The sequence below is a fragment of the Xanthomonas sp. BRIP62409 genome (genome assembly GCF_003992965.1).
GTDB classification, from domain to species: domain Bacteria; phylum Pseudomonadota; class Gammaproteobacteria; order Xanthomonadales; family Xanthomonadaceae; genus Xanthomonas; species Xanthomonas euroxanthea.
In genome coordinates this window covers 57672-115342 of the sequence record NZ_QEZJ01000024.1, presented here as the reverse complement: position 1 = coordinate 115342, position 57671 = coordinate 57672, and the positions used below count along the sequence as shown (strand labels likewise).

Below are 57671 nucleotides of genomic sequence, written 5' to 3'. Positions count from 1 at the left end.
GCGACCCGGGTATCGCCGGCGACAGGTGCGCGATCGGCCTGCACCGTGGCGATGCGCCCCTGCGCCAGCGTGATCCGCACATCGCCAGCCCAGCCATCGGGCAGGAGCGCCCGCGCTGCCCACAACGCCTGCACCTGTTGGTCTGCCACTGGACACCCTCGATTGCCGGCTCTATTGTATATACATATCAGACAGCATGAGCCTGCGCCATGTATTGCGACGTCCTCTGGCACAACGCACGGCTGATGACCCTGGACGCGGCCGATGGCGGCCTGGGCATCGTGGACGATGGCATTCTGGCCTGCCAGGACGGCCGCATCGCCTATGCTGGCCCGGCCGCGCAGGCTCCGGCGTTGAAGCCGGACGTTGCGCACGATTGCCAGCGCCGCTGGATCAGCCCCGGCTTGATCGATTGCCATACCCATCTGGTGTACGCAGGCAATCGCGCCAACGAATTCGAGCAACGCCTGCGCGGTGCCAGTTATGCCGAGATTGCCGCAGCCGGCGGCGGCATCGTGGCCACGGTGCGCGCCACCCGTGCCGCCGATGACGCAGCGCTGCTGGCCGCCAGCCTGCCGCGCCTGGACGCGATGCTCGCCGAGGGCGTGACCACGCTGGAAATCAAATCCGGCTACGGGCTGACGCTGGAGGACGAAACCAAGCAGCTGCGCGTGGCACGTCAGCTCGCCACGCTGCGCAAGGTCGAAGTGGTGCCGACCTTCCTCGGCGCGCACGCGGTGCCGCCGGGCGGCGATGCGCAAGGCTACATCGACGCCGTCTGCACGCAGATGATTCCGGCGATTGCCGCGCAAGGCCTGGCCGAGGCGGTGGACGTGTTCTGCGAACACCTGGCGTTTTCGCCCGCGCAAGCCGAACAGGTCTTCCTCGCCGCGCAGGCGCACGGCTTGCACATCAAGATCCATGCCGAGCAACTGAGCAACCAGCACGGCGCGCAACTGGCCGCACGCCATGGCGCCTTGTCGGCCGATCACGTCGAATACCTGGATGACGCCGGCGTTGCCGCGATGGCCGGCGCCGGCACGGTCGCGGTGCTGTTGCCCGGCGCGTTCTATTTCACCCGCGATACCCAACTGCCACCGATCGCTGCGCTGCGCGCCGCCGGCGTGCCGCTGGCCCTGGCCACCGACTGCAACCCCGGCACCTCGCCGCTGACCAGCCCGCTGCTGGCGATGAACATGGCCGCCACGCTGTTCCGCATGACCGTGGACGAGTGCATTGCCGGCTTCACCCGGCACGCCGCACGCGCGCTGGGGCGCGGCGAGCGGCTCGGTCGGCTGCGTGCCGGCATGCACTGCGACCTGGCGATCTGGGACATCGATGCGCCGGCCGACCTGGTCTACCGCATGGGCTTCAATCCTCTTCATGCCCGCATCTGGCGCGGGCATTCCTGCTGAATCCGGAGTCCTCATGAGTGCATCTGTTGTCCTGCAGCCCGGCCAGGTCACGCTGGCGCAGTGGCGTGCGCTGTATCGCGGCGCCGAGGTCGTGCTGGACGACGCCTGCGCGGCCGCGGTGCTGCGCAGCGCGCAGACGGTGGAGGCCATCGTGGCGCGCGGCGAGCCGGTCTATGGCGTCAATACCGGCTTCGGCAAGCTGGCCAGCGTGCGCATCGAGCGCGAGGACCTGCAGACCCTGCAGCGCAATATCGTGCTCTCGCACGCGGCCGGCGTCGGCGAGCCCACGCCGGTGCCGGTGGTCCGGCTGATGATGGCGCTCAAGCTCACCAGCCTGGCCCAGGGCGCCTCGGGCGTGCAGCCGGGCACGCTGGCGTTGCTGGAGGCGATGCTGCGCCGGGACATCACGCCGGTGGTGCCCTGCCAGGGTTCGGTGGGCGCATCCGGCGATCTGGCGCCGTTGTCGCATCTGGCCGCGGTGATGATCGGCGTCGGTGAGGCCTTCGTCGGCGGGCAACGCCTGCCTGCCGCCAACGCGCTTGCGCAGGCGCAGTTGCAGCCGCGCGTGCTGGGCGCCAAGGAAGGCCTGGCGCTGCTCAACGGCACCCAGTTCTCCACCGCCTGCGCATTGGCCGGCCTGTTCGAGATCGAGACCGTGCTGCAGGCCGCGCTGGTCACTGGCGCCTTGTCGGTGGAAGCGGCCAAGGGCTCGGACACGCCATTCGATGCGCGTATCCATGCCCTGCGCGGCCAGCCCGGGCAGATCGCCACCGCCGCGGCACTGCGCGCGCTGATGGCCGATTCGAGCATTCGCGAATCGCACCGGCTGGGCGATGTGCGCGTGCAGGATCCGTACTGCCTGCGCTGCCAGCCGCAGGTGATGGGCGCGGCGCTGGACATCATGCGCCAGGCCGCACGCACGCTGGAGATCGAGGCCAACGGGGTCTCGGATAACCCGCTGGTGTTCAGCGACACCGGCGAGGCCTTGTCCGGCGGCAACTTCCATGCCGAGCCGGTGGCCTTCGCAGCCGACATGCTGGCGATGGCGGTGTGCGAAATCGGCTCGATCAGCGAACGCCGCACCGCGATGCTGGTCGACCCGGCGTTGTCGGGCCTGCCGGCGTTTCTCACCCCGCGCCCGGGCCTGAATTCCGGTTTCATGATTCCGCAGGTCACCGCTGCGGCGCTGGTGTCGGAGAACAAGCAACGCGCGTATCCGGCCAGCGTCGATTCGATTCCGACCTCGGCCAATCAGGAAGATCATGTATCGATGGCCGCGCATGGCGCGCGGCGCTTGCTGGCGATGGCCGAGAACGCCGCACACGTGATCGGCATCGAACTGCTGGCGGCCGTGCAAGGCTGCGACTTCCATGCGCCGCTGCGCTCCAGCGCCGCACTGGAAGCCGCACGCGCGTTGCTGCGCGCGCAGGTGCCCACCTTGCAGGACGACCGCTATTTCCATCCCGACATGCTGGCGGCCAGCGCGTTGGTGCGTTCGGGTGCACTTGCGCAGGCGGTTGCCACGGCATTGCCAGGCGTGGAGCAGCAGGCATGATGCGAGACGCCGCATGAGCGCCCTGCCCTGGCTCGACATCCACCGCGGCGATGCGCCGTTGATCCTCAGCTTCCCGCATACCGGCACCGAGTTGCCCGACGCGCTGGTGGACCAGTTCGTCTCGCCCTGGCTGGCACGTCGCGATGCCGACTGGTGGGTGCATCAGCTGTACGACTTTGCGCAATCGCTGGGCGCCACCACCGTGCGCACCGCGATCTGTCGCTCGGTGATCGACGTCAACCGCGCCCCCAGCGGGGCGTCGTTGTATCCGGGCCAGAACACCACCGGCCTGTGTCCGCTGACCACCTTCGACAACCAGCCGCTGTATGCCGATGGCGCCGAACCCGACCAAGCGCAGATTGCCTGGCGCCGCACGCGCTGGTTCGACCCCTATCACGCGGCGATTGCCGACGAAATCGCGCGCCTGCGTCGGCTGCATCCCCGAATCGTGGTGTACGACGCGCACTCGATCCGCTCCTTCATCCCGCATCTGTTCGATGGCGAGCTGCCGCAGTTCAACATCGGCAGCAACGACGACCGCAGCTGCGCTCCGGCGCTGGCCGATGCGGTGGAGCGGCTGTGCCGCAGCAGTGGCTCGAGCACCGTGCGCAACGGGCGCTTCAAGGGCGGCTGGATCACCCGCCACTATGCGCAGCCCGAGCAGGGCGTGCATACGCTGCAGATGGAGCTGGCATGCCGCGGCTACATGCGCGAGCCGGATGCGATCACCCCGCAGAACTGGCCGACGCCCTGGCTCCCCGCGCATGCAGTCGCGCTGCGCGCGGTGCTGCGGCACGTGCTGCTGGCCTGCCTGCAATTTGCCGCCGACAGCGCTCAGTCCTCCGACACCACGCCGCCTGCGGCGCACCGTTGATTGCAAGGAAACCGGCATGACCCGTCACGATGCAACCCGCGTCATCCGCGCCGCCACCGGCACCACGCTCACCGCCCGGAGCTGGCTCACCGAAGCGCCGCTGCGCATGCTGATGAACAATCTGGACCCGGACGTGGCCGAGCGCCCGCAGGAGCTGGTGGTCTACGGCGGCATCGGCCGCGCCGCGCGCGACTGGGAATCCTTCGATGCGATCGTCGCCGCGCTCACCCGCCTGGAGGATGACCAGACCCTGCTGGTGCAATCCGGCAAGCCGGTCGGCGTGTTCCGCACGCATGCCGATGCGCCACGCGTGCTGATCGCCAATTCCAACCTGGTGCCACGCTGGGCCACCTGGGACCACTTCAACGAACTGGATAAAAAAGGTCTGGCGATGTACGGCCAGATGACCGCCGGCAGCTGGATCTACATCGGCGCGCAAGGCATCGTGCAAGGCACCTACGAGACCTTCGTGGAGATGGGCCGCCAGCATTACGGCGGCAACCTATCCGGGCGCTGGTTGTTCACCGGTGGCCTCGGCGGCATGGGTGGCGCGCAGCCGCTGGCTGCGGTGATGGCCGGCGCCTCGTGCCTGGCGGTGGAATGCCGCCGCTCCAGCATCGACATGCGCCTGCGCACCGGCTACCTGGACACCTGGACCGACGACCTGGACGAAGCGCTGCGCCTGGTCGAGGAATCGTGCACGGCCAAGAAGCCGATGTCGGTCGGCCTGCTCGGCAATGTCGCAGACGTGCTGGACGAACTGCTGCTACGTGGAGTCAAGCCGGACCTGCTGACCGACCAGACCTCCGCGCACGACCCGGTCAACGGCTACCTGCCGCAGGGCTGGACGGTGGAGGAATGGGACGCCAAGCGCGTGTCCGCACCGAAGCAGGTGGAAGCGGCCGCGCGCGAGGCGATGGCCAACCACGTCCGCGCCATGCTCACCTTCCATGCCCTGGGCGTGCCCACCGTCGACTACGGCAACAACCTGCGCCAGATGGCGCTGGAAGCAGGCGTAGACAACGCATTCGACTTCCCCGGCTTCGTGCCCGCCTACATCCGGCCGCTGTTCTGTCGCGGGATCGGGCCGTTCCGCTGGGTCGCGCTCAGCGGCGATCCGGACGACATCGCCAGGACCGATGCCAAGGTCAAGGAACTCATTCCCGACGATACGCATCTGCACCGCTGGCTCGACATGGCGGCCGACAAGATCGCCTTCCAGGGCCTGCCTGCGCGGATCTGCTGGGTCGGTTTGGGTGACCGCCACCGGCTCGGTCTGGCCTTCAATGCGATGGTGCGCAGCGGCGAGCTCAAGGCGCCGGTGGTGATCGGCCGCGACCACCTGGATTCGGGCAGCGTGGCCTCGCCCAACCGCGAAACCGAAGCCATGGCCGACGGCTCGGATGCGGTCTCCGACTGGCCGTTGCTCAACGCGCTGCTCAATACCGCCTCCGGTGCCACCTGGGTGTCGCTGCACCACGGCGGCGGCGTCGGCATGGGGTTTTCGCAACATGCCGGCATGGTCATCGTCTGCGACGGCAGCGAGGCCGCCGACAGGCGCCTGGAGCGCGTGCTCTGGAACGACCCGGCCACCGGCGTGATGCGCCACGCCGATGCCGGCTACGCCATCGCCACCGACTGCGCCAGGCAAAAAGGCCTGGATCTGCCGGGGATTCTCGGCTGAGGATCCTCGGCCGCGGTTTCGCCGGCAGCGTGTACGCTGCACGCTGTCGGCACTTACCACGCCTACATCACCGGTGCTAGGCGCGCTGTCCGCAGCACGCGCCGACTGGCCGCTACATTCTGTCAGCGGCTTTCATTTCCATCACTGTCTACTGGCAGGCCGATGCAGCAGCAGCCAGCAATGCGTCGTCATCGAGCGCCGGCGCCGCCCCGCTTGCCGGATAGGCGGCTGCGATCGCCTTCGCCGCGCGATCGGCGTGCGCCTGGATATACCACTGCGATGACGGCGGCAGCGAACGCCCGCGCACCGCCTGCTCGAAGCGATACTGTCCCCAATAGATCGCCAGTGGTTCTTCCAGCGCGTTGAGCGGGTTCGGCAAGCTGGCCGCACCCGGACACAGCCGCATGAAGTTGGCAGCGAGCAGGCGTTTACGCGCCGATGGTTGCCCCGCAGACAGGTGATGACTCAATTCGTGCAACACGATCGGCGCCCAGTCCATCGAGGCCGTGCCGGTGAGCGCATCATGCTGCGAATACAGCAGCATGGTGCGTCCGCGTACCTTGGCCTGGGTGGTGTCCGGCTCCGGCCACCACACGAATCTTGACTGGAACAGCACAGGCTCCGGCACCGCAAAGAACGCCCGCATCTGCGACGCCAACCGCGCAACGGCGGGGTTGGACAGTTCCTCGCGCAGCATGCGCGCCTGTTGCTCGAAACGGGGGGCCGCTGTGACCAGCCGCCTGGCGCGTGGAACGAAGCGGGCAAGATACGCACGCAGCATCGCCTGGTCATCCGCCGACTGCTCCGCAATGGCGGCGCCCGCTGCGGCCTCGAATTCTGCATTCCCGAGGAAATGCCGCGAGAAAGAATCCACATCACGGGTGGCCTCTGGCGCAAACACACGGTCAAGCACCTCCGGATCGTCGCCCTTTGCCAGCCCCGAGGTGCGGCGGCGGAAATCTGCATAGGCGACCAGTGCTGCGTGATCGGCCTGATCCAGCCCTCCATGGGTTTCGAAGTAATTGCGATACACGGGCACCGTAAAACCCGGCAACCAGTCCGACAGGTTATCCAGCAGGTTGAACAGATCCGTGGCTTCGCTGTAACCCACCTGCACCGGTGTCGATGACGGCACGGGTGGCGCGGCATGCGCGGTGGCATACAGCAACGCCCAGATCAGTCCCACTGCGCCGATGCCCCGCAGCGTTGGCGGCCAGCGGTCGATCCATCTGCGCATGCAAGGCTCCGGGCTGGCGAGTGCGCTGATTCGAGCATGCCTGGATACCGCCCGCCACCTGCCGTTCGTCAGGGGGCAGTGAGAGCTTCCGGCATCAGGATGCAAGCGGGGACATCGTCGTCCATCACATTCCCGACGATTGCCCTCAAGTCCGCGGCGTGCAGGCCGACAAGGTATGCAACGTTTTGAGGAATCTCCATGGGCATCTTGATCTACCTGGTGCCTGCATTCGCGCTCTGGGCGCTGATTGCCACCGTGCTGGCGTTCGTGCGTGGGCGGCAGCTGCGCGCCGAATCCGGCCAGCTCGCCAGCACGCAGGACAGCCTGGCCCGCTACCAGGCCGCGCTCTCGCAGCTGAAGGCGCGTGCGGCCGCCAGCGCGCTGGAACTGGAATCGCTGCAGCGCAGCTATACCGTGCTCAAGCAATCGCTGGAACAGCGGGAACAGACAGCCGCCGAACAGGCGCCGGCCGCTGACAGCCAGGTGATTCCGATGGTGATGGTGCAGCGGCTGGATATCGCCAACGAAATCGGCACGTTGTTCACGCACGTCGCACGGGTGGCACGCAGCCTGCGCCGCTACAGCGCCTACAGCCGCGGCCACACGGCGCCGGAACCGGCCACGGCCCGCTACGACCTGCACTGGCTGGCCGATTGCCTGCACAGCTTCGACCAGATCGGTTATGCCTTGTTGCGCGGCAATGTCGCAGCGCTGATCACCGCCTGCCAGGACCTGCTGTCGATGTACGACCATTACCTGAAGGATGGGTCCGGCTATAACAGCCGCGATACCTTCCAGCGCCTGGGCAGCGATGTGCCGCTGTCGGATGCCACCGATGCCATCCGCTCGATCATCGTCAAGGCGACGCTCGCGCAGGATGTGCGCGATGCGGTGATGGAAGATGCGGCCGCTGCCAACGTCGGGTGATTTGGGAATCGGGAATCGGGAATCGGGAATCGGGAATCGGGAATCGTAAGAGCGTGGATGCGGGGTTCTGTCGGGTCAACAGGTAGATGCATGTTGTTTGGCCACGATGCGATTGCCCATGAAAAAAGCGCACCGCTTGCGGTGCGCTTTTCGTTTCAGGCTTCGGAAGTGGCTAGCAAGCCTCAGCTAGCGCATTCGCTCGCTGCGTGCATCACGGTGCCTTTTGCGGCAGCGCGTAGGCCACCACGGCATCACCTGCAGGCGTCTCCATGAAGTGGTGGCCGCCGGCCATGATCACCAGATACTCGCGGCCGTTGTAGGCGTACACCATCGGGTTGGCCTGGCCACCGGCCGGCAGCTTGGCATGCCACAGCTCCTTGCCGGTGGCCAGATCGATGGCGCGGATCAGGTCGTCGGTGGCTGCGGCAATGAAGATCAATCCGCCGGCCGTCACCACCGAACCGCCATTGTTCGGCGTGCCGATCTCGATCGGCAGACCCGAACGGATACCGAACGGACCATTGCCGCGCGCGCTGCCGAATGGGCGGTCCCACAGCGTCTTGCCGCTGGCCAGGTCGATCGCACGGATGCCGCCGTACGGCGGCTGCTTGCACAGCAGCTTGGTGAACGGCAGACGCCAGCCGGCGTTGACGTTGATCGCATACGGCGTGCCGGCCTGCGGATCGCCCGCGCCTTCTGCGCCACCGGCATCGCCGCGCACTTCATCGCGCGGCGCCCAGCCCAGTTTGTCGGCCTTGGCGCGCGGCACCAGCAGGTTGTAGTTGGGCATGTCGTTGTAGTTGGCCACGATCACGCCGCGCTGCGGATCCACCGACACGCTGCCCCAGTCCGAACCGCCGTTGTAGCCGGGATATTCGATCGAGTGGCGGTCGGCTTCCGGCGGCGTGTAGATGCCCTTGTAGCTGGCCTTGCGGAACTGGATGCGGCAGACCAGCTGATCGATCGGCGTCATCCCCCACATGTCGCGCTCGGTCAGATCCGGCTTGCGCAGCGTGTGGTACAGCGAAAATGGCTGGGTCCTGGCACGCATCTGCGGCTCCACGCCGCCACCCGGTACTGCACGTTCCTCCACGCCCACCAGCGGCTTGCCGGTGCGCCGGTCCAGCACGTACAACTCGCCCTGCTTGCTCGGCAACAACACCGCCGGCACGTTGACGCCGTCCTTGGGGAAGTCGATCAGGCTCGGCTGCGAGCCCAGGTCGTAATCCCAGGTATCGATATGCGTGGTCTGGAAATTCCATACCGGCTTGCCGGTGGTGACATCCAGCGCCACCAGCGAGGTCGCATAGCGATTCTCCTGCGGCGTGCGCGAGCTGCTCCAGTAATCGGCGGTGGAGTTGCCCATCGGCAGATACACATAGCCCAGCTGTTCATCGGCCGCGGCGGTGGTCCACATGTTCGGCGTGCCACGCGTCCAGGTCTGGCCCGGCGGCGGTGCGCCGTTCCAGTCCGGATGGGTCATGTCCCAGGCCCAGCGCAATTGGCCGGTCACCGCATCGAAACCCTCGATCACACCGGACGGCTCGTAACGCTTCTGCCCGTCCAGTACCTGATGTCCGGTGACCACCACGCCGCGCACGATGGCGGGCGGCGAATTGATCGACACATACCCCGGCGGCGTCTGCCCCATGCCGGCGGTGATAGCGACCTGGCCGTTGTTGCCGAAATCCGTACACGGCTTGCCGCTACGTGCATCCAGCGCGATCAGGCGGCCGTCCAGCGTGCCTTCGATGATGCGCGTGCGGCACAGCGCCGACGCATCGGCCGCCGCCGCTGCCGCGGCATCGTTGGCCGCCGCCGGCACCTGGTAGTACGACACACCACGGCAGGCGGCCGTATACGGAATCGCCTCGTCCTTGACCTTGGGGTCGTAGCGCCAACGCTCCTTGCCACTGGCGGCATCCAGCGCGATCACCTGGTTGCGCGCGGTGCACAGGTACAGGCTGTCGCCCACCTTCAGCGGCGTGGTTTCTGCACCCCAGCGCTTGCTCGGCAGGTCGCCGGTGTGGAAGACCCAGGCCTGCGTCAGCTGCGCCACGTTGTCGCGGTTGATCTGCTGCAGCGGCGAATAGCGCTGCCCGGCCTGGCTGCGTCCGTACGCGGCCCAGTCGTCGTCGGCAGGTGCATTGGCCGGTTGCCCATCAGAGACTGCAGGCGATGCAGACGCACTGCGCTTGACCAGGCCCGCAGCCATGCCGGCAGCATGTGCCAGCACACCATCGGCCTCGGTCACTCCAAACGGCACGAAGGCGAGCGCGAAGGCCACCACGAACACCGCTGCCAGGACGCCGGCCACGCTGCGCGACACCGCGCGCGACACCGGGCGCTCCAGCTTCGGCAGCAGCAGCGCCAGCACAAACGCCAGGCCGACGATCAAGCCCAGCCGCGGCACCCAGCGCCAGTAGTCGCGGCCCGATTCCCACCATGTCCACAGCAGTGACGCCGCCACCACGGCGGCAAACCACCATGCGCCCGCATTGCGACCGCGAAACAGCAGCACGCCGGCAATCAGCAAAGCCGCGCCCGCAGGCGCGTAATACCAGGAGCCGCCCAGCGCGGCCAGCCACACGCCGCCTGTCAGCAGCACGGTGCCCAGCACTCCAATCACGCCTCCCAACGTCGCCAGCGCCCAATGGCCGCGACGGGAAGGACGATGCAATGTCGTCATCAGTTGTTCCTCTTCGATCTGCGGCGACGCAACGCCGCCGCACCACCAACAACCTTCGACCCGCCACGGTGAAAAAGCCGCGTTCTTTGCGACCGCCGTCGAAAAACACTGCGTTGCAGATGTCACCGCGTGCAATAAAAAACGCCGGCTGTGCGCCGGCGTTTTTCTTCAACTGCGTTGCTCGCCTGCTGCGATCACGCTTCGGTCGGTGGCAGCTCGCCTGTGCTGGCTGCCGGTACGCCCGCTGCATCGTCCAGCACATCCTCGGCCTCCTCCAGCGAGGCATCCAGGCGTTCGACCGCCTGCAGCTTTTCGCCCTTGGACAAGCGGATCAAGGTCACGCCCTGGGTATTGCGACCCACGCGCGAGATCTCCGAACCGCGGGTGCGCACCAGGGTGCCGCCATCGGAAATCAACAGCACTTCGTCGGTGGCGCCCAGCAGCACCGCACGCACCAGCTTGCCGTTGCGTTCGGTGGTCTGGATGCCGATCACGCCCTGCGTGCCGCGCCCCTTGCGCGGGTACTCGGTCAGCGGGGTGCGCTTGCCGTAGCCGTTCTCGGTGGCAGTGAGGATGTAGGCCATGTCGTCGCTTTCGGCGCCTTCGATCACCTCTGCCTCGACGCCGTCCGTGCTTTCCACCACGTCCTCGACACCCTCGTCCTCGGCATCGCCTTCGATGCCGCCGGCACGCTCGGCCACGATCAGGCTGACCACCTCTTCGCCCTTGGTCAGGCGGATGCCGCGCACGCCGGTGGCGGTACGGCCCATCGAGCGCACCGTGGATTCGCCGAAGCGCACGGTCTTGCCGTTGGAGGCGAACAGCAGCACGTCGCGATCACCATCGGTCAAGGCCACGCCGACCAGCGCATCGCCCTCGTCGAGGTTGATGGCGATCTTGCCGCGTGCCAGACGGAACGCGAATTCGCTCAGCGGAGTCTTCTTGACCGTGCCGTTGCGCGTGGCAAAGAACACATAGCGGTTGTCGGCGTACTCGCGCACCGGCAGCACCGCCTGCACCCGCTCGCCCGGTTCCAGCGGAATCCAGTTGATGATCGGACGACCACGCGCATTGGAGCCGGCCTCCGGCAACTGGTACACCGGCAGCCAGAACACCTTGCCGCTGCTGGTGAAGGTCAGCAGCGTGTCATGCGTGTTGACCAGCCACAGCTGGTCGATGAAATCCTCTTCCTTGGTCGCCGCCGCAGACCGGCCACGGCCACCACGGCGCTGCGCACGATACGCGCTCACCGGCTGGCGCTTGGCATAGCCGGCGTGCGAGAGCGTCACCACCACGTCTTCCGGCGAAATCAGGTCCAGGATGTCCAGATCTTCTTCGCTGTGGCGGATCTCGGTGCGGCGTTCGTCGCCGTACTCCTCGCGAATATTGATCAGCTCGTCGCGGATCACCTGCAGCAGCACGTCCGGGTTTTCCAGGATGCGGATCAGGCCCTGGATCACCTCGAGCAACTGCTTGTATTCGTCGGTCAGCTTCTCCTGCTCCAACCCGGTCAGGCGATGCAGGCGCATTTCCAGGATCTGCGAGGCCTGCACTTCACTGAGCTGGTACAAGCCGTTGGCCAGGCCCACGCCCGGCGCCAGGTCTTCCGGCTTGGAGGCTTCGGCACCGGCAGCGCCCAGCAGCGCGCCCACCAGACCCGGTTCCCAGGTCTTGGCCAGCATGCGCTCGCGCGCTTCCTGCGGATTGGCCGAGGTCTTGATCAGCTCGATCATCTCGTCGATGTTGGCCAACGCGACGGTCAGACCTTCCAGCACATGCGCACGCGCACGCGCCTTGCGCAGCTCAAAGATGGTGCGGCGGGTCACCACTTCGCGGCGGTGGCGGATGAACGCCTGCAGCATCTGCTTGAGGTTCATCAACTGCGGGCGGCCGTCGATCAGCGCCACCATGTTGATGCCGAACACCGACTCCATCTGGGTCTGCTGATACAGGTTGTTGAGCACAACCTCGGCCGACTCGCCGCGCTTGACCTCGATGTAGATGCGCATGCCGTCCTTGTCGGACTCGTCGCGCAGCTCGCTGATGCCTTCGAGCTTCTTTTCCTTGACCAGCTCGGCGATCTTCTCGATCAACCGTGCCTTGTTCACCTGGTACGGGATCTCGGTGACGATGATCGCTTCACGGCCATTGTCGGCCACTTCCACGTCGGCCTTGGCGCGCATGCGCACGCGGCCACGGCCGGTGCGATACCCGGCAGCAATGCCGGCGGTGCCGTTGATGATGCCGGCGGTGGGGAAATCCGGGCCGGGGATGTACTCCATCAGGCCTTCGACATCCAGTTCCGGCGTGTCGATCAAGGCGATGCAGGCGTTGATCGCCTCGGTCAGGTTGTGCGGCGGGATATTGGTGGCCATGCCCACCGCGATACCGGCCGAGCCATTGACCAGCAGGCTCGGGAACCGGGTCGGCATGACCGTCGGTTCCAGTTCCTTTTCGTCGTAATTGGGCTGGAAATCGACGGTTTCCTTGTCGATGTCGGCCATCAGCTCATGCGCCAGCCGCGACATGCGCGACTCGGTGTAACGCATCGCCGCGGCGGAGTCGCCGTCGACCGAACCGAAGTTACCCTGGCCGTCCACCATCATGTAGCGCAGCGAGAACGGCTGCGCCATGCGCACCAGCGTGTCGTACACCGACTGGTCGCCGTGCGGATGGTACTTACCGATGACGTCGCCGACGATACGCGCCGACTTGAAGTAGGCCTTGTTGCTGTGAGCGCCCAGCTCGTGCATGGCGTACAGGACGCGGCGGTGCACGGGTTTGAGGCCATCACGGGCATCGGGGAGTGCGCGGCCCACGATCACGCTCATCGCGTAATCGAGATAGCTCTTGCGCATCTCGTCTTCCAGATTGACCTGGATGATTTCCTTGGCGGTTTCTGCCATTCGGGTTCCGTAAGTGAGGTGGCGGGCCAGCCGGAAAGCCGCGTCGGGGGCGCCTTGGTCACAGGCTGCCGACCCCACGCTCCCGCCGATCGATTCAAGCCCCGGATTGTATCACGAAGGGGCACCACGATGCCGCCGGTTTACCGGCCAGAAACAAGCACTTGCAGGATTTTGACGGGACGATGCGGCGATAGCGCGCCGCACTGGCCTCAGCCGCCGAACGCCGCCTGCATGCGCGCCGGGTCCGGCTGCACGATCACCCCGCGTTCGGTGACGATCGCATCGATCAGGCTGCCGGGGGTGACATCGAACACCGGATTCCAGGCATGGATGCCATCGGCCACGGTGCGCACGCCGCCGACCCCGAACAACTCGCCCGGATCGCGCTGCTCGATCTCGATCTGCTCGCCGCTGGCGGTGTCCATGTCGACCGTGGACGACGGCGCCACCACCATGAACTTGACGCCGTGGTGGCGCGCGGCGATCGCCAGCTGGTAGGTCCCGATCTTGTTGGCGGTATCGCCATTGGCGCAGATGCGGTCGGCGCCGACGATGACCCACTGCACCAGCCCGGACTTCATCAGATGCGAGGCGGCCGAATCGGCGATCAGGGTCGCGTCGATGCCGTCCTGCTGCAGCTCCCACACGGTCAGGCGCGCGCCCTGCAACCACGGCCGGGTCTCGCCGGCAAACACCTTGGCGATGCGCTGCTGCGCCACGCCGGCGCGGATCACGCCCAGCGCGGTCCCGAAACCGGCGGTGGCCAGCGAACCGGTATTGCAGTGGGTCAGCACGCCGCTGCCGGTGTCGATCAACGCCGCACCAAGCGCGCCCATCTGCCGATTGGCCGCCAGGTCTTCATCGGCAATGGCCTGCGCCTCGCGCGCGATCACTTCGCGCCAGTCGGCGCCGGCAGCGCCCAGCACGCGACGCATGCGCATCAGCGCCCAGGCCAGATTGACCGCGGTCGGACGCGCGGCATTGAGCCGCAACAGCGCCGGTTCGAGTTTCTGCAAGGCCGCACTACCGTCCTCGGCAGCGATGTCGCGCGCCGCCAGTACCACGCCCCACCCGGCCGCGATGCCGATCGCCGGCGCTCCGCGCACGGCCAGCGAATGGATCGCCTCGGTCACGGCGTCGCTGGTGTCGCAACGCACATGCTCGACCACGAACGGCAGCTTGCGTTGGTCGAGCAGTTCCAGGGCATCGCCGGTCCACAGCAGGGGGCGGATATGGTCGTAGCGGGCGTAGTCGATATGGGCGCTGTCGTTCATGCGGACATTGTAAGTCATGCCCTGCCTGCAACCACGCACGCCGACCGTCGTGACTGGGTCCTTGCCCGCTCACCACCGCGGGACCTTACGCGGCATGGATGCCGCGTGCGCCCACACGGACGTATTTGCGGCGTGTCCTGCGATGGTGGGCGGGCGGGCCCCGCAGCAAACTTACAGCGTCGAGGGCGCGGTGCCCTCACCGCTTGCGGGACACGCCGTGAACCCGTCCCTGGGGGCTCGGTGGCGGCATCCATGCCGCACACGGTCCCGCGACCGGCAAGGACACCGCGCCAGACAATTGGTCGGCGCTCAACTGAAAAGCTGTCTGTCGTGCGGTGAGCATTGAGACGGGGGGCCGATACGTCACGATCAAACAGGGCGCATCCAGCACTGCTCTTCCATGCACACCTACCATCTCGCTTGGTCCTTGCCCGCTCACCGTCGCGGGACCTTACGCGGCATGGATGCCGCGTAAGAGCCTACAAGGACGTACTTGCGGCGTGTCCCGCGAGGGTGGGCGGGCAAGGACCCTGCAGCAAACTGACAGCGTCGAGGGCGCGGTGCCCTCACCGCTTGAGGGACACGCCGTGAATCCATCCCTGGGGGGCTCGGTGGCGGCATTCATGCCGCCACACGGTCCCGCAACCGGCAAGGACACCGCACCAGACAGGTGGTCGGCGCTCATCTGAAAAGCTGTCTGTCGTGCGGTCTGCATCAGACCTGGGGCCGCTGCTTCATGATCGGACGAGGCGCATCCAGCACTGCTCTCCCATGCACACCGACCCTCTCGACCGGTCCTTGCCCGCTCACCGTCGCGGGACCTTACGCGGCAGGGATGCCGCGTAAGAGCCTACAAGGACGTACTTGCGGCGTGTCCTGCGATGGTGGGCGGCCAAGGGCCCTGCGGCCAAGCCGCAGATCGTCCTCCCTACAGCCGTTAAATCCGCAACCCGCTCAATCACCTCTCAAGACAACCGAGGGCTTGAGTTGTTGATCAATTCTCTCAGTCGACGATGAACTCGGCGCGGCAGCCATCGTTGACCCAGACGCCGTCGCGGCTCCAGCCCCAGGTCTGGCCTTCCACGCATTCCTTTTTGGAGAGCTGCCGGCCCACACGCACCCGGCGCTCCACCGAGACGCCGCAGGTGCGACGTGCACCCTTTTTCGATTCGCAGGTCACCATGCGCGGCACTGCCACGAAGCCGGAACCGTCCTCGGCAGCGACTTCGAATTCGCCATCGCAGCCGCGCGAAACCCAGATTTCGTTACGGCGCGCGCCCCAGCTGCGGCCTTCCTTGCACGGCCAGACAGAGCGCTGGCGCAGCAAGCGCACTGGCGCACCACGCAGCACCACCGGGCAGACCACCTTGCCACCGTTGGAATCGCAGCGCACCACGCGGCGCATCTGCGGGGCCTGCGACGCGCGCGCGCTGGCAAACTCCGCACGGCAGCCCTGTTCGACCCACACGCCATCGCGTTCGACATCCCACTCGCTGCCGCGGATACAGCTGGTTTCGGACAGCTGGCGCACCAGTTGAATGCCATGTTCGGTATCCATCGCGCAATGCACGCGTGCCATGTCCTTGGACTCGCAGCGCACCACACCGGAGACGCGATCGACCGCGCGCGCATCGGCGAGCATCAGCAGCGGCACGCACCACAAACCGCATAAGCTGATCAGCCACTTCATGCCGACAATCCTCACCCAAACACACTCTGCGCCGCGCCCCCCGTGGACGCCACGATGAGAGCATCATCGATGTGAAGATAGCAGTACGGGGGACATGACAGCGGGATGCCAGCGGGCCACACCGTGCGCGACGAGGCCACGCCGGGGCCACTGCAGGCCTTGTCGGGGTCAGGCGCGGGCGAACGCGAAGGCCAGCACATCGGCAATCTGCGTGGTGTTACGCATGGCCATCAACAGCCGGTCCACGCCGACCGCCACGCCGGCGCAGTCGGGCAGTTGCGACAGCACTGCCAGCAGCCGCTCATCCACCGGCAGCTGCGGCAATCCGCGCGCCGCACGCACCGCATTGTCGCGCATGAAGCGCGCACGCTGCTCCTGCGCATCGTTGAGCTCGTGGTACCCATTGGCCACCTCGTAGGCGCCCAGATACAGCTCGAAGCGTTCGGCCACCGGCGGATCGTCATGGCGGATGCGCGCCAACGCGCACTGGCTGGCCGGCCAGTCGTGCACCACGGTCAGCGTGTCGCTGGCAAAGCCCGGCTGGAGGCGATGGGTCATCAGCAGATCCAGCCAATCGTCGCGGGTCAGGCCATCCGGATCGATCGCGACATCGTGCAGCGGTGCACGCAGCGTTTCGATCGGGTCGTGCAACGGGTCGATGCCCAGTGCCTGCACGAACAGCGCGCGATAGCTCAGTACCTGCACCTGCGCCTGGCGCCCGACCAGCGCAAGCGCGCGGCGCACCAGCGCGATGGTTTCCTGCGCCAGCGCGCGATCGTCCCAGCCCACCCGGTACCACTCGAGCATGCTGAACTCGGGATTGTGGCGGCCGCCGGCCTCGCCGTTACGAAACACCCGCCCCAGCTCGTAGCAATCGCCCACCCCGGCGGCCAGCAGCCGCTTGAGCGGATATTCCGGCGATGTGCGCAACCAACGCACCGGCGCGCCGGCATCGACATGGCCGCTGAAGCGCGTGCTGAAACTGTCGATATTCGGCTCGGTGTTGCCGGCCTCCGACAGCACCGGCGTCTCCACTTCCAGCACGTCGCGCTCGGCGAAGAAATCGCGGATCAGCGCATTGAGCCGCGCGCGTAACCGCAACGCGGCCAGGTCGACCTGCGCTGCATTCATGGCTGCTGGCCGTGCTCGCCGAGGAAGGCCAGCAAGCGCGCCTCATCCCAGATCTCCACACCCAGCGATTGCGCCTTGTCGAGCTTGGACCCGGCCTCTTCGCCGGCCACCAGAAACGCGGTTTTCTTGGAGACGCTGCCGGCGACCTTGGCGCCCAGCGCTTCCAGCCGTTGCTTGGCCGCATCGCGGGTGAGCGCAGCCAGGGTGCCGGTGATCACCACGGTCTGGCCGTCGAGCGGGCCCGTTTGCAGCGCATCGGCTGCGGGCAGACGCGACAGCACCGTTTCCATCGCCTGTTGCGCGGCGCTGGCCAGGGCCGCGTTTTCCGGCCGCTCCAGCCATTGCAGCAACGACGCCACCACCGCCGCCGGAACGCCTGCCTGCAGCAAGGCATCGGACCCCGCATTGCGCAGCGCGTCGAACGAAGCCACCGCGGCAGCCAGCTGCTGCGCACGCACCGGCGTCACCTTGGGGATATCCATGTCTTCCAGCACGCTGGCAAAGCTCAGCGCCTCGCGCAGCTTGGGCGATGGCGGATGCGCATCGCCGATGCGCACGCCACGCTGCAGCAGGTCGTCGATGGCCTGCTGATTGCCGGGCTGGTCGAGGAAGTGCCCGAGCGAACGCGCCACCTCGCCACCGATGTCCGGCACGCGCTTGAACAGCGGCCACGGCAGATGGCGGATCAGTTCCAGGTCGCCGAACCACGCCGACAAGGCCTTGGCGGTGCTTTCGCCGACATGCTCGATACCGAGCGCGAACAGGAAACGCTCCAGCGTGGTATCGCGCGATTGCGCGATCGCCGCGATCAGGTTTTCCGCCCACTTGGTGGCGATCTTCTTGCGGTTCCAGTCGAACGCCGGCAGGCCGGCGCGCAACAGGTCCGCTTGCCAGGTGTGCGGCACCTCGCGCTCGCCGGCCAGGTCCACACCGATGCCGACCACGGTGGTTTCCAGCTGGCCATACGCACCGCTGGCCAGATGCTCGCGCGCCTCGCGCAGGAACGCATGCGGGCTCTCGGCGGTGCTGATCAGGCGCAGTTGCAGCAGCTGGTCCACGGTGAGCAGATACAGATCGGCCACGCCCTGCACCACACCGCTATCGACCAGCACCTCGATGAATTTCTCGCCCAGGCCATCGACATCCATCGCGCGGCGCGAGACGAAATGCCGGAACGCTTCCTTGCGCTGCGCCGGGCAGGTCAGCTCGCCGGAGCAGCGCCACACCGCCTCGCCCTCCTCGCGCACGATCTCCGACCCGCACACTGGGCATTGCGTGGGCATCTGCCATGGCTGGGTGCCGGGTGGCCGTTGATCGGCAACCACGCCGGCCACCTCCGGAATCACATCGCCGGCACGCCGCACGATCACGGTATCGCCCACGCGCACATCCAGCCGCGCGATCTGGTCGGCGTTGTGCAAGGTGGCATTGGTCACGATCACCCCGGCCACGTGCACCGGCTTCAGCCGCGCCACCGGCGTGGCCGCACCGGTGCGGCCGATCTGGATCTCGATTGCCTCCACCGTGGTGGACTGCTCCTGCGCCGGGAACTTGTGCGCAATCGCCCAGCGTGGCGCGCGCGCGACAAAGCCCATCTCGCGCTGGCCGGCCAGATCGTCGAGCTTGTAGACCACGCCATCGATGTCGAAGGGCAAGCCATCGCGCGCTTCACCGATGCGCTGGTAGTAGGCCAGCAGGCCCGCGCTGCCCTGCACCACCTCGACCAGGGCGCTGACCGGGAAACCCCACGTGCGCAACTGCGCCAGGATTGCCGAATGCGTCTGCGGCAACGCACCTTCGCTCACTTCGCCCACGCCGTAGGCAAAGAAACTCAGCGGGCGCTGCGCCGTGATGCGCGCATCCAGCTGGCGCAGCGAACCGGCGGCGCCATTGCGCGGATTGGCCAGCACCTTGCCACCGTGCAGGCGCATCTGCGCGTTGTAGGTCTCGAAGGCGGCGCGCGGCATGTACACCTCGCCGCGCACCTCCAGTACCTGCGGCCAGCCTGCGCCACGCAGGCGCAGCGGAATCGCCTTGACGGTGCGCAGATTGGCGCTGACATCCTCGCCGGTGGCGCCGTCGCCGCGCGTTGCGCCCTGCACGAACTCGCCGTTTTCGTAGCGCAGGCTGATCGCCAGGCCATCGAGCTTGGGCTCGGCCGAGAACAGCGGCTGTTTCACCTCCAGGCGCTCGCTGATGCGCCGCACGAACTCGGTCACTTCCTCGTCGCTGAAGGCATTGCCCAACGACAGCATCGGCAAGGCATGCCGCACTTCGGCAAAGCGCGAGGCGGCCAGGTGGCCAACGCGCTGGGTCGGCGAATCGGCGCTGGCCAGCTCCGGATGCGCTGCCTCCAATGCCTCCAGTTCACGCATCAGGCGGTCGTAGTCGACGTCGGCCATCTGCGGCTCGTCGAGCACGTGATAGCGGTAGTTGGCGTCCTCGATACGATGACGCAGGTCGTCGATACGCTGCGCGGGGTCCGGGCTGACAGTCATGCGATCGCTGGGCTGGCTCTGGGCCGCCCATTCTAACGGGCCGTGCCGGGGTGCAAGTGCGGCCGGGCAGCTGGCAAACCGTGCGACAGCGAGCCCTGCAGCGATTTTCCCGATAGGCAGACAGGCGCAAACCCGCTAGCGTGGCGCCCTCTTTGCCTGTTCGCCTGGAGCTTACCCGTGTCGTTGCCTGTCTCGCGCCGTTCGTTTCTCAGCCTCGCCAGCGTTGGCGTGGCAGTTTCCGCACTGGGGCTGCCCCCTGCGGCCGAGGCAGCCCGCAAACGCGCGGCTGCGCCGGCCAAGCCCGGCGTGGCGCCGGCAGCGGGCGCGGTGTTTCTCAACCTCAACGAGCATCCGCTTGGCCCCGCACCGGCCGCACTGGATGCCGCAACCCGCTCGCTGGCACGCGCGGGCCGCTATCAGGTCGAGATGGAGCAGGACCTGCGCAATCTGATGACCGGCGAGCTGCAGCTGCCCGGCGACCATCTGGCGTTCTTTCCCGGGTCCAGGGATGCGCTGAATCGTGCCGGCAGCCTGTTCACCTCGGCGCGTGCCGGGCTGGTGGTGGCCGACCCGAGCTTCGATCCGATCGTCGACAGCGCCACCGCCCGCGGCGTGCCGGTACGCAAGGTGCCGTTACGGGCCGACGGCGCCCATGACGTCAAGGCGATGGCCAAGGCCGACCCGACTGCTGGCCTGATCTACCTGTGCAACCCCGGCAACGCCAGCGGCGCCATCACCCCGCGCGCCGACATCGAGTGGCTGCTGGCCAACAAGCCGGCCAGCGCCGTGCTGGTGGTCGACGAAGCGTATATCCACTACAGCAACGAGCCGTCCGTGGCCGACCTTGTGCGTCAGCGCCAGGACCTGATCGTGCTGCGCAGCTTCTCCAAGCTCTACGGCATGGCCGGCCTGCGCCTGGGCGCCGCGCTGGCGCCGCCGGGGCTGCAGACCAAGCTCGCCAGCCTGGGCAGCAACCCGCTGTCGGTCCCGGCAATGGCCGCCGGCATCGCCAGCCTGCGCGACCCCCAGCTGGTGCAGACCCGTCGCGCGGAGAACGCCCGCGTGCGCGACGACACCGTCGCCTGGCTCAAGACCAAGGGCTACACCTGCCTGCCCACGCAGGCCAACTGCTTCCTGCTCGACGTCAAGCGCGATGCCGGCGTGTTCGCCGATTCGATGCAGAAACAAGGCGTCATCGTCGGCCGCAGCTGGCCGATCTGGCCCAAGCGCGTGCGCGTGAGCGTCGGCACCGAGGCGGAGATGCTGCGGTTTCGCGAGGCCTTTGCCAAGGCGAAGCGCTGAGCGCACGGCGCTGGGTAGTCATCCCTTCTCCCATCGGGAGAAGGTGCCCCGAAGGGGCGGATGAGGGTGCAAGCGAAGCCGCGTGCCGTCCAACTACCCCAGGGCTTCGCCCCGTGCCCTCACCCCAACCCCTCTCCCGCAGGAGAATGGCTTTGATGCCCTCTCCTGCGGGAGAGGGAACTCACCAGCGCGGCGACTTGGTCAGCGGCGGAGCCTGGTGCTGGCGGTCGTAGGCGCGCAGCTCGTCGCGGATATGCGCCACCCGTTGACGGCCCAGCGCATTGCGACTGTCGTCCAGCACCACGCCGTCGAGCAGTTCGGCCATGCGCTGCACGGTCGGCAGCATCTTTTCCCAGGCATCCAGCGCGGTCATCGGCGCCGGCAAGGTGAGGAAGAACGCAATCGCCGGGGTCTGCATCTCGCGGATGTTGGCCATGTCGAAACTGCCGGGCTTGAGGATGCTGGCCATGCTGAAGATCGGCCCGCGCTCCGGATGCCCTTCCACCAGGCGGTGGAACACATTCATGTGCCCGAACACCAGCCCGGTCTTCTCGGCAGCGACGACAATGTCTTCTCCGCGCAGGACCTGGCCGGCCTTGGCGGCAACGAACAGCGACACGATCTTGTCGAAGTCCTGGTTCGGGCGCTTGCCGACATCGTTGCCGCCGGCCGCATCGGCATCGTCCAGGTTCAGTTCGCTTTGCTCAGCGCCTTCACTGCGCGCGAACGGGTCGCCCTCCACGCCGGGCTCGCCGGAAATGACCGGTTCGCGGCGCTCGCGCGGCTGCCCGTCGTCCTTGTCGACCCGACGGCCTTGCGGCGATTTTTTCGGGCGACCAAACAGGAAGATGGCCGCGACCAGCAGCAGTCCAGCGATCAGGATCCCGATCCGGATCATGGCCATGTCGGACATTCAGCGTGCCTCCGCATAAGAGTGACAGGTGTCGATATTCCAACAAGCATGGCACGTCATGCCGCACCCGCCAAACGTGCGGCCTCTTCCAGGTCCACGCTGACCAGGCGGCTGACGCCCGGCTCGCGCATGGTCACGCCCGAGAGCTGACGCGCCGCCTCCATCGTTGCCTTGTTGTGACTGACGAACAGGAACTGCACCTTCTCGCTCATTTCCCGCACCATGTTGGCCAGCCGGCCGACATTGGCTTCGTCCAGCGGTGCGTCCACCTCGTCGAGCAGGCAGAACGGCGCCGGATTGAGCTGGAAGATCGCAAACACCAGCGCCACCGCAGTCATCGCCTTCTCGCCACCGGACAGCAGCGAGATGCTGGACACACGCTTGCCCGGTGGGCGCGCCATGATGGTCACGCCGGTATCGAGCAGGTCTTCGCCGGTGAGTTCCAGATAGGCGTGCCCGCCACCGAACAGGCGTGGATACAGCGCCTGGACGCCGGAATTGACCCGGTCGAAGGTGTCCTTGAAGCGGCCGCGGGTTTCGCGGTCGATCTTGCGGATCGCCTCTTCCAGCGTCTCCAGTGCAGTGTTGAGATCCAGGTTCTGTGCGTCCAGATATTCCGAACGCTGCGCAGCCTCGCCGTACTCCTGGATCGCGGCCAGGTTGACCGGCTCCAGCCGCCGCATGCGCCCGTCGATCTGGCCGACTGCCGCTTCCCACTCGGCCACGTTCGCTGCTTCCGGCAATCCATTGACGACGTCCTCGAGCACGAAGCCGGCTTTCACCACGGCGGCCTCCAATTGCTCTGCGCTGAGCACCAGCGCCTGCTGATCGAGCTTGCGCTGCGAGATGCGCTCGCGCTGGGCCAGCGCCTGTTCGTCGCGCTGCTGACGGGTCTGCTCATAGCTGCGCAGCTCGCCATCGATGCTCTCCAGCATCGTGCGCGCCTCGCTCAGCAGGCGCTCGGTACGCACACGCTCGCTCAAGGCGGCCTGATGCTCGTGTTCCAGCGTTTCCACCGGCGAGTCGCCGTCGCTGAGCTGGGCGACCAGATCCTCCAGGCGCGTATCGAGCTGGCCGCGCTGGCTGTCCATGCGCTCCAGCGTCTGGCTCAGCGAGGTGATCTGGGTGCGTTGCGATTCCAGCGTGAGCGCCAATGCGTGCATCGCATCGCGCACGCCACGTGCGGCATCGCGGGCCTGGTCGCGCGCATCGGTGAGCTGGCGGCGTTCGTTCTCCAGCGCCTCGCGGGTCCCTTTCAGATCGCCCATCAGGGTCACCGCGTCTTCGAGCTTGGCGCGTGCCTCGCGTGCCTGCTCGCGGCTGGTGTCCAGCGTTTCCAGCAGCTGCGACAATTCGTTTTCGATGCGTTCGATGCGCGTGCGCGCGGCATCGACCTTGCCCTGCTGACTCTGCAGCTGGCCGGCCAGTTCGGACACGCTGCGATGCGCCATGTACAACTGGCGCTGCGCATCTTCGCGCTGCTGTTCGGCCGCCAGCAGCTGCTCGCGGAAGCTGCCCAGGCGCTGTTCAAGCTCGGCTTCGCGCTCCTGCAGCGTTTCGATCTGCGCGCGCAGTTCCTGGATCTCGCGCTCGCGCAGCAAGGCGCCCTGCTTGGCGGCGCCGGAACGCGATACCCGTACCCAGCCCTCGCCCAGCCGCTCGCCGCTGCGGGTGATGACCGAATCGCCCTCGGGCAGGCTGCGCTGCAGCGTACGTGCCGCGTCCAGATCCTCGGCCGCGTGCAGGCGCGCGAGCAGGCGACGGATCGCGATCGGCCCCTGCACCTTGGCCGCCAGCGAGGTCGGCGCAAATGTCGCGTTGTCGTCGGCACTGGACACCAGCGCGATGCGGCCATCACCCAATTCGCCCAGCGCATCGACCAGTTGTTCGGGCGCCTCCACCAGCACGCCTTCGATCAACTGCCCCAAGGCGCCTTCGACCGCGTTTTCCCAGCCGCTTTCGACCGTGATGCGCTCGCCCACACGCGCGGCAGAATCCAGCCCGCGCGAGGTCAGCCACGCCACCGCCGCGCCCTGCTCCTGGCCGAGTGCGGCCTGCTGCAAGGTTTCCAGCGACGACAGCCGGCCACGCGCGGCCTGCGCCTGCTTGCGCACCTCGGCCAGCTCGCCCTGGCTGGCGCGCTGTTGTTCCTGCAGCCCGCCAAGCGCGTGCTTGCGCGCTTCGACCTGCTCGGTCAGCCCGTCCAGCGAAGTCTTCTGGGTTTCGTGGCGCAGCTCGATCTGCTCGAACGCCTCGGCCAGCGCGTCCAGATCCAGCCCGGCGCGCTCGTTGACCAGCGCTTCGCGGCGGCGTTCGGCCTCCAGCGACTGGCGATCGAGATAATCCACACGCGTGCGCTCCACCTCGCCGGCACGCGAGGCTTCGCCGGTGTCGCGGTTATGGGTTTCCCAACGCTGCTGCCAGTCGGCCAGGCGCGCCTCGGCCTCGCGTAGCGACTCCTGGCGGAATTCGTGGTCTTCGCGCAGCTGTTCCAGCTGCGGTTCGGCAGCGTCCACCGCCTCGCGCAACACCGCCAGCCTGGCCGAGTCGCCGCTGATGTGCTGGGTCAGTTCCTGCAGTTGGCTCTGCGCCTCGTCGCGCGCCTTGTGCAGGCGATGCGAGAGCTCGCGCTGGTGCTGGATCTGCTGCTCGATGCGCGCCAGCGCGCCACCGACCTGATAGACATCGGCCTGCGCCTTGGCCACCGCTTCGGCGGCTTCCTCGCGACGCGCGCGCCCGGTTTCGATCCGCGCCTCGGCATCGCGCTGTTCGGCGATCAGCTGCTGCAGCCGGGTCTCTTCCTGATTCAGTTTTTCGCGCAGCCCCTGCAGCCGGCCATCCAGGCCGCGGTATTCCAGCGCCTTCCACTCGGCGTCCTTGATCCGGCGCTCTTCCTGCAAGGCCTGATACTGCTCGGCCTGGCGCGCCTGGCGTTGCAGATGCGCCAGTTGCTTGGTGATCTCTTCGCGCAAGTCGCCGAGGCGATCGAGGTTTTCGCGGGTGTGCCGGATGCGCGTTTCGGTTTCCTTGCGGCGCTCCTTGTACTTGGAAATGCCGGCGGCTTCTTCCAGGTACACGCGCAGGTCTTCCGGGCGCGCCTCGATGATCTGGCTGATCATGCCCTGCTCGATGATCGAGTAGCTGCGCGGGCCAAGGCCGGTGCCCAGGAACAGGTCGGTGATGTCGCGGCGCCGGCACTTGGTGCCGTTGAGGTAGTAGGCGCTGTTGCCGTCGCGGCTGACCAGGCGCTTGACCGAGATCTCGTTGAACGAGGCAAACTCGCCGCTGATGGTGTGATCGGAATTGTCGAAGATCAGCTCCACCGTCGCCTGCGACACCGGCTTGCGCGCCGAGGAACCGGAGAAGATCACGTCGGTCAGCGAGTCGCCACGCAGGCGGCTGGCCGAACTTTCGCCCATCACCCAGCGCACCGCGTCGATGATGTTGGACTTGCCGCAGCCATTGGGTCCGACGATGCCGGTCATGTTGGTGGGCAGGTGCAACGTGGTCGGGTCGACGAACGACTTGAAACCGGACAGTTTGATCGTGGACAGGCGCATGGGGCTGAAGGTTCCGGGCACCGCACGGGCGAGGCCGGCAGGCGCTTTTTCCTGTGAAGCCGACACCTAAGCCCTTGATCCACAAGATCTGCAGGCCGTGGAACCGGCAATGGAACACGAGTATAGCGGGCCTGCCATCGTTGGCGCGGCCGCAGAAAGACGAAGGGCGCCCAACAGGCGCCCTTCGGGTACAGCGTGCAGCGTGGATCAGGCGTCGGATTCGACGATGACCTTGACCGAGGTTTCCACATCGGCGTGCAGGTGCAGCACAACGTCGTACTCGCCGACATTGCGGAACGCGCCTTCGCCCAGGATCACTTCGCTCTTTTCCAGCGGCAGGCCGGCGGCGGTGAACGCCTCGGCGATGTCGCGCGGACCGACCGAGCCGTACAGCTTGCCTTCGGTCGACGCATGCGCGCCGATGGTGACGCTGGCGCCTTCGAACTTGCCGGCGCGGCTCTGGGCATCGGCCAGGATGGTGTTGGCCTTGGCTTCGTAATCGGCACGCTTGGCTTCAAACGCTTCGACGTTGGCAGCGGTGGCCGGCACGGCCTTGCCCTGCGGCACGAGGAAGTTGCGGCCGTAACCCGGCTTGACGCTGACCTTGTCGCCCAGGCCGCCGAGATTGGTCACTTTCTGCAGAAGAATCAGATCCATGGTGGTGCTCCGTTATTCGTTAGCGCCGGCGCTTTGGCCGACGCAACGTTTGCTGTCCGAAAAGACGGGATTCGGGAATCGGGATTTGGGAATCGCAACAGCACGATCAACACCGCATCTCGAACGACCGGCCTCTATATTTTTAGTAACCCGCACATGGATGTGCGGGCTTTTGTGAGGGACCCACATACAACTGAGGGACTCACATACAACCGTGCGGGCTATTCCGAGGGACTCGGATTAAACGTCGTGATTGTCCGTGTACGGGATCAGCGCCAGGAAACGCGAGCGCTTGACGGCCGTGGCCAGCTGACGCTGGTACTTGGACTTGGTGCCGGTCACGCGGCTCGGCACGATCTTGCCGTTCTCGGTGAGGTACTGGCGCAGGGTGTTGAGATCCTTGTAATCGATCTCCTTGACGCCCTCGGCGGTGAACTTGCAGAACTTGCGACGACGGAAAAACTTGGACATGACAGCGCTCCTTAAGCGGCTTCGGCGTTGTCGCCGTCGGTATCGGTGGCGGCAGGTGCAGCATCGCCCTCATCGTCATCACGACGACGACGCTCGCTACGCTCGGGCTTGTCGCCCTTCTCGTCCTTGCTCTTCATGATCAGCGACTGCTCGGTGTCCGGGCCGTCGCGCTTGACGACCAGGTGACGCAGCACCGCATCGTTGAAGCGGAAGCTTTCCACCAGCTCGCTCAGCACGGCCTGGTCGACTTCGATGTTGAGCAGCACGTAGTGCGCCTTCACCAGGTTCTGGATCGGGTAGGCCAGCTGACGACGGCCCCAGTCTTCCAGACGGTGGATGGTGCCGTTACCGCCCTCGATCAGCGACTTGTAGCGCTCGATCATGGCCGGGACCTGCTCGCTCTGATCCGGGTGGACCAGGAACACGACTTCGTAATGACGACTCATGTTGTATTACCTTTCGGATGTGGCCACGTGGGCCGGACAGCTCCCCGGTGACCCGCGCGAGGCGGCCGGTGGAGCAAGGGTTCCCGCCCGGAACCGGGCAGGAAGCAGGAAAGTATGGCAGTTCAGGCGCTTAGCCGCAACCAACCGGGCCGCCAGGAGGTTTAAAGCCCCTCTCCCATCGGGAGAGGGGTTGGGGTAAGGGTCGGGTGGCGAAGCCCGCGCAGAATTCGAAGGCTCACGGCTTCGCCCGTGCCCTCATCCGCCCTTCGGGCACCTTCTCCCCAGGGGAGAAGGGACTCCAGTGCCGGTGGTCTCAGCCGGGCTCAGCGGTGCTCGGCGTCGGTCGTGAAGCTTTCCCCGCACCCGCACTCGGCGGTCGCGTTGGGATTGTTGAAGGTGAAGGTCTCGCTGAGGCCGTGCTTGCCGAAATCGATGCAGGTGCCATCGACCAGCGGCAGGCTGACCGGGTCGACAAAGATGCGCACCCCCTGCTGCTCGAACACCGCATCGTCGTCGCGCTTCTCGCGCGCCAGGTCGGTGACATGGCCCCAACCCGAGCAACCGGTCTTGGTCACGCCAAAGCGCAGACCCAGCGTCCCCGGGGTCTGCTGCACGAAACGCTGCACGCGCTCCAGCGCGGCGGGGGTGAGGCTGATGGCCATGGGAGATGCTCCGGAAACGATGGTGAAACACTGGTGGCAAGTATAGCGAGGCTGCACCGACCGGGGCTGCGCCCGCTGATACGACGTGTTCCGCAGATGGGGCCATGCCCCGCCGTCGACAAGCGCAACCACCGGCAAGCCGTTCAGATGCTCGCGCCAGCGCGCCCGCAGCCAGTAAACTCGCAGACCATTCAAAGTCGCTACGGCGAGGACAAGTCATGACGGTGGTCAGCGTTGAACATGCGCTTGCGGGAAAACTCCCGGAAGGCGGCGAAGTCACGGTACGGGGGTGGGTGCGCACGCTGCGCGGATCTGCCGGACTGGCCTTCATCAACGTGACCGATGGCTCGTGCTTTGCCCCGATCCAGGTGGTGGCCAACGACACCCTGCCCAACTTCGACGAGATCAAGCGCCTGACCAGCGGCTGCTCGCTGATCGCCAAGGGCGTGCTGGTGAAGTCGCAGGGCAAGGGCCAGTCGTTCGAGATCCAGGCCAGCGGCGTGGAGATCGTCGGCTGGGTCGAGGACCCGCTGACCTACCCGATCCAGCCTAAGCCGATGTCGCCGGAGTTCCTGCGTGAAGTGGCGCACCTGCGCCCGCGCACCAACCTGTTCGGTGCGGTCACCCGCATCCGCAACTGCCTGGCGCAGGCGGTGCACCGCTTCTTCCACCAGAACGGCTTCAACTGGATCAGCACCCCGATCATCACCACCTCCGACGCCGAAGGCGCCGGGCAGATGTTCCGCGTCTCCACGCTGGACATGGTGAACCTGCCGCGCGATGCCAGCGGTGCGGTGGATTTCAGCCGCGACTTCTTCGGCAAGGAAACCTTCCTGACCGTGTCCGGCCAGCTCAACGTGGAGGCGTACTGCCTGGCGCTGAGCAAGGTCTACACCTTCGGCCCGACCTTCCGCGCCGAGAACAGCCATACCACGCGCCATCTGGCCGAGTTCTGGATGATCGAGCCGGAAATCGCCTTCGCCGACCTGGCCGAAGACGCGCGCCTGGCCGAACAGTTCCTCAAGTACCTGTTCCGCGCCGTCCTGGACGAACGTGGCGACGATCTGGCCTTCCTGGCCGAGCGCGTGGACAAGAACGCCATCAGCAAGCTGGAAGCCTTCATCAATGCGCCGTTCGAGCAGATCGACTACACCGAGGCGGTAAAGCTGCTGCAGAACTCGGGCAAGAAGTTCGACTTCCCGGTCGAATGGGGCCTGGACCTGCAGACCGAGCACGAGCGCTGGCTGACCGAGGAACATATCGGCCGCCCGGTGGTGGTGACCAACTACCCCGAGCACATCAAGGCCTTCTACATGCGCCTGAACGACGACGGCAAGACCGTCGCGGCGATGGACGTGCTGGCGCCGGGCATCGGCGAGATCATCGGCGGCAGCCAGCGCGAAGAGCGCCTGGACGTGCTGGATGCGCGCATGGCGCAGTTCGGCCTGGATCAGGAGCACTACGGCTGGTACCGCGATTTCCGTCGCTACGGCTCGGTGCCGCATGCCGGCTTCGGCTTGGGCTTCGAGCGCCTGGTGGTCTACGTGTGCGGGCTGAGCAATATCCGCGACGCCATCCCCTACCCGCGCGCACCGGGCAGCGCCGAGTTCTGACCGTGCGCCTGCTGGCTGCCGCCGCCCCGCACCCGCAATCGCCGGCCTTGGCGCCGGCCTTGCCGAGCCTCGGCATGGCCGGCGTGTGCGGCGTCCGGCCAGCCGAGCCGGCAGCCACGCCTCCGGTTCCAGGTGCGTGGTGGCAGGGTGACACGGCACGCCAGGCCCTCCTCCAGGCCAGGCATCCGTTGGGGCGGACCATCGCTGCGCCGATGGCTGGCGCAGCACTTCTGCAACGCGTACTGAGGCCGGCGGGCACATGACCCTGTTCTTCGCACTGTGTTTTGTCGGCGTCGCCGTCGCCGGGCTCACCGCCTTGCTGATCTTCTGGCCACTGACGCTGGTGCACCTGCGCGACCGTCATCCCGAGGCGCTGGCCAGCTTCGGTGATCCGGCCTTCATCAGCCCTGCGGCACTGCGCTGGTTGCTGACGCGGCGCTACCGCCGCCACCGCGACAATGCGCTGTCCGGTCTGGCCACACCCGCCTGGCTGTCGCTGCTGACCATCTTCTTCGGCCTGGGCATGGCGGCCCTGCTCGGCCTGCTTTCCAAGGTAATGCCATGAATACACCGCAAGACACCGCACAGGACCACCACGATTCGTGGTGGCTGGCCACGATCGGCCGCACGCTGATCTGGGCGCGCCTGCGCGTCAAGCAGGCAGGTACCGCCGAAGTCCTGGACAGCGACGGCAAGATCCTGCCCTACGACAGCGAAGACAGCGCCCGTGCGGCTTTGTTCGATGCCGAATTCGTCGCGCTCGACGGGCTGGACGAGGAAGACGCGCTGATGCGTGGCTTCTCGCTCGACGAGGTGTCGCCGCCGCGCGGCGACGACGATGCCGACCTGCGCGAACGCATGGTGCTGACCCTGGGCGGTCGCGCCTGACATGTACGCCCCGCGCGCGTTCGCGCAGACCGATCTGGCACTGCTGGACTGGCTGATCGCGCGCGACCCGTTCGTCACCCTGATCAGCCAGGGCGAGGACGAGCAGCCGGCGATCTCGCATCTGCCGGTGCTGTACCGACGCCAGACGCAGGCAGTGGTCATCGAAGGCCACTGGGCGCGCCCCAATCCGCAGGCGCGCAGCCCCGGCGATGCGGTAATCGTGGTGCAGGGCCCGCATGCCTATGTGTCGCCCAGCTGGTATCCGGACAAGGAAACGGCCGCACGCGTGCCGACCTGGAACTACGCCGTGGCGCATCTGCATGGACGCTGCGAGCAGGTCAGCGACGAGGCGGCGCTGGGCGATCTGATCGGCCGCATGAGCGCACACTTCGAACAGCGTGTCGGCAGCGACTGGCTGTTCGAGATGGAGCGCGACAGCCACCGCCGACAGCTGCGTGGTCTGGTCGGCTTCCGCTTCGTTCCCAGCCGCATCGAGCTGACCTTCAAGCTCAGCCAGAACCATCCGGCCAGTAATGTTGCTGCCGTGAGCGAAGCACTACAGCAACAGGCGTCCACCGACTCCCGCGAGCTGGCGTCGCTGATGCGCGATGCCCTGCAGGCACGCGATGGCGCGGCCTGAGCGGGGCCATACAGCGTCGATTTGCGCATCACTGCCTTTCGCTCATCTGTCGATCACACACTGCCCTTCGTCCTCTGGAATACTGCGCGCATGAACGAGCTCAACCATTTGCTTGAAAACAACCGCGCCTGGTCCGAACGCATCCGTCGCGAGGACCCGGAATTCTTCTCCAAGCTCTCCACCCAGCAGACGCCGGAGTATCTGTGGATCGGCTGCTCGGACTCGCGCGTGCCGGCCAACCAGATCATCGACATGGCGCCGGGCGAGGTGTTCGTCCATCGCAACATCGCCAACGTGGTCGTGCACACCGATCTGAACTGCCTGTCGGTGATCCAGTTCGCCGTCGACGTGCTCAAGGTCAAGCACATCCTGGTGGTCGGCCATTACGGCTGCGGCGGCGTGTTTGCCAGCCTGACCCAGAAGCGCATGGGCCTGGTCGACAACTGGATCCGCCACGTCACCGATGTGGCCGACAAGCACGAGGCCTGCCTGCACGATGCGGGCGACCTGCCGGTCCAGCACGCGCGCCTGTGCGAGCTCAACGTGCTCGAACAGGTGGTCAATGTCTGCCGCACCACCATCGTGCGCGATGCCTGGGAGCGCGGCCAGGCACTGCAGGTGCATGGCTGGGTCTACAGCCTGCGCGACGGACGTGCGCACGACCTGGGCATGTCGATCGACCGCCCCGAACTGCTGCAGGAACGCTACGACGCGGCGCTGGCACAGATCCAGGCCGATCACGCCGAACGCTGAGCCGCACCCGCACACCATCCCGCCGCGGCGCCCATCGGCGCCGTCGGTTGGCTATGCTGGACGTCTTCTTTGCCGAGGAACGTCGATGCTGGTCCCGCCGATCAACTTGCAAGCCTGGATCGAGCAACACCGCCACCTGCTCAAGCCGCCGGTGGGCAATAAATGCATCCAGCAGGACGGCTTCATCATCATGATCGTCGGCGGGCCGAATGCGCGCACCGACTATCACTACGACGAAGGCCCGGAGTGGTTCTTCCAGCTCGAAGGCGAGATGGTGCTGAAGGTGCAGGACGACGGTGTGGCACGCGACATCCCGATCCGCGCCGGCGAGATCTTCCTGCTGCCGCCCAAGGTGCCGCATTCGCCGCAGCGCGCGACCGGCTCGATCGGCCTGGTGATCGAACGCGAGCGCCTCCCCAACGAGCAGGACGGCCTGCAGTGGTATTGCCCGCAGTGCAATCACAAGCTGTACGAGGCGATGTTTCCGCTGCAGGACATCGAAACCGATTTTCCGCCGGTGTTCGATCATTTCTACCGCTCACTCGCGCTGCGCACCTGCACCCGCTGTGGACACCTGCATCCTGCGCCGGAGCGCTATGCCACTGTCCAGGCATGAGCGGGCGATGACGTATGGCACGGCCGGGCACGTCTTGCGCAGGTCTTCGGAGCGCGTTCGCTCGATGGCCGCGCGTGTGTGTCACGTCGGCAGCGTGATGCCGCGCAATTGCAACGACGGCGCAACTGCCCGCAACGTGCTGCGTTTCAACCGCGTGCACGCGCGGCGGCCACGCTGCGTGCCCGCGCTGAGCCACATGCCATGCTGCGCACGCTGATCGACCTCAAACCGCGCGACGTGCCGCTGCGCGTCGCGCTGCGCAACACCGCCGCGGTGGTGCTGCCGCTGGCGGTCGGCGTGGCCACCGGGCATGTCGCCGCCGGCCTGGCCATGTGTACCGGCGCGCTCAACACCATGTTCACCGACCAGCCCGGCCCGTATCGCGCGCGCCTGCAACGCATGCTGATGGCCGCGCTGGCTGCCGGCCTGGCCGCGTTGCTCGGCATCTGGGTCGGCCACGACACGCCGGCCCTGGTGATCGCCGGGCTGCTGCTCGGCCTTGGCGGCGGCTTGCTGGTGGCGCTCGGCCCGGTGGCGGCGCGTGTAGGGCTGACCAGCATGATCCTGCTGGTGGTCAGCGCCGACATGCGCTTGCCGGTGCAGCAGGCAGCGGGTGTGGCGGCGTTGATCTTTGCCGGCGGCCTGCTCCAGGTGGTGCTGGCGTTGGCCGCCTGGCCGCTGCAACGCTATCGCCCGGAGCGCTTCGCGCTGGCCGACCTGATGCGTCAACTGGCCGGCATCGCACGCCAGCGTCCGGAAGCCAGCGCGCCGCCGCCGGCCACCCAGGAAGTGCTTGATGCGATGGTGATGCTGCATGGCGAGCATCGCTCGCGCGCGATCGCCGTGCAGAGCTTCCGCATCATTGCCGAGCTGTGCGAGCGCGTGCGGCTGGAGCTGCTGTCATTGGCCGATGCCGATACCCGCCTGACCGAGTCGCAGGCGCGCCCGGCGATCGAGCGCGTGCTCGAACGCAGCGCCATCGTGCTGGAACAGCTCGCGCATGCGATGACGGTGGGCGAAGACCCGCTCGCCGCCAATGCCTCGATGACCGGCTTCGACGATCTGGTCGCCGCGCTGGCGCAGTTCCAGCACGACAACGCCGACACCCGCGAGCGCCGACTGGTGCGGGTGGCGGTAGCACGCGCGCAAGGCCTGGGCGGCCAGCTGCGCGCGCTGATCCGCAACGCGCATTGGGCCAGCAGCCGTGGCGAAATCCAGGCGCAGCTGGCCGAAGCGCGCCTGCCGGCGGTACTCAGGCCCGCCGCGACCTGGGCCACGCTGCGCGCGAACCTGGATCTGTCGTCGGTGGCCTTCCGGCATGCCTTGCGCTGCGGCGTGTGCCTGGCACTGGCGATCGCCTTCCAGCGCTGGCAGCAGATCCCGCACGGCTTCTGGATTCCGATGACCACCGCCATCGTGCTCAAGCCGGATTTCGGCGGCACCTTCAGCTTCGGTGCCCTGCGCGTGGCCGGCACCTTCGTCGGCCTGCTGGTGGCGACCTTGCTGGCGCATCTGGCGATGGATGGCGCGAGCGTCCGCCTGGCGTTGCTGGCACTGTTCTGCCTGGGCTTCCGCCTGCTGACGCAGGTGAACTACGGCATCGGCGTGGCGTTCCTGACCGGCATGCTGGTGCTGCTGCTGTCCTTCGAGGGCGTGGCACCGGGCGAGGCCATCGGTGCGCGCCTGCAGGCGACGGTGGCCGGCAGCGCCTGGGCGCTGATCGCCTATGCGCTGTGGCCCACGCGCGAGCGCCGGCACATCCGCTCCTCGCTGGCGCAGCTGCTCAGCGCGTATCGCGATCATCTGCGCAATCTGTTGCTCGGCAGGATGGAGGATCTGGGCGACACCCGCGCTGCCGCACGCGTGGCGCGCACCAATGCGCAGGCCTCGATCGAACGCCTGCGCGGCGAGCCGCGCAGCCGGCGCAATCTGCACGAGCTCAAACTCGCCGAGTCGCTGCTGGCCAACGGCAACCGGCTGATCCGCGCCACCTTGTCGCTGGAGGCGGTGCTGCGCGACGGCCATCCCCTGCCTGCGCTAGACGCGCTGCCGGCATTTGCGCAACAGGCCGACCAGGCGCTGTCCGAGCTGATCGCCTGCCTGCTCGACGGCGGCATTCCCGCCGCGGCCACCTTGCGCAGCGCCGAGCGCCAGCTGTCCGATGCATTGGCGGCCCTGCCCGACGGCTCGCCGGCCACCGCCGCACTGGCCGACACCATCGACCGCATCACCGACAGCATCGGCACGTTGACGCATCTGCTGCGCCCTGCCCGGCCGGCCGCGACCACCGCCGCGCCCGACACACCGGCCGCGCATGACGGCGCACAGGGTGCCGGCGGGTAAACTGCGCCACTGACCTGCGTTGCGAGCCGTGATCATGACCGACCTGCTGTCCCGCGCCCATGCCGTTGCACTGGACGCCGCCGACCCGCTGCGCCAGCTGCGCGATGACTTCATCTTCCCGCAGCATGCCGGCCAGGATCAGACCTATTTCGTCGGCAACTCGCTGGGCCTGCAGCCACGCGCCGCACGCGCGATGGTGGCCGAGGTGCTCGACCAGTGGGGTGCGCTCGCGGTGGAGGGCCACTTCACCGGTCCCACCCAGTGGCTGACCTATCACCAGCTGGTGCGCGATGGTCTGGCCCGGGTGGTCGGCGCACTGCCCGGCGAAGTGGTGGCGATGAACACGCTGAGCGTCAACCTGCACCTGATGATGGCCAGCTTCTACTGCCCCACGCCCGAGCGCGGCGCGATCCTGATCGAAGCCGGCGCGTTTCCGTCCGACCGCCATGCGGTGGAATCGCAACTGCGCCTGCATGGGCTGGATCCGGCCACGCAGCTGATCGAAGTGCAAGCCGACCAACCCAATGGCACGCTGTCGATGGCAGCGATTGCCGATGCCATCGCCCGGCATGGTCCGCGCCTGGCGCTGGTGCTGTGGCCCGGCATCCAGTACCGCACCGGCCAGGTCTTCGACCTGGGCGAAATCGTGCGGCTGGCACGCGCACAGGGCGCGGCGGTGGGTTTCGATCTGGCGCATGCGGTCGGCAATATCGCGCTGACGCTGCACGACGACGGCGTGGATTTCGCGGTCTGGTGCCACTACAAATATCTCAACGCCGGCCCCGGCGCGGTGGGTGGCTGTTTCGTGCACGAACGCCATGCCAACAGCGACCTGCCGCGCATGGCCGGCTGGTGGGGACACGAGCAACAGACCCGGTTCCGCATGGATCCGCAGTTCGTGCCCTCGCCTGGCGCCGAAGGCTGGCAGCTGAGCAATCCGCCGGTGCTGGCGCTGGCGCCGCTGCGTGCCTCGCTGGAATTGTTCGACCAGGCCGGCATGGCGGCGCTGCGCGCCAAGTCCGAACAACTCACCGGGCATCTGGAACAGCTGATCCACGCCCGCGTGCCGCAGGTGCTGCAGATCATCACCCCGACCGAGCCGGCGCAGCGTGGCTGCCAGCTGTCGTTGCGGGTGGCCGGCGGGCGCGCGCAGGGGCGCTCGCTGTTCGAGTCCCTGCAGTCGGTGGGCGTGCTCGGCGACTGGCGCGAACCGGACGTGATCCGCATCGCACCGGTGCCGCTGTACAACCGCTTCTGCGACCTGCACCAGTTGGTCGAGCACGTGGAAACCTGGGCCGCCGCCTGAGCACGTACGGCACAGACTGTGCCAGCGAGCAGGGCTGCGCGTGAGCCGGAATCGGCACCCGCGCACGTACACTCCGAACCCGCACCTGGCCGACCGCAGCAGGTGCCGCTGCCAGCCACTCTCCTTCCTCCCTCTTGGCCGGCACTCGCGTCCGGCCGCTGCCGGATACCGCATTGAGCGCAGTCTCTCCCCGTTCCCTGACCCTGATCGGCGCTGGCCTGGCCGGTTGCCTGCTGGCCATCCTGTTGTCGCGTCGCGGCTGGCAGGTCACCGTCTACGAGCGCCGCGGCGACCCGCGCATCAAGGGCTACGAGTCCGGCCGCTCGATCAACCTGGCGCTGGCCGAACGCGGCCGCCATGCACTGCGCCAGGCCGGCGCCGACGACGCGGTGATGGCCAAGGCGGTGATGATGCGCGGGCGCATGGTGCACCCGCTGCACGCGCAGCCGCAGCTGCAGCGCTATGGGCGCGACGACAGCGAAGTGATCTGGTCGATCCACCGCGCCGCGTTGAATGTCGCGCTGCTGGATCTGGCCGAACAGGCCGGCGCATGCGTGCACTTCTACCGCCGCCTGCATACGGTGGACTTCGACGCCGGCTATGCGCGCTTCATCGACGACCGCGACGACCAGCCGCACGAAATCCATTTCCAGAGCCTGATCGGCAGCGATGGCGCCGGCTCGGCATTGCGCGCGGCGATGCAGCGCAAATCGCCGCTGGGCGAGCGCACCGAATTCCTCGATCACTCCTACAAGGAGCTGGAAATTCCGCCGTTGCCCGGCGGCGGGTTCCGCATCGAAGGCAACGCGCTGCACATCTGGCCGCGCGGGCGCTACATGTGCATCGCGCTGCCCAACGACGGCGGCACCTTCACCGTCACGCTGTTTCTGCCCAACGCCGGCGAGCCCAGCTTTGCCACCACCCGCAACGGCGACGAAGCGCTGGCCTTGTTCGCGCGTGATTTCCCCGATGCGCTGCCGCTGATCCCGCAGCTCAAGGAACATTGGGAAGAACATCCGCCTGGCCTGCTCGGCACCCTGACGCTGGACCGCTGGCATCTGGGCGGCCGCGCATTGCTGATCGGCGACGCTGCGCACGCGATGGTGCCGTTCCACGGCCAGGGCATGAATTGCGCGTTCGAAGATTGCGTGGCGCTGGCAGAGCAGCTGGACGCGCACCACGATCTGGAAACTGCGTTTGCCGCCTTCCAGGCTGCACGCCGTGAGGATGCCGCGGCGATCCAGCAGATGGCGCTGGAAAACTATCTGGAGATGCGCGACCGCGTCGACGATCCCGACTTCCTGCTGCAGCGCGCGCTCGAACAGCAACTGCAGGCACGCTGGCCCACCCGTTTCGTGCCGCATTACACGATGGTGACCTTCCTGCGCACGCGCTATTCGATCGCCCTGGCGCGCAGCGAGATCCAGCGCCAGATCCTGGTCGAGGCCACGCGCGGGCACAGCGACCTGTCGCGCATCGACTGGGCGGCACTGGAAGCGGTCGTGCATGCGCGCCTGCAACCGCTGGAAGGCGCGCATTGATCAAGCTGCACAGGCCGGCGTCAGCGGGCCGGCGCGCGGATAAGAGATACTAGGCAGCACTGGCGGCGCCCTCCGCAGCGCGCCGCGGATCTGGATTTGATACGGCATGCCTGACAGCTTTCTCTTCTACGACCTGGAAACCTTCGGCCAGGATCCGCGCCGCACGCGCATCGCGCAGTTCGCCGCGGTGCGCACCGATGCGCAGCTGCGCGTGATCGAAGAACCGATCAGTTTCTACGTGCAGCCGGCCGACGACCTGCTGCCCTCCCCGTACGCGACCATGGTCACCGGCATCACCCCGCAGCACGCACTGCGCGAAGGCGTGAGCGAGGCCGAAGCGTTCGCGCGCATCTCCGAGCAGATGAGCCGGCCACAGACCTGCACACTGGGCTACAACTCGATCCGCTTCGACGACGAATTCGTGCGCTGCGGGCTGTTCCGCAATTTCTACGACCCGTACGAGCGCGAGTGGCGCGGCGGTAATTCGCGCTGGGATCTGCTGGACGTGCTGCGGCTGGTGCATGCGCTGCGCCCGGACGGCATCGTCTGGCCGCAGCGCGAAGACGGCGCCACCTCGTTCAAGCTCGAACACCTGGCCGATGCCAACGCGGTGCGCGAAGGCGATGCACATGAAGCGCTGTCGGACGTGTACGCCACCATCGGCATGGCACGCAGGTTCCAGCAGCATCGGCCCAAGTTGTGGGATTACGCGCTGCGCCTGCGCGACAAGCGCTTTGCGGCAACGCTGCTGGACGTGATCGGCATGCAGCCGGTGCTGCATGTCTCGCAGCGCTATCCCGCCTCGCGCATGTGCGCTGCCGCAGTGCTGCCATTGACGCGCCATCCACGCATCGACAGCCGCGTGATCGTGTTCGATCTGGAAGGCGACCCTGAAGTGCTGTTGCGCCTGAGCCCGGACGAGATCGCCGACCGGCTGTATATCCGCGCCGCCGACCTGCCCGAAGGCGAGCAGCGCATTGCGCTCAAGGAAGTGCACGTGAACAAGTCGCCGGCGCTGGTGGCCTGGCAGCATCTGCGCGCGGCGGATTTCCAGCGCCTGGGCATCGACCCGGACGCGGTGCTGGCCAAGGCTGCACGCCTGCGCGCGCTCGGCCCCGAACTGGCCGAAAAAGTGCGCCAGGTGTACGGCAACGAGCGCGCTGCGGCGCCGACGGTCAACGATGCCGATGCCTCGCTGTATGACGGCTTCCTGGCCGAAGGCGACAAGCGCCTACTGGCGCAGGTGCGCGCCAGTGCACCGGCCGAGCTGGGCGCGCTGGAATCGCGCTTTCGCGATCCGCGCCTGATCGAGTTGCTGTTTCGCTACCGCGCGCGCAACTGGCCGCAGACCTTGTCGTTCGACGAGCAGGAACGCTGGAACGTCTACCGCCGCCAACGCCTGCTCGAGGACCGTGGCCTGGGCGAGGTCACGCTCGACCAGTTCCATGCGCAGATTGCGGATTTACGGCTTGCTCACCCGGACGATGCTACCAAGCAGTCCCTGCTCGACCAGCTCGCCGCCTGGGGTTTGGACCTCCAACGCACGCTATGACCACCTATTTTTCCGACGCCAGTTTCAAGTTCCTGCGCGCCCTGGCGCGCCACAACGACAAGACCTGGTTCAACGACCACCGGCATCAGTACGAGGCGCATGTGCGCCAGCCGTTCCTGCAGCTCATCACCGACCTGCAGCCCGCGCTGGCACAGGTCAGCGAGCACTATCGCGCCGACCCCAAGACCCAGGGCGGCTCGCTGTTTCGCATCTACCGCGATGCGCGTTTTTCCAACGACAAATCGCCGTACAAGAACTGGCAAGGCGCGCGCCTGTTCCATGAGCGCCGCCGCCAGGTGCCGGCGCCGTCGTTCTACATCCATCTGCAGCCGGGCGAGAGCTTCGTGGGTGCGGGGCTGTGGCATCCGGAGCCGGACACCCAGCGCAAGCTGCGCCAGTTCATCTTCGACAATCCCGCCAACTGGAAAGCGGCCGCCTACGAGCCAAAACTACGCCGCAAGTTCGCGTTGGACGACAGCGAGAAACTGGTGCGTGCGCCGCGCGGCTTTCCCAACGATTTCGAGTTCATCGACGATCTCAAGCATCGCAACTGGGCGTACCTGCGTCCACTCGACGATGCCATCATGACCGGCCCGCGCCTGCGCCAGACCATCGAGGCGGACCTGGTGGTGCTGGCGCCGTTCGTCGATTACCTGTGCGCCGCGCTGGATCTGGAATTCTGATGCATCGCACGGCGCCGACGGCAATCGACGCTGCGCAGGCAATCGGCGGACCGCGGCGATTTCTCGCTGCGCGGCGCCATGCCTCGATGCGCCTGCTGCAGACAACAGCAATGGACTGCATGCCATGAAGAAGCGCTGGTTGCTGCTGCCTGTGCTGGCCGTGCTGCTGCTGGCCAGCTATGTGGTTGCGGGCCCGTATCTTGCCATTCGCGGCATCAGCGAGGCAGTCGCCAGTCGCGACGCCGCACAGCTGGAACGTCATGTGGACTTCCCCAGCCTGCGGGTCAACCTCAAGGCGCAGCTGGACGATTACCTGATCCGCCAGGCCGGCAGCCGCATGCAATCCAGCCTGCTGGGCGGATTCGCCCTGCAGCTTGCCAGCGGCATCAGCGGCGCCGGCGTGGACACGCTGGTGACGCCGCTGGGCATCGGCGCGTTGCTGCAAGGCCACAGCGTGTGGAATCGCGTCACCGGCACCACCGTCAGCCCGGACACCTATGCGGCGCCAGCGCCGGCGCGTCCGCTGCAAGGCGCGCAGCAGCGCTTCGAGTCCACCCGCCGCTTCACCGCGACCACCCGCACCGCAGCCGGAGCGCCGGTGGTGTTCGTGCTGACCCGGCAAGGCCTGCGCTGGCGGTTGACCGATATCCGCTTGCCGCTGGCAGAGGCGGAAGCGGACATCCGCTGACCCCATAAGGGCGCGCCTGCGAGCGATGTTGGGCGTGTCGCATTTGCAGGCTGACGACTGGCGCCGGACAGCGGCTCAGGAAAACCGCCAGGCCCGCTCCATCCACGCCGCCTGCAGCCGCAACATCGACGGCCGCAGCTGCCGACGTGCCGACCACGGCAGCGCCGCCAACGCCTGCTCCGCAGTGCCCGGCGCGCGCTTGCCGTTCCAGGCGTACAGCAGCTGGTTGCGCGGGTCCGGCTCGGGCAACAGCAGCACCCGCCCCTCGAACACCTCGCGCAGCGCGGCCAGATGCCCGGCCAGCGGCACCTGGAACAGGTTCAGGGCCAGCACACCGCTCGGCGTCAGCGCAGCGCGGCAGTCGGCGTAGAACTCGGGCGTGCACAACGCCGGCGGAATGCCATCGGCATCGTAGGCATCCAGCAGCAGCAGGTCGTAGCGCCCGGCACGCGTGCCGATCCACTGCGCACCATCGCCGTGCGTGACCTCCAGCCGCGCATCGTCGGGTGGCACGCCGAACGCATCGCGCAGGGCCAGCACCTGCGCATCGGCGTCCACCGCTTCGATGCGCGTGCTGCGCAGATAGCGGTGACAGAACTTGGCCTGCGCGCCGCCGCCGAAGCCGATCAGGCCGACGCGCTCGGGGCGTGGCTGCAACCACAGCGCCGCCAGCATGCCGCGCGTGTACGGCAGCATCAGCCGGTACGGCGCCCAACGCGACATGCGCGTCTGGACGGTGTCGTCGGCAAAATACAGCTCCAGTTGCCGCCAGCTGGAGCGCAGCGCGGCGCATCCAGACGGCCTCGGTGCCTCGCTCACCTGCCCGGCGGATCGTTGGCCACGCCATGCGGTACGTGACCGGCCGCCACATGCTGGTGTTGGCGCGCACTGTCGATGTTGTGCTGCGAATCGTCGAAAAAGATATCCGCGCCGAACGCCTCCAGGAACGGCCCCTTGTGGCGTCCGCCGAGGAACAGCGCCTCGTCCAGGCGCACGCCCCATTCGCGCAGGGTGCGGATCACCCGCTCGTGCGCCGGCGCCGAACGCGCGGTGACCAGCGCGGTGCGGATCGGCGAGGCCTCGCCGGGCGGGAATGCCGCCTGCAGCGCATGCAGCGCCGACAGGAAATTGCGGAACGGCCCGACCGACAACGGCTCGCGCGCACGTTCGCGCTCGTGGCGCCCGAACGCCTCCACGCCCTGCTCGCGCGAGATGCGTTCGCTCTCGTCGCCGAAGATCACCGCATCGCCGTCGAAGGCGATACGCAATTGGGTGGACAGGCGGCTTTCGTCGTTATGCACGATCGCCGCGGCGGCCTCGGCGCGTTCGCCCGGCGCACGCGGCATGATGGTCGCCGCCGCGATGCCATGGGTGAGTGCGCGGCGTACCGATTCCGGATTGGCCGATAGGAACAGATCGGTGCCGAACGGCTTCACGTACGGCCAGGTCGGCTGGCCCGAGGTGAAGGTCGCCCGCACGATGCCCAGGTTGTAGTGCTGGATCGAATTGAAGATGCGCAGCCCGGTATCGGCGGAATTGCGCGACAGCAGGATCACCTCGACACGCGGGGTTTCCTCGGGCACATCGTGGTTGAGCGCCAGCAGCTTGCGCACCACCGGAAAGGCGACGCCCGGCTCCAGGATGTCGTCCTCGTGCTCGCGCTGGAACGCCGAATACGCCTCCACGCCATCGGCCTCGAACAGCGCATGGCCTTCTTCGAGATCGAACAGCGCGCGCGAGGTCACCGCGACGGTCAGGAGCCTGGGGGAATTATCAGCCATTGGGGCGGGGATTCGGGAGTGGGGATTGGGGATTGGTTTAAAGCAGGAACTACTGGGTCGGGATTTGATCGCCCATCTGCGCAGCATCGTAGCGCGTGCGCGCCTTCTAAAGACGACGTGGCACGCTGCTGCCGTTGCCAATCCCGAATCCCCACTCCCCAATCCCCGCTCCTCAGACCGCAAACTGTTCGCTGAAGATGCGCTCTTCCAGATTGTGTTCGGGATCGAACAGCAGCGTGACCTGGCGTTGGGTGGATTCGCGGATGGTCACTTCGACCACATCGCGGATCTCGTGCGAGTCGGCAGTGACGCTGACCGGGCGCTTGTACGGGTCCAGCACGCGGAAACGCACTTCGGTATCGGCCTTGAGGATGGCGCCGCGCCAGCGGCGCGGCCGATACGGGGCGATCGGCGTCAGCGCCAGCGTGTGCGAGCCCAGCGGCAGGATCGGCCCGTGCGCGGAATAGTTGTAAGCGGTGCTGCCGGCCGGCGTGGCGACCATGACCCCGTCGCCGATCAACTCGGCGATGCGGGTCTGGCCATTGAGATCCACGCTCAGGTGCGCGGCCTGGCGGGTCTGCCGCAGCAGCGAGACCTCGTTGTAGGCCAGCGACACCGTGCTGGCACCGGACTCGGTCTGCACCTGCATTTCCAGCGGGCGCAGATGCGCCGGTTCGGCCCGTTGCAGACGTGCGAGCAGGTCGTCCTCGTCGTCGCGGTACTGGTTCATCAAGAACCCGACCGAGCCCAGCTTCATGCCGAACACCGGCTTGCTGGCAGCGCCATGCCGGTGCAGGGTCTGCAGCATGAAGCCGTCCCCGCCCAGGGCGCAGACGATGTCGGCGGTGTCCAGCGCATGATCGCCATAGCGCTGCACAAGACGCGTGCGCGCGGTCACCGCCGGCTCGGCGTGACTGGCAACAAAGGCAATCCGTGGTGGTGCGGTCATCGTTGACTCCAAAGCATGCGAATCAGCATACCGCAGCGCTGTGGTCGGCTTGTTGGCTGCCCGCCCCGCCCTGGCCTGCACGGCTGCAGCTGCGCCACCACGCGCCGCTGGCATGGCGCACCGCAGCCAGCCGGGCGCCGGCGACAGCGGGCGCGCAATGCCTGCACTGGCCGGTCAGACGCGACCGGGCCGCGGCATCAGGCGGTCAATCGCCAGGCACGGTGGATGCGCGCATGCCGCTCGAAATCCGGGTCGATGGTGCGCGGGCTGATTTCCTCGCACTGCGCAAACTCGGCCACCAGTTCCTCGTCCAGCTTGAAGCGACGGAAGTTGTTGGAGAAGTACAGCACCCCACCCGGCGCCAGCCGCGCCATCGCCGCACGCAGCAGCCGCACGTGCTCGCGCTGGATGTCGAAGTCCTCGGCGCGTGCGGAGTTGGAGAAGGTCGGCGGGTCGCAGAAGATCACGTCGAAATGCGCGCGCTCGGCTTCCAGCCAGGCCAGCGCGTCGGCCTGCACCAGCGTGTGCTTGCTGCCGGCCTGGCCGTTCAGGGCCAGGTTGTCGGCGCACCACTGCAGATAGGTGCCGGACAGATCCACGCTGGTGGTCGAGCTTGCCCCGGCCACCGCCGCTTCTACGCTGGCCACGCCGGTGTAGCAGAACAGGTTGAGGAAACGCCGCCCCTTCGATTGCATGGCCATGGTGCCACGCAAAGGGCGATGGTCCAGGAACAGGCCGGTATCCAGGTAGTCGAACAGATTCACCCGCAGCAAGGCGCCATGCTCGCGCACGTTGATAAATTCGTTGCGCTGCTCGAAGCGGCCGTACTTGCTGCCGCCCTTGCCGCGCTCGCGCGATTTGAGCGCCACGCGTTCGCCCGGCACCTCGAACACCTCGCGTGCGGCGGCGAGCAGTTCGCCCAGACGGCGGCGCACGTCGGCTTCGGGAATCGTCGCCGGTGCGGCGTATTCCTGCACATGCAGAAACACGCGGCGATCGCCATCGGCCTGCTGGTACACGTCGATGGCGGCGGAATATTCCGGCAGATCGGCGTCGTAGGCGCGGAAGCATTCGATGCCTTCGCGTGCGCGCCATTTCTTGGACTTCTGCAGATTCTTGCGCAAGCGATTGGCAACCATCTGCGCGCCTTCGCTGAGCGCGGTCGGCGCCGCCAGCGGGGTGCGTCGCGGCACCGCAATCGGGTCGCAGACGATCAACGCGCACTCGATCGCGCCATTGAACAGCTGGTATTTCTTGCCCGCACGCAAGCCGGTGGCATACGCCAGCTCGGCGTTGCCGCACAGCAGGCTGGCCCGCCATTGCGGCACCGCACGCTGCAGGGTATCGCCCAGGCGGCGATACAGCGCCGCATCGGCAGCCAGGCGTTCATCGTAAGGCGGATTGCACACCACCACGCCGGTGGCCTGCGGCGGGGTCTGCATGTCGCCCACCTCGCGCACGCCGAACCAGATCGCCTCGGCCACACCGGCCACCTGCGCATTCTCTTTCGCGGCGCGGATCGCATGCGGGTCCATGTCGCTGCCGTGGATCACCTGCCGGAGCGCGGCGCGGCCGCGACTGTCGCGCTCGCGCGCTTCGCCCACCAGCTGCTGCCAGCCCTCGCGGTCGAAGCCGCGCCAGCGGCTGGGGAGATCGCTGCCATAGCGCTGCAGGCCGGGCGCCACGTCGGCGGCCATCAGCGCGCCTTCGATCAACAAGGTGCCGCTGCCGCACATTGGATCCAGCAGGCCGCCGCCATCGGCGTAGGCGCGCGGCCAACCAGCGCGCAGCAACACCGCTGCGGCCAGATTCTCCTTGAGCGGCGCATCGTTCTGCGCCATGCGCCAACCGCGCCGGTGCAGCGGGCCGCCGCCCAGATCCACCGAAATGGTGGCGCGGCCCTTGCGCAGCGACAGGTTCAGACGCAGATCCGGGCTGTCCACATCCACCGACGGACGTTCCAGGCCCTGCCGGCGCATGGTGTCAACCACCGCGTCCTTGATCCGCTGCGCCGCGTAACGGGCGTGCGTGATCGCGGTACCGGAGACATGCGCGTCCACCGACAGCGTGTGGCCGACGGACAGGTGCTCGTCCCACGGCAACTCGGCCACCCCGGCATACAGCGCGTCCTCGTCCGGACAATCGAACTCGCTCAGCGGCCACAGCACGCGGCTGGCCAGACGCGACCACAGCACGGCGCGCTGCGCGTCGCGCAGGTCGCCTTCGACGTTGACGCCGGAGATGGTGGCGGTGGCCTTGCTGGCACCGAGCGACAGCAGCTCGTCGGCAAGCAGGTATTCCAGGCCCTTGGCACAGGATGCGAAGAATTTCACGTAGGCAGGTATCGATGGAGACGCTGGCCGTGGGGCGAGCGTGGGAGCAGGACGCTGGGCCGGCGCCCGGGAGGGCAAAGCCGTGGCCGCCGCGGACGGGGCGCAAATGGTCGGCCATCGGCGCCGGCTTTACCAGCCCGCCGGCCGGATCGCCCGTCGTGCGGTTCACCACGGCGCCAGCCGCCACTGCGCTTGCGCGGTATCCAGGCGCTGCCGCAGGCCCAGCCGCTGCAGGAAGGCGGCATCGTGCGAGGCAACGATCAGCGCACCGGCGTAGCTGCGCAGCAGCGCCTCGATCGCTTCCACCGCGGCCAGATCCAGGTGGTTGGTCGGCTCGTCCAGCAACAGCAGTTGCGCCGGCTGCGCCCGGTACAGCGCGCAGGCCAGCGCCGCCTTGAGCCGCTGGCCGCCGCTGAGCTGGCCGGTGGGCAGGTCGGCACGCTGCTGGTCTAGCCCCAGCAGCGCCAGGCGCAGCCGCTGCGCATGCGCCGGCGCGCCCGGGTCTGCATCGTGCAGCTGCGCAGCGGCCGAGCGCGCCGGGTCCAGCAGCCCCAGGTCCTGATCCAGATACGCCACCGGCACATGCACCTGGCACTGCCCCGCGCTGGGCTGCAGGCGCCCGGCCAGCAGCTGCAGCAACGACGACTTGCCGCTGCCGTTGGGGCCGACCAGGCCGATCCGCGGTTGCCCATGCAACAGCAGATCCACCCGCCGCCCGCCCAGCCGCCCGTGCGCCAGTTCCACCTGTTGCAGCGTGGCCAAGCGCTGCGATGCGCCGGCGGGCGATGTCGGCGCCAGTAGCGCGATCGTGGGGTCGTCTTGCACCAGCGCCGCGGCCTGCACCACCGCCTCGCTCAGCCGCGCCTGGTCGGCCTGGCGTTGCTGTTGCAGCCGCCCCGCGCTGACCTCGCTGCGCTGCTTCTGCGCGCCAAGCAGGATCGCGGCCTGGTTGGCCTGCCCCGCAGCACGCGCGCCGCGTGCCTGGCGTTGCTGGTGACGTTGCTGCTGCTCGCGCAGCGCCTGTTCGCCGCGTGCGCGTGCCTGTTTGCGCTGGGCCAGCAACGCGCTGGCGGCCTGCTGTTCGATGGCGCGCTGCTGCGCATAGAACGCGTAATTGCCGCCATAGCTGCGCAGCCCCTGCCCGGACAATTCCAGAATGCGCTGCATCGCATCGAGCAGGCCGCGGTCGTGGCTGATCACCAGCACGCCGCCGTTCCATGCCAGCAACTGATCCATCAACCGCTGCCGCTGCGGGCCATCCAGGTGATTGCTGGGTTCGTCCAGAATCAACAGGTCCGGCTGGCTCAGGAACGCACCGGCGAGCGCCACGCGCATCGCTTCGCCGCCACTGAGCTGCGCGGCCGGTGCACGCGGATCGCGCCCACCCAGGCCTTGCCGTTCGAGTTCTGCAGCAAATTGCGCATGGGCGGTCCAGCGCTCGCCGACCAGTTCGAAATCGGCGGGCGCAACGCTGCCAGCAGCGATACGGTCCAGCGCCTCCAGCAGCGGCGCGACGCCGGCCAGGTCGGCAATGCTCTGCCCCGGCGCCACGCGCGCGCGCTGCGGCAGGTAACGCACGCTGCCGTTGCGCACACAGCGCCCGGCACTGGGCAGCAACGCGCCGGCCAGAAGGCGCGCCAGCACGCTCTTGCCCACGCCATTGCGCCCCACCAGGCCGGTGGCGCGCTGGTCGATGTGGATTGTCAGATCGGAAAACAGCGGGCTGCCATCGGGCAGCACATACGCAACGCCGTCCAGCGTCAGCGACGGACAGGTCATACGGGTCTCCATTGCATGCCAGCACACGCACCGATCCACCCGGACCGGCAGCGGGTAAGGCCGTCATCACGACGGCGGCATCAATGGCGCATTGGACCAATCCTCAGACAGTGGGCAGCGCAGCAAAGTGTAGGTCAGCCTGCGATGCAAGCCAAATCCCGGGCACTGCGGCAGACTGGCGCAGTTCAAGCGCAGCAGCAGCATCGGCAGGCGGCACCGTGCAGACATGCCCACGCTCCTGCAGGCCGGCTCATTGCCGGCTACCAGGGACCATCGAAGACAGCCATCGCGGGGATCGCTGCCGTGGCAAAATCGCCGGCAACGCGGGCCATCAGGTGTCCCGATGATGCAACGCTCAGCCCAGCCCGAACGCCGGGTGATAGGCCACATCGGCCAGCGGCAGCAGGCGGTCGCCAAACGCCAGCGCCTGCAGCTCGGATGCCGGGACGCCGGACAAGGTCAGCCCCGGCTCCACCGCAAAGCCCAGACGCCTGAAAAACGCCGGCTCGCCCAATGCCAGGCAGCCGGCCGCGCCACGCTCGCGCAAGCTGACCAGCGCCGCCTGCACCAGGCGCGTGCCCAGCCCCTGGCGTTGATGCCCCGGGCCGATCGCCAGCGGCCCCAACGCGTACCAGCCGGGCGAATCGTCCGACAGCCACACCGGCGATACCGCCAGATGCCCGACCACATACCCGTCGTGGTCGGCCACCAGCGACAACGCCAGCGCGCCGTCGTTGCGCAACCCGGCGATCACGTGCTGCTCGTCGTGGCGGCTATGTTCGTCGCGCATGAACGCGACCATCGTCAGCAGTTCGATTGCCGCCGCATCGCCGTCGCTCGCTTCGCGAATCAGTACGTTCATCGGACGCCCCAAAACCCGCACACCCTGGTCCGCATCACAGGCTCTGCAACAGTTCGGCGAAGGCCCGCGCCGATGCATCCACATGCGACGCCAGCCGGTGTTCGTCGTCGACCAGCAGCAAGCGCGCATGGCGCGCCTGCGCCCAGGCGATCACCTCGCCGGCCGGAATCAGTTCATCGCGCCAGGCATGCACGATCGAAATCGGCACGCGCGCCGCATCCAGTGCCGGCAACGGCCCCATCCTGGTCGGCGGCACCATCAGGAACAGCCCGCGCGTGGGCACCTGCAACGACACCTGCGCGGCGATGTACGAGCCCAGGCTGGAACCGACCAGCACCAGCGGGCCCTTGTCGGCCGCCGCACGCGCGATCTCCAGCAGGCGCTGCAGCCGACCTTGCACATCGCCCAGCGAACTCACATCGCGGCGTGCGTCCAGATCGGTGTAGTCCGGGCGCTCGTGGGTCCAGCCCAACTGCGCGGCGACATCGGCCAGGGCGGTGACCTTCAGCGCATCCGGGCCGCTCTCGAAGCCGTGCGACAGGATGCAATGACCGCGGCTCATAGCGTCTGCACCGTATCGCCGAGGCGCAGCACGCCGCCACGCAGGACGCGCGCACACAGGCCGCCATGACCGCGCATGGCGTTGTAGCCGCCCGCACCCAGCGCGTCCTCCATGCGCGAGCACGGATCGCAGGGATCGGTGCCTTCCAGCTCGACATCACCGATGCGGAAACGCCGCCCTTTCAAGGCGATCAGCGGAATGCCGGACACCACCAGGTTGCGGCGCAAGGTGGCGGGCGCGATCGCGGTGTGGCCGGCCAGTGCCGCGATCACCGGCAGATGTTCGGCCTGGATCAAGGTCACGCCGCGCTTGCCGCTGCCGCCCTTGTAGCGGTCGCCAACCAGGCCGACGCCGGTGGTGGCCTGTGCCGCGTCCACCGCGATCATCTCCACGTCGCGCGCGGGACGCACGCCGATCCAGGTCACCTGGCCGGTCTGCGGCAGGGTTGCCATCAATTTGCCCAAGGGGCTGTCGGGATTCAAAGCCATCGGGCAATGCTAGCATCCGCCTCATGTCCGATGCCGTCCTGCCGTCGCCACCGATCACCTACGCGCCGTTGTCCTACGAATCGCGGCTGGCGCGACGCGCGCTCACGCAGATCGACATGGTGGTCATCCATTGCACCGAGTTGCCCGACATGGCGATGGCACGCGAATACGGCGAACGCGTGCTCTACGACAGCGGCACCGGCAACAGCGGGCATTACTACATCGACCGCAACGGCAGCATCCAGCAATACGTCGCGCTGGAGCGCGTGGCCCATCACGTGCGCGGCCACAACCCGCATACGCTGGGCATCGAACTGGTCAACAGCGGCCGTTATCCGCACTGGCTGGACTCGCGCCATCAGTGCATGAGCGAGCCGTATCCGCAGGCGCAGATCACTGCGCTGATCACGCTGCTGCAGTGGCTGCAACAGCAGCTGCCATCGGTCCACCGCATCGCCGGCCACCAGGCACTGGACACCACCCAGGAAGCGGCCAGCGACGATCCGTCGCGCAAGATCCAACGCAAGCTCGACCCCGGCCCGCTGTTTCCGTGGCCGCAGATCGAAGCGGCGGTCAGCTGGGCGCACACACCGCGCTAGCAGCGGCGCACACAGGGCCATCGACACGGCGGGCCGCCTTCGCGTGTTCGGTGCTCAGCGCTCGGTCGCGCGGTAGGTCTTCTCGCCGGCATTCACTGCCAGGTCCAGGCGATTTTCCGGCGATGCGATCGGGCAGACCACGTGCGGCGTCAACGCACAGGGCGGATTCTCGGCCAGATTGAAGTCGAGCACGAGCCGGCCATCGTGTGGTGCCGCGGTGTAGAGATAGCGCGCGCCGCCATACGTTTCCTTGCCGCTGGTGCGATCGGCGAACAGGAAGAACAGGCCTCGCCCGTCGTCGCTGACGATCGGCTGCAACCGGTAGTCCCGGCCATTGCGCGAAAACACCGCCTCGCCCGGCACCTGGACAGTGAGCGGTGTACCGATCGAGGTCAGCAGCGTGGTCGTGCGCGGCGTGGAATACGCCTGCCAGCGCGCCTGGATGCGCCACTGCGGGTCGGTCGGAAAATACTCCAGCCCGGCGAAGTGGGTCAGCAACGGCGCTGCCGGGTCGCGGAAACGCCAGCCGAACAAGCTGCCGGTCTGCACCAGATAGAACTGCCGGCCCTCCACATCCAGGCGATCTCCACGCTGCCCTGCACGCTCCGGCCTCAGGCGCACGCGATCGATGCGCTGGCCGTTCAAGTGCACCGGTGCGGAGGCAGCGGCGTCGAAGTGCACCCGGCCGTCGGCATCCAGCGTCAGCTGCCCCAGTTGCGCAGGCCCGGCCGGCAACACCAGGTCGCTACGTGGATCGCTGCCCACCTGGTACCGGCCGGCACGCACGCGCCCGGAGCCGGTGTAGCTCAGCCAGCCATCGGGCGCACGCAAGCGCTGCACGCGCTCGGCGCGTGCACGTTCGAGTTCGACCTGATACATCGCGTGGCGATCGCTCTGCCCACGACCGGCGATGCGCGCACCGTTGGCGTCGGCGGTCGACCCCGCCGAACAGGCAGCCAACGACACCATCGCGACGCACAACGCGCCGACCTGCAACTGCAACCGCATGAGTCACCCAGCACTGCGAGAAACTGCGCTCCGCGCAGCGAACCTGCGTCCCCACAGGTCACCGTTCCTGCCGCCATTGTGCCTGCAATCAGGGGCTGGTCGCGACCGGACGTGTGGAATCCTGCAGCCACCCACTCCAGGAGCCGGCGTAAACGCGCGCGCCCGACAATCCGGCCACTTCCAGTGCCAGCAGCAGATGGCATGCGGTCACCCCGGAGCCGCACATCACCACCGCCTGCTCGGGACGGTACGCGCCCAGCAGCGCCGACAGCTCGGTGCGCAGTTCCTCTGCCGGCTTGAACCGCCCGTCGCGCAGGCTCACGCCCAGGGGGCGGCTCACCGCACCGGGCACATGCCCGGCCACTGGATCGACCGGCTCCACCTCGCCGCGAAAACGCTCGCCCGCACGTGCATCCAGCAACCAGCCCGGCGCCTGATCCAGTCGCGCCAGGATCTGCCCGGACTCGACCACCGCATCGCTGTCGAAGCTGCCTGGATATGCCACGCCATCGCGCACTACAGGCGGTTCGGTGCTCTCCGGCAGCCCCGCGGCACGCCAGGCGGCCAACCCGCCGTCGAGCACCGCCACGCGGCGATGTCCCATCAGCCGCAGCATCCACCATGCCCGCGCCGCGGCCATGCTGCCGTCGGCGGCATCGTAGATCACCACCTGGCTGTCCGGGTCGATCCCCCACGCGCCCAGCCGCCTGGCGAATGCTGCACTGTGCGGCAGCGGGTGCCGCCCCTGTGCAGGCAGCGACAGATCGGCCAGGTCCTGATCGAGATCGACGTAGTACGCGCCTGGCAGATGCCCTTGCGCATAGGCCTTGCGCGCGGCATCCGGGTCCGGCGCAGTCGGTGGCGCAGCGCGCGCGTCCAGCAATCGCAACTGCGGATGCGGCAATGCCGCTGCCAACGTGGCGCTGTCGACCAGCGTGGTCCAGTGGGGTTCCGCACTCATGCAACCTGCTCCAGACGACGACGAAGATTGAGGAGGATGGCCGCGGTGGCACCCCAGATGCGGTGGCCCGGCCAGTCGTATTCCAGCACGCGGCGCGGCCGGCCGCGATATTCCAGCTCCACGCTGCGCAGGTTGTCCGGATCCATCAGGTAGGCCAGCGGCACCTCGAACACCTCGGCCACTTCGTCCGGCTGCGGCACCGCCACGAACGCCGGGTCGATCACCGCCACCACCGGCGTGACGCGAAAACCGCTCACGGTCAGGAACGGATCCAGATAGCCCAGCGCATGCACCTGGCCGGCGCCGAGCGCGATTTCCTCGCAACTCTCGCGCAGGGCCGCAGCGGCCGCATCCGCATCCGACGGCTCGATCCGTCCACCGGGAAAACTGACCTGCCCGGCATGGTGACGCAGGCTGTCGGTGCGCCGGGTCAGCAGCACCATCGTGCCCTGTGCGCGCGGCACCAGTCCGCACAGCACCGCGGCCTCGGCCGAGGCGCCGCCCTCGGTCAGGTCGATCAATTCGGCATGATTCCAGCCCGGCCCGTCGGGCGCGGTGTCCAGCGCATACAACGCGCGCCGCAACTGCGCACATTCGGGCAGCCGCGCGGCCAACGCGCGCGCCGGCAGAACCGTATGCAGATACTGCTGACGTTCGGTGTCGCTCATGCTCATCCAGCGTGCAATTTCATCCAGGCTGCGCAGGCAGCCGACACAGTGCGCCTGCGCGTCCAGCGAACATACACCGATACACGGGCTGGGCAGACCATTGCGGGTCGAATCCGTGTCGCTCATCGCTGGCTCCCGCCGCACCGCATCGTCACGCCGTTCGTCCATCCTCTCGCACATGGCCGCTGGATCCAAACGACAACGCCGGCCTGGTGGCCGGCGTTGTCACAGCAACATCCAATGCAATTACTTGACGCTGACCAGCTTGATCTCGAACTGCACAGCCACGTTCGGCGGGAACGGGGTGCGCGGATCGGCACCATAGGCCTTCTCCGGCGGCAGGGTCACTTCCCACTTGGAGCCGGCCGGCATCTGCAGCAGCGTGTCGCGCATGGCCTGCATTTCGACTTCGCTGACCTTGATGGCCGGGATCTGCTGCGCCGGACGTGCCTTCTCGCGGTCGCCGAACGGGAACGGACCAGCCACTTCCAGCTGCACGGTGCTGGCCTGGGTCGGCTTGGCGCCCTTGCCTGCTTCGATCACGCGGTACTGCACGCCGCTGGGCAGCGTCTGCACGCCCGCAGTGCCCTTGTTCTTGGCCAGGAACTGGTCGCTCTTGGTCTTGTTGGCCGCAGCGGCCTTGTCGTACTCGGCCTTGGCCTGCTGGGCACGGCCCTGCTCACGCTTCTGGAACGCTTCGACGGCCGGCTTCAGCTGGTCGGCAGTGATGGCCGGCTGCTTCTTGGCATAGGCGTCCTGCAGACCCTTTACCACCGAGTTGATGTCGAGCTGCTCGCCGCGACCGGTGAGCTCGGCAAGGTTGTTGCCGTAGTCATAGCCGAAGTAGTAGCTCAACTTGCCCTTCTCGGACGTCGTGTCCTGGGCCAGTGCATTGCCCGTCAGGGCCAGGGCCGCCACAGCGACCGCGATAGAACGCAACTTCATCAAACAATTCTCCAGGGTGGTGGCACAGGACGGGTCTGCCGCCTGAGATGACGCGCTAGGATAGCGGCCGCGATACCGAACCGCTACTTATCACGAAAGCTAGGACCAGCAAGGCTTTCGGAAGTTCCGTATTTACTAATTTTTTACGTTCGCAAGGATTTCCATGTCCAATCACGTCATTCTGATCGCCGACCACGCCAGTGTACGGACGATCACGGTCAATCGACCGGACAAACTGAACGCCTTGAACCAGGAAACGCTGCGGGCACTGGATCATGCCTTTGCCGAGGCAGCCAGCGCGGACCACATCCGCGTGGTGATCCTGACCGGCGCAGGCCCCAAGGCATTTGTCGCCGGCGCGGACATCGCCGAAATGCGCGAGCTGTCGGCGATGCAGGGCCGTGAGTTCTCGCTGCTGGGCCAGCAGGTGATGCGCCGGATCGAGCGCATGCCCAAGCCGGTGATCGCCATGGTCAACGGCTTTGCGCTGGGCGGCGGGCTGGAGCTGGCAATGGCCTGCCATTTGCGTATCGCCGCATCCACCGCACGCCTGGGGCAGCCGGAGATCAACCTCGGCCTGATCCCCGGTTTCGGCGGCACGCAACGGCTATTGCGTCTGACCGGGCGAGCGGCGGCGCTGGAGCTGTGCCTGCTCGGCCTGCCGATCGATGCGCCGCGTGCGCTGCAGCTGGGCCTGGTCAACCGCGTGGTCGAGCCGGAAGCCTTGCAGGAAGACACCCTGGCCCTGGCACAGCGTCTGGCCGTCGCCGCACCGCTCGCGCTGCGCGGCATTCTAGATGCGGTGGTGTTCGGTGGCGAATGCGCCATCGAAGAAGGCCTGCAGCTGGAAACCGCGCAATTTGCGCTGCTGTTTTCCAGCGACGACATGCACGAAGGCACCGGCGCGTTTCTCGAAAAACGCCCCGCGCACTTTCTCAATCGCTGATCGGCTTGCCATGACGTTCGACCCCAACCCGGCAGCACGTCCCCTGCCCCTCCAGCTGTTCGACTGCGTACACGCCGACGATCTCGATCGCGCGTTGGCACTGGGTTTGATGGAGTATCGGCCCGATCCGGGCGACGACCTGCTGGATCCGGCCTGCCCGCAGCTGCGCGCGGTGTTGCTTGCCGCACAACAGCGGCTGCGCGATGCCTGGGCCGCCCGCGACCGCTACCGCGCACGCGCCGCGCGCCTGCAACGTCGCGCTGCCGAACGCGATGCACGCCGAACGCCGGCACCGGCCCCCAGCCAACCCGCCGCAGCCGCATTACCGCCGCTGGCCGCAGCCATCCTGGCGCGCGCAAAGGCCAAGGCCGCTGGCGGCGCACCGCCATGAACGCGATCCGTCAGACCCCGCCGGCAAGGCGCGGCAACCTCATGCGCAAGCCTGAAATACAGGAGATGTTCGCGCGGTTGCGCGAGCTCAATCCGCACCCGACCACCGAGCTGGAATACACCACGCCATTCGAGTTGCTGATCGCGGTACTGCTGTCGGCACAGGCCACCGATGTCGGCGTCAACAAGGCCACCCGCAAGCTGTATCCGGTGGCCAATACCCCGCGTGACATTCTCGATCTCGGCGAAGAAGGCCTGAAGCGCTACATCGCCACCATCGGCCTGTTCAATGCCAAGGCCAAGAACGTCATCGCCACCTGCAGGATCCTGCTGGAGCAATACGGCGGCGAAGTACCGCACGATCGCGCCGCGCTGGAAGCCTTACCCGGTGTCGGCCGCAAGACCGCAAACGTCGTGCTCAACACCGCGTTCGGCGAGCCCACCATGGCGGTGGACACACATATCTTCCGCGTCGCCAACCGCACCGGTCTTGCGCCGGGCAAGGACGTGCGCGCGGTCGAGGACACACTGGTCAAGGTCATTCCTGCCGAGTTTCTGCACGACGCGCATCACTGGCTCATCCTGCATGGCCGCTACGTCTGCAAGGCACGCAAGCCCGACTGCCCAGGCTGCGTGATCCACGACCTGTGCCGCTACCGCGACAAGACCCCCGCACCCGCCGAACGGCCAAAAACTCCCAAAAGCTGACGCAATCCGAATCAACATGGCTGACACGACCTAACAAAACCATCGCAACTGCAAGCGCTCAGTCGGGCACTAGGCCTGCCGTATCAGCACCTCAGCATCGCCAATCCCGGCTTTTCCGATTCCCCAATCCCGAATCCCGATTCCCGGCCATAAAAAATCGCGACCAGATGATGCGTCTTGCGGCGCCATGCATCACCCGGTCACGATAGAGTTCACCCGGCGCGAGCGCCGGGCGTTGCAGCAGGTTTACGCCGCCTTGGCTTGTTCGACGCGCTGTTCGACCAGCACGCTCTCCACCGCCGGCTGGCCTTCCACGCGTCGATCCAGTTCCTTCCAGTCCACCACCAGCTCGCAGCCGCGCGAGGCCGCATTCCGGCTCCAGTCGCGCAACAACTCGATGCAGGCATGGTCGACGTGGTGCAGCTTGGCCACATCCAGATGCAGGGCGGTGTTCGGCGGCACGCTCTCCAGCGTACGCGCCATCGCCGGCACCTTCAGGAAGGTTGCCGAGCCCTGCAGGGTCAGATGCATCTCGTCCTTCTTGTGCTCGTGCTCACGCACGTCCACCTTCAGGCGCGAAGAATGCAGGGCCAGACGGAACAACGACAGGCCGAAGCCGATCAGCACACCGGTCAGCAGGTCGGTCGCCACGATTGCAAAGGTGGTCGCCAGATAGATCGCCGCGGTGCCACGACCATAGGTCGCCAGCTCCTTGACCTGACCGATCTTGATCATCTTCACGCCCGTGTAGACCAGGATGCCGGCCAGACATGCCACCGGCGTCATCCGCAATAGCCACGGCAGCAGCATTGCGAAGACCAGCAACCAGCCGCCATGCAGCACCGTGGACATGCGCGTGGCCGCTCCGGCCTGCACATTGGCCGCGCTACGCACGATCACGCCGGTCATCGGCAATGCGCCCAGGAAGCCGCACAGCATATTGCCCACGCCCTGCGCCGCCAGCTCACGGTCGTACTGCGTGCGCGCGCCCTGATGCATGCGGTCCACCGCCGCCGCCGACAGCAAGGTCTCTGCGCTGGCGATGAAGGCAAAGGTCACTGCAGACACCAGCAACGTTGCATTGAACACGCCGAAGATGTCCGCCACGCTGGGGATGCTGATCGCCGAGAACAGATTGGTCGGCACGTCCACCTTGTTGACGTTCAGGCCCTGCAACTGCACCGTCGCCGTGACCACCACTACGGCGATCAACGCACCTGGCAAAAAGCGCAGACGCTGCGGACGCAGCTTGTCCCAGGCCAGGATGATGCCGATGGTGGCCAGGCCCACGAACAACGCGGTACGGCCGGTACCTTCGGTGATTGCCTGCCACACCACGGCCGGCAATGCAGCGAAGTTTTCCAGACCGCGCGCCTTGGGAGCGGCGTCCATCAGCACATGCGCCTGCGAGGCCACGATCAGGATGCCGATGCCCGACAGCATGCCGGCCACCACGGCCGGCGACGTCATCCGGAACCACACGCCTGCGCGGCACAGACCGGCGATCAGCTGGATCGCACCGGCCACCAGGATCACCGGACCGAGTGCGGCAATGCCGTGCTCGCGGACCAGTTCGAACACCAACACAGCCAGGCCGGCGGCCGGTCCGCTCACCTGCAGAGGAGAGCCCGCCAGGAAGCCGACGACCAGTCCACCGATGATGCCGGTGATCAGGCCTGCGGCCGGCGGCATGCCGGAAGCGATCGCAATGCCCATGCACAACGGGAGTGCGACGAGGAAGACCACGACAGACGACAGCAAATCACGCCCGAACAGTCCCTGGCGGAAATATCCGCCGATACCTGATGTGTTCATGATGTGCTCCGTCAGGCGAGTTCGGCGCGCACGACTTGCTGCAGTCGCGGGCGTGGGGTGGCTTCGGGGGTGTTGTCCGCCAACAACGGACGGAAGCCACCCTTCTCGGCATCGAAGGCGCGGATCTCGCCGTGGGCGATGTCATAGATCCAGCCGTGGATGCGCAAGGTACCGGCCGCCAGACGCGCGGCGACCACCGGCTGCGTGCGCAGATGGTCCAGCTGCGAGACCACGTTCTCCTCGGTCATGCAGCTCAGCGCTTCCTGGCTGTGCGGGTCGTGGCCGTGATGGGCCGTGACGTGACGCGCCGCATCGGTGTGCTTGAGCCAGGCCGCCACGGACGGCACGTCCTCCAGCGATTCC

The 57671-nt window shown here is 67.2% G+C and carries 50 protein-coding genes and 1 pseudogene (2 of these 51 cut by a window edge); 22 read left to right on the top strand and 29 right to left on the bottom strand.

Going from position 1 to position 57671, the window contains the following annotated elements; all coding sequences use genetic code 11:
* Nucleotides 1–149: the 5' portion of a formimidoylglutamate deiminase gene (locus EO170_RS15420; RefSeq protein WP_164741064.1), read on the bottom strand. The gene continues 1222 nt to the left of window position 1, outside the view; only the first 149 of its 1371 coding nucleotides appear in the window; it begins with the start codon at nt 147–149; the stop codon falls past the left edge of the window.
* Between the two features lie 60 nt (nt 150–209).
* Between EO170_RS15420 and hutI the strand changes: the two genes are divergently transcribed.
* From hutI to hutU, 4 genes are read left to right on the top strand one after another with little or no spacing between them, the layout of a single operon-like run.
* Nucleotides 210–1415 carry an imidazolonepropionase gene (gene hutI / locus EO170_RS15415; RefSeq protein ID WP_126946238.1) on the top strand — a complete coding sequence of 402 codons (1206 nt, stop codon included), beginning with the start codon at nt 210–212 and terminating at the stop codon, nt 1413–1415.
* 13 nt (nt 1416–1428) lie between these two features.
* Entirely contained in the window at nt 1429–2970 is a 1542-nt protein-coding gene (gene hutH, locus EO170_RS15410) for a histidine ammonia-lyase (protein ID WP_119129126.1), read from the top strand.
* A 13-nt stretch (nt 2971–2983) separates the two neighbouring features.
* Nucleotides 2984–3844: an N-formylglutamate deformylase gene (hutG, locus tag EO170_RS15405; RefSeq protein WP_126946235.1), complete on the top strand. Its 861-nt coding sequence runs from the start codon at nt 2984–2986 to the stop codon at nt 3842–3844.
* Between the two features lie 16 nt (nt 3845–3860).
* Nucleotides 3861–5528: a urocanate hydratase gene (hutU, locus tag EO170_RS15400; protein ID WP_119129124.1), complete on the top strand. Its 1668-nt coding sequence runs from the start codon at nt 3861–3863 to the stop codon at nt 5526–5528.
* A gap of 148 nt (nt 5529–5676) precedes the next feature.
* On the opposite strand, the gene EO170_RS15395 is transcribed toward hutU, so the two are convergent.
* Nucleotides 5677–6765, bottom strand: coding sequence for a hypothetical protein (locus EO170_RS15395; RefSeq protein ID WP_126946232.1), 1089 nt, complete (start codon nt 6763–6765; stop codon nt 5677–5679).
* Nucleotides 6766–6963: 198 nt separating this feature from the next.
* Here EO170_RS15395 and EO170_RS15390 point away from each other — a divergent pair, with 198 nt between their 5' ends.
* Nucleotides 6964–7692, top strand: coding sequence for a hypothetical protein (locus tag EO170_RS15390; protein WP_104582817.1), 729 nt, complete (start codon nt 6964–6966; stop codon nt 7690–7692).
* 211 nt (nt 7693–7903) lie between these two features.
* On the opposite strand, the gene EO170_RS15385 is transcribed toward EO170_RS15390, so the two are convergent.
* The 6 genes from EO170_RS15385 to ligA all read right to left on the bottom strand — a co-directional run bounded on the left by EO170_RS15385 (nt 7904) and on the right by ligA (nt 19880).
* Nucleotides 7904–10381: a membrane-bound PQQ-dependent dehydrogenase, glucose/quinate/shikimate family gene (locus EO170_RS15385; RefSeq protein ID WP_126946229.1), complete on the bottom strand. Its 2478-nt coding sequence runs from the start codon at nt 10379–10381 to the stop codon at nt 7904–7906.
* Between the two features lie 194 nt (nt 10382–10575).
* Nucleotides 10576–13287 carry a DNA gyrase subunit A gene (gene gyrA / locus EO170_RS15380; RefSeq protein ID WP_126946226.1) on the bottom strand — a complete coding sequence of 904 codons (2712 nt, stop codon included), beginning with the start codon at nt 13285–13287 and terminating at the stop codon, nt 10576–10578.
* A 209-nt stretch (nt 13288–13496) separates the two neighbouring features.
* Nucleotides 13497–14561, bottom strand: a complete 1065-nt coding sequence (gene mtnA, locus EO170_RS15375; RefSeq protein ID WP_126946323.1) for an S-methyl-5-thioribose-1-phosphate isomerase — start codon at nt 14559–14561, stop codon at nt 13497–13499.
* A 1003-nt stretch (nt 14562–15564) separates the two neighbouring features.
* The gene (locus tag EO170_RS15365; protein ID WP_126946223.1) at nt 15565–16251 is read right to left on the bottom strand and encodes a DUF3011 domain-containing protein; all 687 of its coding nucleotides are present in this window, start codon (nt 16249–16251) and stop codon (nt 15565–15567) included.
* A gap of 168 nt (nt 16252–16419) precedes the next feature.
* Nucleotides 16420–17382, bottom strand: coding sequence for an EF-P lysine aminoacylase EpmA (gene epmA / locus EO170_RS15360; RefSeq protein ID WP_126946220.1), 963 nt, complete (start codon nt 17380–17382; stop codon nt 16420–16422).
* Entirely contained in the window at nt 17379–19880 is a 2502-nt protein-coding gene (gene ligA, locus EO170_RS15355; RefSeq protein WP_126946217.1) for an NAD-dependent DNA ligase LigA, read from the bottom strand. The genes epmA and ligA overlap by 4 nt, the downstream gene beginning before the upstream one ends.
* A 177-nt stretch (nt 19881–20057) precedes the next feature.
* On the opposite strand from ligA, the gene EO170_RS15350 reads away from it, so the two are divergent.
* Nucleotides 20058–21182: a pyridoxal phosphate-dependent aminotransferase gene (locus tag EO170_RS15350; protein ID WP_126946214.1), complete on the top strand. Its 1125-nt coding sequence runs from the start codon at nt 20058–20060 to the stop codon at nt 21180–21182.
* A gap of 181 nt (nt 21183–21363) precedes the next feature.
* On the opposite strand, the gene zipA is transcribed toward EO170_RS15350, so the two are convergent.
* The 6 genes from zipA to EO170_RS15320 all read right to left on the bottom strand — a co-directional run bounded on the left by zipA (nt 21364) and on the right by EO170_RS15320 (nt 27891).
* Nucleotides 21364–22095 (bottom strand): cell division protein ZipA, encoded by a 732-nt coding sequence (gene zipA, locus EO170_RS15345; protein ID WP_104648445.1) that lies wholly within the window; start codon nt 22093–22095, stop codon nt 21364–21366.
* A 56-nt stretch (nt 22096–22151) separates the two neighbouring features.
* The gene (smc, locus tag EO170_RS15340; protein WP_126946211.1) at nt 22152–25655 is read right to left on the bottom strand and encodes a chromosome segregation protein SMC; all 3504 of its coding nucleotides are present in this window, start codon (nt 25653–25655) and stop codon (nt 22152–22154) included.
* 207 nt (nt 25656–25862) lie between these two features.
* Nucleotides 25863–26312, bottom strand: a complete 450-nt coding sequence (rplI, locus tag EO170_RS15335) for a 50S ribosomal protein L9 (protein ID WP_016904199.1) — start codon at nt 26310–26312, stop codon at nt 25863–25865.
* 240 nt (nt 26313–26552) lie between these two features.
* Entirely contained in the window at nt 26553–26783 is a 231-nt protein-coding gene (gene rpsR, locus EO170_RS15330; protein WP_005991243.1) for a 30S ribosomal protein S18, read from the bottom strand.
* 11 nt (nt 26784–26794) lie between these two features.
* Nucleotides 26795–27229, bottom strand: a complete 435-nt coding sequence (rpsF, locus tag EO170_RS15325) for a 30S ribosomal protein S6 (RefSeq protein ID WP_006451585.1) — start codon at nt 27227–27229, stop codon at nt 26795–26797.
* A gap of 323 nt (nt 27230–27552) precedes the next feature.
* The gene (locus EO170_RS15320; protein ID WP_126946208.1) at nt 27553–27891 is read right to left on the bottom strand and encodes an iron-sulfur cluster assembly accessory protein; all 339 of its coding nucleotides are present in this window, start codon (nt 27889–27891) and stop codon (nt 27553–27555) included.
* A 218-nt stretch (nt 27892–28109) separates the two neighbouring features.
* On the opposite strand from EO170_RS15320, the gene asnS reads away from it, so the two are divergent.
* From asnS to EO170_RS15250, 12 genes are all read left to right on the top strand, one after another.
* Entirely contained in the window at nt 28110–29504 is a 1395-nt protein-coding gene (gene asnS / locus EO170_RS15310; protein ID WP_119129113.1) for an asparagine--tRNA ligase, read from the top strand.
* 259 nt (nt 29505–29763) lie between these two features.
* Complete coding sequence (locus EO170_RS15300; RefSeq protein WP_126946205.1) at nt 29764–30069, top strand: hypothetical protein; 306 nt, start codon at nt 29764–29766, stop codon at nt 30067–30069.
* Complete coding sequence (locus tag EO170_RS15295; protein WP_104648442.1) at nt 30066–30392, top strand: hypothetical protein; 327 nt, start codon at nt 30066–30068, stop codon at nt 30390–30392. Before EO170_RS15300 ends, EO170_RS15295 begins: the two co-directional genes overlap by 4 nt.
* A gap of 1 nt (nt 30393) precedes the next feature.
* A complete protein-coding gene (locus EO170_RS15290) occupies nt 30394–31032 on the top strand; it encodes an FMN-binding negative transcriptional regulator (protein ID WP_126946202.1) in 639 nt (212 codons plus the stop codon).
* Between the two features lie 90 nt (nt 31033–31122).
* Complete coding sequence (gene can / locus EO170_RS15285) at nt 31123–31785, top strand: carbonate dehydratase (RefSeq protein WP_104648440.1); 663 nt, start codon at nt 31123–31125, stop codon at nt 31783–31785.
* A gap of 85 nt (nt 31786–31870) precedes the next feature.
* Nucleotides 31871–32401, top strand: a complete 531-nt coding sequence (locus EO170_RS15280) for a 3-hydroxyanthranilate 3,4-dioxygenase (RefSeq protein WP_126946199.1) — start codon at nt 31871–31873, stop codon at nt 32399–32401.
* Between the two features lie 201 nt (nt 32402–32602).
* Complete coding sequence (locus EO170_RS15275) at nt 32603–34744, top strand: FUSC family protein (RefSeq protein WP_126946196.1); 2142 nt, start codon at nt 32603–32605, stop codon at nt 34742–34744.
* A 34-nt stretch (nt 34745–34778) separates the two neighbouring features.
* A complete protein-coding gene (gene kynU, locus EO170_RS15270) occupies nt 34779–36050 on the top strand; it encodes a kynureninase (RefSeq protein WP_126946193.1) in 1272 nt (423 codons plus the stop codon).
* Between the two features lie 173 nt (nt 36051–36223).
* On the top strand, nt 36224–37591 hold the full coding sequence (locus tag EO170_RS15265) for an NAD(P)/FAD-dependent oxidoreductase (protein WP_126946190.1): 1368 nt from the start codon (nt 36224–36226) through the stop codon (nt 37589–37591).
* Between the two features lie 106 nt (nt 37592–37697).
* Nucleotides 37698–39143: an exodeoxyribonuclease I gene (sbcB, locus tag EO170_RS15260; RefSeq protein ID WP_126946187.1), complete on the top strand. Its 1446-nt coding sequence runs from the start codon at nt 37698–37700 to the stop codon at nt 39141–39143.
* Complete coding sequence (locus EO170_RS15255; RefSeq protein ID WP_104582796.1) at nt 39140–39826, top strand: DUF2461 domain-containing protein; 687 nt, start codon at nt 39140–39142, stop codon at nt 39824–39826. Before sbcB ends, EO170_RS15255 begins: the two co-directional genes overlap by 4 nt.
* A 124-nt stretch (nt 39827–39950) precedes the next feature.
* Nucleotides 39951–40514, top strand: coding sequence for a DUF2939 domain-containing protein (locus tag EO170_RS15250; RefSeq protein ID WP_126946184.1), 564 nt, complete (start codon nt 39951–39953; stop codon nt 40512–40514).
* 75 nt (nt 40515–40589) lie between these two features.
* Here EO170_RS15250 and EO170_RS15245 read toward each other — a convergent pair whose 3' ends face one another.
* From EO170_RS15245 to EO170_RS15210, 9 genes and pseudogenes are all read right to left on the bottom strand, one after another.
* A complete protein-coding gene (locus EO170_RS15245; protein WP_164741063.1) occupies nt 40590–41333 on the bottom strand; it encodes a transferase in 744 nt (247 codons plus the stop codon).
* Entirely contained in the window at nt 41330–42295 is a 966-nt protein-coding gene (locus EO170_RS15240) for a 5'-nucleotidase (protein ID WP_104582793.1), read from the bottom strand. The genes EO170_RS15245 and EO170_RS15240 overlap by 4 nt, the downstream gene beginning before the upstream one ends.
* A gap of 172 nt (nt 42296–42467) precedes the next feature.
* Nucleotides 42468–43244 carry an NAD kinase gene (locus tag EO170_RS15235; protein WP_115676676.1) on the bottom strand — a complete coding sequence of 259 codons (777 nt, stop codon included), beginning with the start codon at nt 43242–43244 and terminating at the stop codon, nt 42468–42470.
* A 197-nt stretch (nt 43245–43441) separates the two neighbouring features.
* The gene (rlmKL, locus tag EO170_RS15230) at nt 43442–45577 is read right to left on the bottom strand and encodes a bifunctional 23S rRNA (guanine(2069)-N(7))-methyltransferase RlmK/23S rRNA (guanine(2445)-N(2))-methyltransferase RlmL (RefSeq protein ID WP_126946181.1); all 2136 of its coding nucleotides are present in this window, start codon (nt 45575–45577) and stop codon (nt 43442–43444) included.
* Nucleotides 45574–45764, bottom strand: a pseudogene (locus EO170_RS21635) (hypothetical protein). Before EO170_RS21635 ends, rlmKL begins: the two are co-directional and overlap by 4 nt.
* Complete coding sequence (locus EO170_RS15225; RefSeq protein ID WP_126946178.1) at nt 45743–47356, bottom strand: ATP-binding cassette domain-containing protein; 1614 nt, start codon at nt 47354–47356, stop codon at nt 45743–45745. The pseudogene EO170_RS21635 and the gene EO170_RS15225 overlap by 22 nt, the downstream one beginning before the upstream one ends.
* Before the next feature lie 355 nt (nt 47357–47711).
* Nucleotides 47712–48218, bottom strand: coding sequence for an N-acetyltransferase (locus tag EO170_RS15220; protein ID WP_126946175.1), 507 nt, complete (start codon nt 48216–48218; stop codon nt 47712–47714).
* A gap of 34 nt (nt 48219–48252) precedes the next feature.
* Entirely contained in the window at nt 48253–48780 is a 528-nt protein-coding gene (locus tag EO170_RS15215) for a YqiA/YcfP family alpha/beta fold hydrolase (protein WP_126946172.1), read from the bottom strand.
* Nucleotides 48777–49268: an MOSC domain-containing protein gene (locus tag EO170_RS15210; protein ID WP_115676672.1), complete on the bottom strand. Its 492-nt coding sequence runs from the start codon at nt 49266–49268 to the stop codon at nt 48777–48779. The genes EO170_RS15215 and EO170_RS15210 overlap by 4 nt, the downstream gene beginning before the upstream one ends.
* A 23-nt stretch (nt 49269–49291) precedes the next feature.
* On the opposite strand from EO170_RS15210, the gene EO170_RS15205 reads away from it, so the two are divergent.
* Complete coding sequence (locus EO170_RS15205) at nt 49292–49867, top strand: N-acetylmuramoyl-L-alanine amidase (RefSeq protein ID WP_126946169.1); 576 nt, start codon at nt 49292–49294, stop codon at nt 49865–49867.
* Between the two features lie 54 nt (nt 49868–49921).
* Here EO170_RS15205 and EO170_RS15200 read toward each other — a convergent pair whose 3' ends face one another.
* From EO170_RS15200 to EO170_RS15185, 4 genes are all read right to left on the bottom strand, one after another.
* On the bottom strand, nt 49922–50875 hold the full coding sequence (locus tag EO170_RS15200; protein WP_126946166.1) for a DUF1684 domain-containing protein: 954 nt from the start codon (nt 50873–50875) through the stop codon (nt 49922–49924).
* Nucleotides 50876–50963: 88 nt separating this feature from the next.
* Nucleotides 50964–51836 carry a sulfurtransferase gene (locus tag EO170_RS15195; protein ID WP_126946163.1) on the bottom strand — a complete coding sequence of 291 codons (873 nt, stop codon included), beginning with the start codon at nt 51834–51836 and terminating at the stop codon, nt 50964–50966.
* Nucleotides 51833–52630: a CoA pyrophosphatase gene (locus tag EO170_RS15190; RefSeq protein WP_104582783.1), complete on the bottom strand. Its 798-nt coding sequence runs from the start codon at nt 52628–52630 to the stop codon at nt 51833–51835. Before EO170_RS15190 ends, EO170_RS15195 begins: the two co-directional genes overlap by 4 nt.
* 120 nt (nt 52631–52750) lie before the next feature.
* Nucleotides 52751–53449 carry an FKBP-type peptidyl-prolyl cis-trans isomerase N-terminal domain-containing protein gene (locus tag EO170_RS15185; protein WP_016902469.1) on the bottom strand — a complete coding sequence of 233 codons (699 nt, stop codon included), beginning with the start codon at nt 53447–53449 and terminating at the stop codon, nt 52751–52753.
* A 163-nt stretch (nt 53450–53612) separates the two neighbouring features.
* Between EO170_RS15185 and EO170_RS15180 the strand changes: the two genes are divergently transcribed.
* Genes EO170_RS15180 through nth form a run of 3 tightly spaced genes read left to right on the top strand, consistent with a single transcriptional unit; the run spans nt 53613 to nt 55493 of the window.
* Nucleotides 53613–54395, top strand: a complete 783-nt coding sequence (locus EO170_RS15180; RefSeq protein WP_126946160.1) for an enoyl-CoA hydratase-related protein — start codon at nt 53613–53615, stop codon at nt 54393–54395.
* Between the two features lie 10 nt (nt 54396–54405).
* The gene (locus EO170_RS15175; RefSeq protein ID WP_104582781.1) at nt 54406–54786 is read left to right on the top strand and encodes a hypothetical protein; all 381 of its coding nucleotides are present in this window, start codon (nt 54406–54408) and stop codon (nt 54784–54786) included.
* Entirely contained in the window at nt 54783–55493 is a 711-nt protein-coding gene (gene nth, locus EO170_RS15170) for an endonuclease III (RefSeq protein ID WP_119132251.1), read from the top strand. The genes EO170_RS15175 and nth overlap by 4 nt, the downstream gene beginning before the upstream one ends.
* Before the next feature lie 246 nt (nt 55494–55739).
* On the opposite strand, the gene EO170_RS15165 is transcribed toward nth, so the two are convergent.
* Together EO170_RS15165 and EO170_RS15160 are read right to left on the bottom strand one after the other, a co-directional pair.
* Nucleotides 55740–57308, bottom strand: a complete 1569-nt coding sequence (locus tag EO170_RS15165) for a SulP family inorganic anion transporter (protein WP_104582779.1) — start codon at nt 57306–57308, stop codon at nt 55740–55742.
* A gap of 11 nt (nt 57309–57319) precedes the next feature.
* Nucleotides 57320–57671, bottom strand: partial view of a carbonic anhydrase gene (locus EO170_RS15160; protein WP_016902474.1) — the 3' portion only. 329 nt of this gene lie beyond the right edge of the window; the window shows 352 of its 681 coding nt (coding positions 330–681); its start codon lies beyond the right edge, outside the window — the gene reads right to left on this strand; it ends in the stop codon at nt 57320–57322.

Coding starts and splice junctions, on each gene's coding strand:
- nth (WP_119132251.1), top strand. CDS start 54,783: ATGAACGCGATCCGTCAGACCCCGCCGGCAAGGCGCGGCAACCTCATG.
- gyrA (WP_126946226.1), bottom strand. CDS start 13,287: ATGGCAGAAACCGCCAAGGAAATCATCCAGGTCAATCTGGAAGACGAG.
- EO170_RS15165 (WP_104582779.1), bottom strand. CDS start 57,308: ATGAACACATCAGGTATCGGCGGATATTTCCGCCAGGGACTGTTCGGG.
- EO170_RS15175 (WP_104582781.1), top strand. CDS start 54,406: ATGACGTTCGACCCCAACCCGGCAGCACGTCCCCTGCCCCTCCAGCTG.
- sbcB (WP_126946187.1), top strand. CDS start 37,698: ATGCCTGACAGCTTTCTCTTCTACGACCTGGAAACCTTCGGCCAGGAT.
- epmA (WP_126946220.1), bottom strand. CDS start 17,382: ATGAATGCAGCGCAGGTCGACCTGGCCGCGTTGCGGTTACGCGCGCGG.
- EO170_RS15225 (WP_126946178.1), bottom strand. CDS start 47,356: ATGACCTGTCCGTCGCTGACGCTGGACGGCGTTGCGTATGTGCTGCCC.
- rpsR (WP_005991243.1), bottom strand. CDS start 26,783: ATGTCCAAGTTTTTCCGTCGTCGCAAGTTCTGCAAGTTCACCGCCGAG.
- EO170_RS15365 (WP_126946223.1), bottom strand. CDS start 16,251: ATGAAGTGGCTGATCAGCTTATGCGGTTTGTGGTGCGTGCCGCTGCTG.
- EO170_RS15395 (WP_126946232.1), bottom strand. CDS start 6,765: ATGCGCAGATGGATCGACCGCTGGCCGCCAACGCTGCGGGGCATCGGC.
- EO170_RS15390 (WP_104582817.1), top strand. CDS start 6,964: ATGGGCATCTTGATCTACCTGGTGCCTGCATTCGCGCTCTGGGCGCTG.
- can (WP_104648440.1), top strand. CDS start 31,123: ATGAACGAGCTCAACCATTTGCTTGAAAACAACCGCGCCTGGTCCGAA.
- zipA (WP_104648445.1), bottom strand. CDS start 22,095: ATGTCCGACATGGCCATGATCCGGATCGGGATCCTGATCGCTGGACTG.
- EO170_RS15215 (WP_126946172.1), bottom strand. CDS start 48,780: ATGAGCCGCGGTCATTGCATCCTGTCGCACGGCTTCGAGAGCGGCCCG.
- kynU (WP_126946193.1), top strand. CDS start 34,779: ATGACCGACCTGCTGTCCCGCGCCCATGCCGTTGCACTGGACGCCGCC.
- EO170_RS15255 (WP_104582796.1), top strand. CDS start 39,140: ATGACCACCTATTTTTCCGACGCCAGTTTCAAGTTCCTGCGCGCCCTG.
- EO170_RS15275 (WP_126946196.1), top strand. CDS start 32,603: ATGCTGCGCACGCTGATCGACCTCAAACCGCGCGACGTGCCGCTGCGC.
- EO170_RS15185 (WP_016902469.1), bottom strand. CDS start 53,449: ATGAAGTTGCGTTCTATCGCGGTCGCTGTGGCGGCCCTGGCCCTGACG.
- ligA (WP_126946217.1), bottom strand. CDS start 19,880: ATGACTGTCAGCCCGGACCCCGCGCAGCGTATCGACGACCTGCGTCAT.
- EO170_RS15205 (WP_126946169.1), top strand. CDS start 49,292: ATGTCCGATGCCGTCCTGCCGTCGCCACCGATCACCTACGCGCCGTTG.
- hutI (WP_126946238.1), top strand. CDS start 210: ATGTATTGCGACGTCCTCTGGCACAACGCACGGCTGATGACCCTGGAC.
- EO170_RS15280 (WP_126946199.1), top strand. CDS start 31,871: ATGCTGGTCCCGCCGATCAACTTGCAAGCCTGGATCGAGCAACACCGC.
- rplI (WP_016904199.1), bottom strand. CDS start 26,312: ATGGATCTGATTCTTCTGCAGAAAGTGACCAATCTCGGCGGCCTGGGC.
- mtnA (WP_126946323.1), bottom strand. CDS start 14,561: ATGAACGACAGCGCCCATATCGACTACGCCCGCTACGACCATATCCGC.
- EO170_RS15200 (WP_126946166.1), bottom strand. CDS start 50,875: ATGCGGTTGCAGTTGCAGGTCGGCGCGTTGTGCGTCGCGATGGTGTCG.
- EO170_RS15250 (WP_126946184.1), top strand. CDS start 39,951: ATGAAGAAGCGCTGGTTGCTGCTGCCTGTGCTGGCCGTGCTGCTGCTG.
- EO170_RS15235 (WP_115676676.1), bottom strand. CDS start 43,244: ATGACCGCACCACCACGGATTGCCTTTGTTGCCAGTCACGCCGAGCCG.
- EO170_RS15190 (WP_104582783.1), bottom strand. CDS start 52,630: ATGAGCGACACGGATTCGACCCGCAATGGTCTGCCCAGCCCGTGTATC.
- rpsF (WP_006451585.1), bottom strand. CDS start 27,229: ATGAGTCGTCATTACGAAGTCGTGTTCCTGGTCCACCCGGATCAGAGC.
- EO170_RS15385 (WP_126946229.1), bottom strand. CDS start 10,381: ATGACGACATTGCATCGTCCTTCCCGTCGCGGCCATTGGGCGCTGGCG.
- hutG (WP_126946235.1), top strand. CDS start 2,984: ATGAGCGCCCTGCCCTGGCTCGACATCCACCGCGGCGATGCGCCGTTG.
- EO170_RS15295 (WP_104648442.1), top strand. CDS start 30,066: ATGAATACACCGCAAGACACCGCACAGGACCACCACGATTCGTGGTGG.
- EO170_RS15290 (WP_126946202.1), top strand. CDS start 30,394: ATGTACGCCCCGCGCGCGTTCGCGCAGACCGATCTGGCACTGCTGGAC.
- EO170_RS15180 (WP_126946160.1), top strand. CDS start 53,613: ATGTCCAATCACGTCATTCTGATCGCCGACCACGCCAGTGTACGGACG.
- EO170_RS15220 (WP_126946175.1), bottom strand. CDS start 48,218: ATGAACGTACTGATTCGCGAAGCGAGCGACGGCGATGCGGCGGCAATC.
- asnS (WP_119129113.1), top strand. CDS start 28,110: ATGACGGTGGTCAGCGTTGAACATGCGCTTGCGGGAAAACTCCCGGAA.
- hutH (WP_119129126.1), top strand. CDS start 1,429: ATGAGTGCATCTGTTGTCCTGCAGCCCGGCCAGGTCACGCTGGCGCAG.
- EO170_RS15300 (WP_126946205.1), top strand. CDS start 29,764: ATGACCCTGTTCTTCGCACTGTGTTTTGTCGGCGTCGCCGTCGCCGGG.
- EO170_RS15320 (WP_126946208.1), bottom strand. CDS start 27,891: ATGGCCATCAGCCTCACCCCCGCCGCGCTGGAGCGCGTGCAGCGTTTC.
- smc (WP_126946211.1), bottom strand. CDS start 25,655: ATGCGCCTGTCCACGATCAAACTGTCCGGTTTCAAGTCGTTCGTCGAC.
- hutU (WP_119129124.1), top strand. CDS start 3,861: ATGACCCGTCACGATGCAACCCGCGTCATCCGCGCCGCCACCGGCACC.
- EO170_RS15210 (WP_115676672.1), bottom strand. CDS start 49,268: ATGGCTTTGAATCCCGACAGCCCCTTGGGCAAATTGATGGCAACCCTG.
- EO170_RS15240 (WP_104582793.1), bottom strand. CDS start 42,295: ATGGCTGATAATTCCCCCAGGCTCCTGACCGTCGCGGTGACCTCGCGC.
- EO170_RS15195 (WP_126946163.1), bottom strand. CDS start 51,836: ATGAGTGCGGAACCCCACTGGACCACGCTGGTCGACAGCGCCACGTTG.